Consider the following 47,874-nt stretch of genomic DNA (forward strand, 5'->3'; position numbering starts at 1 on the left):
CGCAGGCAAAGCCCATCGCCTCCAGCCGGGGCTGCATCGCCTCGACAAGGTAGCGCTGCGCCTCTGCGCGGGCCTCGGGGGCGGGGTTCTGGCTTTCGCTGCGGAAGGCCACGAGGTGCGACAGGTCGGACTGGAACGTGCCGGCGTCGAAATACTCGGTGGCGTTGGTGATGGCGGTGTCGCGGGTCATTGAGGGTCTTCCAGAACTGCGTCACCCCAGGGTGACATGATTTCGGTACATCCCGTGTTCACGGCATCATCGCGCATGACGCCGGCGGGACAGGCAAAGGCATAGGGCAGGACGGTACGCCGGGTGGTCTGCACCGGCATCACCTGTTCGATGGCCGACAGAACCGAGGCGGGCAGCGTGTCGTCGGCGATTGCGGTGCCGCCGCCCGAGACGTCGATGCGGGGGGCGTGAAATGCGCCCTCGATATCCATGCCGCGGTCGGCGATGAACGAGGCCATCTGAGAAACTGCCGAGACGATCTTGCGCCCGCCCGAGGCGCCGAGCGCGAAGTGGCGCGGGCCCTGGTGGCCGAGGATGGGACAAACATTCATCAGGCAGGCCTTGTTCGGGGCCAGCGAGTTGGGTTTGCCCGGCTCTGGGTCGAACCACATGATGCCGTTGTTCATCAAAAGGCCGGTTGTGGGCGAGACCACGCGGCTGCCGAAGATCGACAGCAGGGTCTGGGTGTTTGCGACCATGTTCCCGGCGCGGTCAACGATGGAGAAATGGGTGGTGCAACCGGGCGCCTCCGCCACTTCGCCGGTATCGCCCATCTTGCCCAGCCGCTCGGCATAGGCGCGGTCCAGGGCGCTTGCATAGGCGGGGAAGGCCCGTTCAGGGCTGGAAAGGTCTTGTTCCGAGAGCTGCTCCATCACGCGGGCGAAGGTGGGCCCGGCGGTAAGGCCGGGCATGACGTGGAAAAGCGCGTCGCGGTACGGCACGCGTTGCGGGGGCCCCATCCAGGCGCGGTAGCCCGAGAGGTCGTCAGCCGACAGGCTGCCGCCCTTGGCCCGCACGTCGCTGGCTAGGGCCCGGGCGATATCGCCGTCGTAGAAGCTGCGCGGACCGCCGCGGGCCAGGGTTTCCAGCATGTCGGCCATGGCGGTCTGATCGAGCCGATTGTCCGGGATCGCGGTCCAGCCCGAGCCCTTTGGCCACGTTCCGTCATCGAGAAAGAGCGCGGCGGCATCGGCGTCGGCGGCGAGGTTGCGGGCCACCGACGCAATCAGGAGCGCGGCGTACCAGTCCACCAGCATGCCTTCTCGGGCATAGGCGATCGCGGGGGCCAGAAGGTCGGCCCAGGGCATGCGGCCCCACCGGTCATGGGCCTGCCCGATCCCGTCCACCACGCCGGGCACGGCGATGGCGGTGGCGCCTTCGACGTTGCGGTCATTCACGACCCGCTCCCACGGGAACAGATCGCCGGCCTTGCCTTCGCCGGACAGGGGATAGTCGGCCACGTCGAGGTTCTTGGGTGAGCGCATGCCGAAATTGATCGCCACCGCCTCGCCCGTGTCGGCGCGCCAGTGGACCGCCGCGCCGCCGCCGGCAGGGCCGCTCATCCACGGTTCCAGCACGCCGATAGCGAACGAAGTGGCCACGGCGGCATCGACCGCGTCACCGCCCGCGCGCAGAGCTTCGGCGCCCGCCTCGGCGGCAAGGCGGTGCTGCGCGGCGACCACGCCGCCGGGGGTTTCGATGACGTGCTTGGCGACCGTCTGCGTTCGGGACAATGCGCTCATGCGGCGCCCTTTTCATACATCGGGCTTTCGGGGTCGTGCAGGTGACATTCGACCAGCCCCGACTCGGTTTGCAGGGGCCGGGGCGCCTGCGCCGCGCAATGCGGCGTGGCGTGCGGGCAGCGCGGGTGGAAGGCGCAGCCCGAGGGCGGATCGATGGGGTTGGGATAGGCGGTGCCGAGCGAGGTTTCGGGCACGCCCTGCGTCGGGTCGGGCGTCAGGACCGAGCTGAGCAACGCCTGCGTGTAAGGGTGGCGCGGACGCTCGAAGAGGTCGGCCACCGGAGCCTCTTCGACGATGCGGCCGAGATACATCACCGCGACGCGCGTGGCGAGGTGTTCGACAACCGCGAGGTCGTGCGAGATGAAGAGATAAGTCAGCCCGAAGTCACGGCGCAGATCGGCCAGCAGGTTTAGGATCTGGCTTTGCACCGACACGTCCAGCGCCGAGGTGGGTTCGTCGCAGATGACGATCTCGGGCTTCATTACCAGCGCCCGGGCGATGGCCACGCGCTGGCGCTGGCCGCCGGACATCTGGCTGGGATAGGTGTTGATGACACGGGCGGGCAGGCCCACGATGTCGAGGATTTCCTCGACCGCCTTGCGCTGGCTGGCGGCGTCGCCGATGCCGTGCACGCGCAGAGGCAGCGAGATCAGGTCGTAGATCGACTTGCGCGGGTTGAGCGAGGAATACGGGTCCTGGAAAATCGGCTGAAGTCGCCCGGCGAGGGCGCGGCGGTCCAGATCCTGCATGTTCTCGCCTTCGACCAGCACCTTGCCATCGGTCGGTTTTTCGAGCCCGAGGAGCAGCTTGGCGAGGGTCGACTTGCCGCAGCCGGATTCACCGACAAGGCCCAGCACCTCGCCCTTGCGGATCGAGAGGGTGACGTCATTGACCGCTGACAGCGGCCTGCGCTTGCCGAAAAGCCCCTGCTTGACGCTGTAGGTTTTCTTGACGTGATCAAGGGTGAGGATCTCGCTCATGCGGCGTCTCCTTCCTTGGAGAGGGCGCCATCGGCGTGGACGCAGCGAAAGTCGTGACTGTCGGTGCCGCGCAGAGGGATGGCTTCGCGGCAGGCCGGGATCGCGTGAGGACAGCGCGTGCGGAAGGCGCAGCCGGTGACGTCGCCCACCAGCGAGGGCACGATGCCCGCGATGGTGCCGAGCGCCGCACCGCGTTCGGTCTTGCCCGGTTGCGGGATGCAGCGCAAAAGGCCGCGGGTATAGGGATGGCTGGGGGTGGCGAAGACGGCCTCGGCCGGGCCGGTCTCGACCAGTTCGCCAGCATACATCACCGCCACCTTGTCGGCCACGCGGGCCACGACGCCGAGGTCGTGGGTGATTAGGATCATCGCCATGTTCATCTCGCGCGTGAGATCCACCAGAAGGCGCAGGATCTGGGCCTGGATGGTCACGTCGAGCGCGGTCGTGGGCTCGTCCGCGATCAGCAGGTCGGGCTCGCACATCAGGGCCATGGCGATCATCACGCGCTGGCGCAAGCCGCCCGACAGCTGGTGCGGATATTGCGACAAGCGGCTTTCGGCGGCGGTGATGCCGACCTTTTCCAGAAGTTCCACGGCGCGGGCGCGGGCCTTGGCCTTGCTGACATTGCGGTGCAGCAGCAGGGTTTCCATAAGCTGATCGCCGATGGTGTAGGCCGGGTTGAGCGAGGTCATCGGTTCCTGGAAAATCATCGCGATGCGGTTGCCGCGCAGGTCGCGCATCACGCGGTTGTTCGCGTTCAGAAGGTCGATGTCGTCATAGCGGATCTCGTCCGCCGAGCGTTTGATCGACTTGGCCAGAAGGCCCATCAAAGCCAGCGAGGTCAGCGACTTGCCAGAGCCACTTTCGCCGACGATGGACAACGTTTCGCCGCACTTCATCTCGAAGTCGATGCCGCGCACCGCGTGCAGCGTGCCGCTCCCGGTGGGGATGTCGAGCGTGAGGTTCTTTACGGAAAGGAGTGTGTCGGACATGTCGTCAGCTCCGTCCTTCGGGGGCGGTGACGTCGCGCAGGCCGTCGCCCATGAGGTTGATCGCCAGCACGAGCGCAAAGAGCACGGCGCCGGGGATCAGCACCAGCCACGGCTCGAACAGCATCATGTTCTTGCCCTCGGACACCATCAGGCCCCACGAGGGGATCGGCGGCTGGACGCCCAGGCCGAGGAAGCTGAGCGCGGCTTCCAGCAGGATGGCGTGGGCCATTTCCAGCGTCACGATGACGATGAGATTGTTGAAGACGTTGGGCATGATCTCGGTCAGGACGATGCGCGGGGTGGAGGCGCCGATGACCTGTGCGGCGGCGACGTAATCGCGCCGGCTGATCTGTAGCGTGGAGGCGCGCATGACCACCGCGAAACGGTCCCACAGCAAAAGGCCCAGCACGCAGATTACCACGGTGAGCGAGCCGCCCAGGATGGCCACCACGGCCAGCGCCACCAGCACGACCGGCATGGCGAGGCGCACGTTGATCAGGAAGGTCACCACGGCGTCGACCTTGCCGCCGAAATAGCCGGCGGCGACGCCCATCGCCGTGCCGATGAAGCCCGAGATCAGCGCCGCAACCGCGCCGATCAGGAGCGACACGCGGGCGCCGTAAATGAGCCGCGACAGGTAATCCCGGCCAAGGTGATCGGTGCCCAGCGGATGTTCCCATGTCCCGCCCATGAAGACCGGGGGCACCATGCGCTTCATCAGGCTTTGGGCGTAGGGGTCGTGCGGGGCCAGCAATGGCGCGAAGATTGCCACCAGCAACAGCAGGCCCACGACGACCATGCCGAGGATCAGCCCCTTGTGCGACAGCGCGCGGGCCTTGAGCATCTGGCGGGGCGAAGGCCCCTCGATCTCGCGGGAGAGTGGATCGGTCGTATCGGTCACGTCAGGCGCTCCGCATTCTGGGGTCCAGCCAGGCGTTCAGAACGTCGGCGAGGAAGGTGAAGACGATGTAGAACATCGAAAAGACGAGGATCAGCGCCTGCACGGTGGGCAGATCGTTGCGGGCGATGCTTTCCCACGCGAGATAGCCCGCGCCATGCAGGGCGAAGACGCTTTCGACCACGATCGAGCCGCCCAGCATAAAGCCCATCTGCACGGCGGCAAGGCTGACCACCGGGATGATGGCGTTGCGCAGCGCGTGCTTGAAGAGCACCCGGGACTCGCCCGCGCCCTTCGCCCGCGCGGTGCGGATATAGTCGGAGTTGAGAACATCCAGCATTCCGGCGCGCGTCAGGCGCATGATGGCCGGCATGGCGTAGTAGCCCAGCACGATTGTGGGCATGATGAAATGTCGCCAGCTATCCGCGCCGGAGGGCGGCAACATGCCCAGTTGGATCGCGAAGATCACGATCAGGATCAGGCCGAACCAGAACGACGGCATCGCCTGGCCCGCCACCGACAGAAACAGCGCCACGCGGTCGATGATCGAATTGGGTCGGATTGCCGCGACCACGCCCAGCGGCACGGCGGTGATCAGGGCAAAGAGGATGCCGCAGACGCCCAGGGTCATGGTCACTTGCAGCCGTTCGGCAATCAGGCTGGCGACCGGCAGCTTGAAATAATAGCTTTCGCCGAAATCCCCCTGCAAAGCGGAAAACAGCCAGTCGCCGTATTGCACCAGCATCGCGCGGTCGAAGCCGTAAAGGCGGCGCAGCGCCTCGACATCTTCGCCGCTGGCGGTTTCCCCGGCCAGCGCCGCGGCCGGATCGCCGGACAAAAACAGCAGCGAGAAGCTGATGAAGCTGACCGTGAAGGCGACCAGCACCGCCAGTCCGAGGCGTTTCAGTATGAATGTGAGCATGGCGGACCTTTTGCGTGACGCGCCGGATGCGCGTTGCGGGGAAGGGAGATCTTGGCTTGAAGGTCGGTCGGGCGAGGGGCCGGGACCGGCCTCTCGCCTTGGTCTGTCTTAGTTCCAGCTCATATCGACGAAGCGCAGCACCTCGTCGGGCGTGGGCGTATAGCTGACTTCATCCTTGAACACGTAGTTCGTGTTGTAGGTGAACATAGGCGCCCAGTAGGCTTCTTCGGTGATGCGCTGCAGGGCCTTGGTGTAGTACTCCACCCGCTCGTCCGGGTCGGTCGAGCTGTCGGCGATGTCCAGCCATTCAAGCACCTGGTCGTCCCGCGTGCTGTCCAGCGAGCCGTGCTTGAAAAACTGGCTGACCATCGCGGAGGCGTCGTTGATCGAATAGCTGCCCCATGTCTGGAACGAGATCGGCACCTCGCCGTTCATGTTGAGTTCACGCAGGGCCGAATATTGCAGCATGTTGAAGTTGGTCTGGATGCCGACGGCGTTCAGGTACGAGGTGATCGCCTCGGCATACTGACGGTCGCGATATGCGTAGAAATCGACGGTGAAGCCATCGGGATAGCCTGCCTCGGCCAGCAGTTCTTCGGCCTTCTCGGGATCGTATTCGTACTCGGTCACGTCCTGGTTACAGCCGAACTGGCTGGGGAAACAGGGCGTATAGACCACCTGCGAGGCGCCTTGCAGAAGCGCATCGACGAGTTCCTGCCGGTTGATGGCGTAATTGACGGCCTCGCGCACCAGCTTGTTGGTGAACGGGTTCTCGCCCGAGCGGCCCGCCGAATCCATCTGCAGGTATCCCACGCGCATGGTGGATTCGTTGGCAACGGTCAGCTCATCCCGCGTGGCCAGCTTGTTGGCCTGGTCGGCGGGCACCTGCCAGATCAGGTCGAGCGAACCGGAGAAGAGTTCCGCCATCTGCGTGTTTACATCCGGAATGGTGCGGATATCGATCTTCTCGATCTCGGGCTGGCCCTTGGGGCTGTCGTGGTAGTCCTCGTTGGCTTCCAGCACGAAACGCTGGCCCGGCGTGACATCGACCGCCTTGTAGGGGCCGGTGCCGACGGGCTTCAGCCCCATGCCGGAGGGACCGGCCTCGGCGTAATACTCATCGGGGTACATCGAAACCGGGCCGGACAGGAATTCGATCGCCGCCGGGAACTTGTCCTTGAGGTTGATGCGTACGGTGTACTCGTCGATTTTCTCGGCCGATTCCATCCAATTGACGTTGCGCTGCGTCTTCACGCCGCTTTCTTCCTTGGCGACGAAGTTGACCGTGTAGACCACGTCATCGGCGTTGAATGCCTCGCCGTTGTGAAAGGTGACGCCCTCGCGCAGCTTGAATTCCAGCGTCGTGTCGTCGATCCACTCCCAGCTGGTCGCGAGGTTGCCGACATATTCGTTGGTTTCAGGATCGCGATAGATCAGCCCGTCCCAGATGGCGCGTTGCAGCACGACACCTTCGCGCGACGAATTGAAGTAGCTGTCGACGTTCTCCAGCTCCTTGGTGAAGGCGACGTTGAGCGTGCCCGAGGCCTTGTCCGCGAGAGCGGGCATGGCGGCGCCGGCCGCCAGGACCGAGGCAAGGAGAGTTGCGGTTGTTGTGGTCTTTCCGAGCATGGGGACTCCCTGTTGCATGATGGCAGTTATCACTATTTGATATTGCCGATTGTTATTTGATCAGTATAGCAATGGGTAACGGGCTGACGTCAAGGGCCGGGTGAATCTCTCCGGCGTGGTACAGCCCAAGCGGGAGGAAAAGCATGGAAAAGAAAAAGGATAGCCTCTACGCGAGTACGCTTGCCCGGGGCCTTCAGATACTTCGGGCATTCGACGAATCACATGTCGCATTGTCGCTCACCGACTTGGTGGAGCGCACCGGGCTGGAGAAAAGCGCAGTGCAGCGGATGGCACACACGCTGCATGTCGAGGGGATGCTGGACCGCGATCCGAAATCGCGTCTGTACCGCCCAAGCCAGGCGTGGCTCGAGCTGGCCTATGCTTATTACTGGTCCGACCCTCTGATTGCCCGCGCCCTGCCCAAGCTGATCGAATTCAGCCGGGCCTGGGGCGAGACGGTGAACCTCGCGCAGATCTCGGGCGACCATATCATCTACTCGTTGCGGCTGCCCAACCAGCGAACGCATTTCGCGGCGAGTGTCGTGGGGCGGCGTGTGCCCGCGCTGAACACGGCCTCCGGGCGGGTGATGCTATCGACCCGAAGCAATGAGGACATCGATCAAGCCTGCGCCCGCTGGCCTCTGGTTCAGGCGACGCGGAAGACGCTCATGAACCGAAGTGAAATCGCAAGAAGCATAAAGTCGACCCGCGAAGACGGATACTGCATCACGCGGGATCAGATGTTGCTCAATGAAATCAGTCTCGCCGCACCTGTGAGAGGCACAGATGGCCAAGCCCATGCAGCGGTGCAGATCTCCATCTCCGGCATTGCGTACAATGAAAAGCAGGTACTTGAGAAATTTCTGCCGAACTTGCTTGACACGGCGGCCGCAATTCTCGGCTGAACGGCTTACGGGTGGTGGCAGGTGCCAAGCTGTGTTTCCGAGGATTTGATACCCTTGGCGCCGAAGCGCTGGCAGCAGCCGCAATGATCAACCCAGCCAAGCAAATTTTTCCCGCGATCGCCGTCGCCCCAACCGGAAAATCTGACAACGCAACCACCGGTTCCTGCGCTCTTGCGGCCGTTCGCGAAGTGCGTAGCGAACGACCGCTCTCCGCCCTACGACGCCGTTACCATAATGAACGTTATGCAAAAATTACCAGGCGTCTGATCAGCATGTCGCACGGCACTATTGGCATACTCGATAAATCTCGAGACAAATTTCATCGCCCGTTCGCTAATGAATTGTTTTTTGGTATGTTTAGATGGAACAAGTATCAACGATACGAAGAATTTTTCTTCGTTCTACCGAGGTTCCGATTGCCCAAAAAATCGTACGGTTAGCCCAATAATACTTCCGGCAAACGGCAAGATAATGAAAATCCGGACCACATGAAACGCTGTTACAACTGCTAGCCCGTCTTGCAGGATTTTCGCAGTCAGCGCCATTTCAGTGACACTACCTGGTGCCGTGGATAACAACATCACCTGCCAAGTCTCTCCTGTAATCCACGCGAGCGCCACGCCCATTCCGACGCATAGGACAATCAACAGCAATGATGCTAGAATTGCACCCGGAATGAAACCGCGTGCGCCTCGCAGAAGATCCCGGTCGAAAACCGCCCCCAGCCAAACACCCAAGAAGATCTGGGCCAATACCAGAATGGGATAGGGATACGCTGTAATCGGAAAACCGAAGGCTGCGGCCATAGCTGCCCCACCCAGCGACCCTACGAAGAAAGGATTGGCAAGGCGTACTGCTCTGGCAAGAAACGCTCCAGCCAGACCTGCCACTGCCAGGAGAGTCGCGCCCGAGGCGGTCCAGCTCATTTGGCTCAAGGCTGCGACTGGGTCCTTTATAGTCCCGTCTATTGCAACAATCGCTGGTGGAATTAGGACCACCAAAAGCATGATCCGGAGGGTCTGCGCAAAAACGACGGGACCGGGGCGCACACCGTACCTCTCCGCCAGATTGGCACTTTCCACCGGGCCCATCGGTATAGACGCAAGCACGGCCGTGACCACGTCGGTTTTACTAACCCGCATCAGGAACATCGCGACTACGAACCCCAAGCCAATGGTCGCAATCGCGGTGCCGAACATTGGAACCAACAAGGAACCCATCGCGGCCACCGCATCCGGCGTGAAAGACAAGCCAACCGATGTCGCCACCAGGATCTGCCCGATCTGACGCGTTTGGCCCGGAACCGGCAATGGCCGCTCAGCCAGCCGGACACAGGAGGCAAAGACCATCGCCCCGATCATCCAAGGCAGCGGAAAGCGAATCCAATGCGCGAAGATTCCGAATAGAAGCGCGCCAGAGTACACCATGAACAGTTGAACGCATCGGTTCAAGTACGGGCGCGATCTTATCTTATTGAGCATTTGGAAATCGTGACAACATTTCAGGTGATTGGGGGTGTCATCTGTCTTCAGTCATCAGGACGCACCAGTTCCCAAGCTTCGTTTACGGTCGTGTAGTCGCGATATCCCATCCGCGCTATCGGACGGGCTTTCAAAGTGTCGAAACGGCCATTGCGGATGAACTCATCGCGGATATGGGTACGGACCACCTCGCCAATGACCATGTAACGATCGATCAGTTTCCCGGTTCGATCTTCCAACTGCAGGGTCTGGATCGTAACGCATTCAAAGGCTGCGGGGCTTTCCGCCACGAAAGGCGTCGCAATCTCAACCGGATAGCCCTTTTCGAGACCCGCTGCATCGAACTCGCTCGTCCCGTACGGCAAACTCTCTGAGGAAATGTTCATCGCCTGCGCCAGATCTTCTGTCGCCAAGGAAAATGTAAACTCGCCACGGTCCCTTGCATTGACAAAGCTGTGCTTGGCGCCATCGCTCGCAAAGTAAACCTGCTCGGGATAGGCGCCCAGACCGTTGAAAAAGGAATAGGGCGCCAGATTAGCGCGACCGCTGCCATCCAGCGTGCCGATCCACCCGATGGGTCGAGGTGTGATAATCGCCTTGAACGGGTTGAAATCAAGGCAATCTGGCCGCGTGGAGCCATAGTTCATAGTTAAATCTCCATCGGTCGCTCTGTACAAAGAAACGGTCCTTCTGCGGTTATTTCGAAATCACTTCCGCAGGTGTCACACGGCAGGCGACTCCGTCGCGGCCTGGATCAGCCATGCCGTCTATCCGCCCGTCCGCAACGCTGATCGCGTGGACCCAGCCAATCGTATGACCATAAGGATTTCGGATGACATCCCGGCCATCGCCCTCCAGTACCTTAGTCACAGATCGTGGGATCCTGTTGGAAACATCGATTGCATTTCCGGTCGATGAAAAACGCGGAGCGGAGACGGCCTCGGAAACCGACATGCCGAAATCTACGCTGTTCAAGATTGTCTGAAGAACACCCATTACGATTTGTGTCCCGCCGGGCGCGCCCAAGATCATTGCCGGGTCCTCGCCATCGAACATTATAGTGGGACACATCGCGCTGAAACGCGATTTGCCGGGAGCAATGGATCCGGTTCGGCCCGGGCGCGGGTCAAACACGCCCATGCATCCATTATACATAAAGCCCAACCCTGGCGTGATTACGCCGGAGGGCATCCCGAGCGAATGTGTCATGGACACGCAGTTACCCTCGTCGTCTGTCACCGAGATATGAGTCGTGTCGCGTGGCACCACATCCGTTGCCTGCAGGCGTTGCACCGTCGCTCGTTCGCCACGATTTATCTCGGCGGCGAGGTCTGCGGCGTAGTCCTTGTCCGTTAGGCGGTCGAGCGGCACGTGCACAAATCGCGGGTCGCCCACAAAGCGGTCCTTGTCAATCGTTGCGCGTTTCATCGCTTCAGACACCAGAGCGAGATAGGCCGGGCTGTTGTGTCCCATATCCGCTAGGTCGAAATTCTCAAGAATGTTCAACATCTCCAGCAGCATCACACCGCCACCCGGTGGCGGGTTCGTCACAATTCTTCGCCCGCGATAGCTGCCTTCAAGTGGAGCGCGCCAATCGGGTGCGCAACCGGCCAGATCAGCCGCGACCAGCAAGCCATCGTTGGCCCGCATATCCGTAAGGATCTGTTCCGCGATCTTGCCCCTATAGAACGTGTCTGCACCTTCGCTCGCGATCGTGCGCAGCGTCTTGGCAAGATCCGGATTGCGGATCTCTGCGCCGGTCGCCTTGGGCTGCCCATCCTCCCGGCAATAAAGCGCGCGACCCGCCGCACTGAAGGCCAGTCTCTCGGCGGTAGCGGCACGCCCCATGCCGGATCCTTCGGCAAAGAAGGTCTGCATGGCAGGGCGTACAAAATATCCTTCTTCTGCCCATTCGATGGCCGGCGCCAGCACGGTTTCCCACGGCAGTTTTCCATACTTGGCATGACACTCTGCATGGGCCCGCAATGCTGGAGGTGCGCAGATGGACTGATAGCCAATGTCATTAATTTGGCCCTTCAAAACGAAACCGAAACCGTCACGGGTTTCGCCCTCGACCAGATCAGCCCACATGTCTGCATGTGCGAAAAGCGGCGCGCGGGCGTGGAAATCGAGGTATTCCGTCTTTCCGGTTTCGGACCGGTAAACGGCCATGCTACCAAAGCCCGCAATGCCGCACATCAAAGGATCGACCACGCCTTGCGCAAAGGCGCAGGCTACGGCGGCATCGATGGCATTTCCCCCCATCCGAAGAATATCCGCGCCCGTCTCGGCGGCCTCAGGCTGCGGGCAGACAATCATCGCATCCCGTGTCATGTGGTAATGTCTCCATTGTCGAATCCGCTAAGGGCAGCCGCAACAGGCAGGCGCGTCAGATGTCTTGGACGCCCCCAATCCTGCGCGAATGCCACACAGTTTGCGATGTCGCTTTTCAGTATGTAACCCTTCTCGCAAAGTGCCTCCGCAGCATCACGGATTGCCTCCTCGTAGGCAGCGGAATCCCCAAAGCGCGACAGGATGGACGCGCGGGGGTCGCCGGTCTGGGCCCGTTCTTCGTCGGTATCCGGCAACGGAATGTAGCTGCCGGTGATCCCGACCATCGCGCCATGACCCATGTCTCGGCGGCGCAAACTCCACCCGGTATAGGTGCCTAATGGCGCTGCGGCCATAGGCGCGCGCAGCCCGCCAAGGTCATTTCCATCTTCATCCACGGCAGGTACCAAAACGGCGTATCCCTGCTCCGAAACAATGCGCGCAGGGGCACTGATGGCGCCCGTTTCGGCAAAATCGGGACCAAAGTCGAGTTGCTCCAACCTGCTTGGTCCCTGCGGCAGAGCCACGCCCGGTATAGCGGGAAAGACCGCACGCCAATCTTCTGCCGATACCAGGTTCCCATCTGCCCGCTTCGGGTACACGCTCGGCGGCGGCGCGACACCATCGGTTGCCCAAGTATCAAGCCGGTCGAGCACAGCGCGGAAAAAGTAATGTGTTGCCACCACGTTGCACATGGTCTGACCGAGCCCGGCACTGGGCGAAGTCATCAACGGATCCGCGAAGTGCTGAGAACTGGCCCAAAGGTAGATCCGCACGCCGTCGGGTTGCTGCAGATCTTCGCCACGCGTGTCGGTATGCACCAAAGACGCACGCCGATGCCAGTATTCACAGGAAGTATCGGTATGGATCACAAGCGGGTCGGTCTCGGGCCGCTTCAGAATGGCGTCCTCGGCGCCCGTCAGGTGATCCTTGCTGTGGGCATACGAGAAAGGGAAGCTGTCTACGGGCGAATAGTGGTTCTCGTGCTCCTGACCGGGCAGCAGCGTGATATTTGCAAAACGATGGTTCATCCACATCTTGCCGCCGCCCGCCACGTGCGGCATAACGCCATCGAAAACCCGGTTTCCCTGGCCGTCATCGTTGAAACCCAGATAGACGAAATCCCGTATGCATCGCCCTGTCTGCGAGCGCCCCCATGCATAAGCTTTTTCATATGGAAGGAGCGCAAGCGCCGGCTGCCCGTCCACCTTGGCATCGCCCTTTTTCAGAAAGCTTATGAACTGCTGCACTGCGACGTGTCCAAGACCCAGCACCAGCGGGTCGCGGGCCTCGTATACCAGTTCGTAAATCCAGCCGGGTTCAAAACCATCGTGCAGATAGATGTTGCTGTCCGATGGGATCAGAGCGGTGTCCGTTTTTTTGCTGTCGACACTTCCACCGCGCTCCAGCCGCGCGAATGCCCACGCGTCCGGCGAAATCTCCTCCCTCTGCGCATTGGCGTAGGCGCGCCGGCTCAAGGTCGCGCGCGTCGTATCCAGCGAAACGGCCGGATAGCTTCGCGTGGACGCCAGCGTACTGAGCGGCATCTCATGCCGTCCGTGCTCCGACGCGATGAATTCTGTGCAGATCGTCCCAGTGATCGGCGCGCCCTCATCCGTGGCCACCGGAACGTCCAGTAACAGGCGACCGTCACCGGGCAGCAAATCGCCCTGCCATCCCATCCAGACGACCGTATAACCCCGGTTCATCAGGTACCCATCGCCGGCATGGATTTCTTCCAACGGGTCATTACTGCCCGTGGCGATATTGAAAAACTGCAACGCCCGCTTGTCGCCTCTGTTGCCATAATCATAAAAAATTCGGCCGTTGCCCCTGTCAGGATCCACCGGGCGCAGAATGCAAAAGTCCGCTGCAAACCTGACCCGTCCGGTCTCGTCCCGAGGGGCCAGTTCGATATCTGTCACATCCCGAACGCCGGGCGCCGCAGGATCGACACGGAAGACCACCCTCCCCTTCAGACGCTCGTAAGCACCTGTTTCACCAAAACTCTTACCAGCGGCAAAGGCGCGGCGATCGGTGACCCGATAGTCGATCAAACTGGCGGACATTCTTCTTCTTTCGAGTTGTTTGGAAAGTGGCAGCGAAAGTTGTGTTCGGCATCCGCGTCAGTTCGACAGGGGACTTGTTCCGCGCAAAGGGCGCGCGCCTTCTGGCACCGGGGATGGAAGGTGCAGCCGCTTGGCGGATTGACCGGGCTCGGGAACTCGGCCTCCAATCCCATTTCGGGCAGGCGCACACCGGCTCTCGGCGGTAGCACAGCCTTTAGCAAGGCGTCGGAATAAGGATGCCGCGCCGCCTCGAAGATATCGCGGCTCTGTCCACGCTCGACGATCTGGCCAAGATACATGACCGCAACGTCATCTGCGAGGTGGTGGACGACGGCAAGGTTGTGGCTGATCAGGATCATCGTCAGATTCAACTGTCGCTTGAGATTGTGAAGCAGATTCAAGATCTGCGATTGCACCGAGACGTCCAGAGCCGAGGTAGGCTCGTCGCAAATCAGGATCTCAGGCTCGCCGATCAACGCGCGCGCTATGGCCACGCGCTGTCGCTGTCCACCCGATAGCTGGCTGGGATAGGCCTCCACGAGGTGCCGCGGCAAACCGACCTCACCGGCCAACTCTCGAACCTTCGCCTGAAGCGAGCGTCCGCCCTCGCCGCGCACGCGCATCGGCGCGGCTATGATCGCTTCCACGGTCATCCGAGGATTGAGCGATGAATACGGATCCTGGAATACAGGCTGGATCAGGCGGGCGCGTTCGATCCGGTCGTAATTTTGGATCGGTTTACCACCGACCAGAACCTCACCGCTCGATGGCTCCTCTACACCCAGCAAGATCTTGGCGAGCGTACTTTTCCCGCAGCCGGATTCCCCCACCAAACCAAGGGTCTTACCGCGTTCAACACCCAGATCGACGCCCCGCAGGGCACGCAATGTCTGTTTGCGCGTGAACCCGCTGCCCACGCTGTAGTCGCGGGTAACACCTCGCATCGTCAGAACTTCGGGCATCACAGGCTCCCGGTGTTGGTTGCGCTTTGGGGAGACGTTTCATCTGGCAGGATCCAGACATCCGGGTCGCGCGCACTGCCATCCGTGGGCAGAATGCACCGCATGAGCCGCCCATCGCCAGCGTCTCGCATAGCGATCGGTCCCTCGCGGCATGCGCTGGTCGCATAGGGACAGCGATCCACAAAACCGCAGGCTGTGCGCTCGCCCACCTGCCGCGGTACGATCCCGGGAATATACCCGAGCGCCTCGCCCTGTTTTGTCTCACCGGGCACGGGGATCGAACGCACGAGCCCTTCGGTATAAGGATGCAGGGGCTGGGCCAGCACCTGGTCGCAGGTGCCGACCTCCACAACTTCGCCGCCATACATCACGACGATCCGGTCAGCCATGCCAGCCACGACGCCAAGGTCGTGGGTGATCAGCAAAAGGCCAATGTTCGTCTCGCGCTGAATATCCCGCAATAGCCGCAGGATCTGCGCCTGGATTGTTACGTCCAAGGCGGTCGTCGGTTCGTCCGCGATGATAAGCTCGGGCTCGCACAACAGCGCCATCGCAATCATGACCCGCTGGCGCAACCCGCCCGACAACTGGTGCGGATATTGCTTCAACCGCTCTTCCGGCGCGGGAATGCCCACCTTGCCCAGAAGGTCCAGCGACCGCGCCATGGCGCCGGATCGCGAAATTCTGCGGTGCTGCTGCAGGATCTCGCACATCTGGTCTCCGATGCGATAACAGGGATCCAATGCCGTCATCGGGTCCTGAAAGATCATGGCAATCCGGTCACCGCGCAGCTGCCGCCAGCGCTTTGAACTGGCTTCGGCGAGCGCCTCCGAGTTCAGGCGCAAAGCGTCGGATTGCACCTTTGCCTGACGCGGCAGAAGACCCATGATCGCCAAGGCCGTCAGGCTCTTGCCGCAGCCCGATTCTCCGACCACGGCAACCGTCTCGCCACGCCCGACATCGATGCTTACGTCTCGGACCGGTCTCAAGGTCGATCCCGGGACCGGGATCTGCACATTGAGCCCTCGGACACTCAGAATTCGCGTACCATCGGTCATGTCAGGCCTTTCCTTCTGGCGTTGTAACGTCGCGCAGCGCATCACCGACAAGGTTGATCGCGAAGATCAGAAAAACCAGGGCGGCGCCCGGGATCGCGATCATCCAGGGGCGGAACAGCAGCTGCGCCTTCGCCTCTGCCACCATCAGCCCCCACGATACGTCAGGCGGTTGCACACCCAACCCTAGGAAGGACAGCGCGGCTTCCAATAGAATGGCGTGTGCGATTTCGATGGAGGTCACCACCACCAACGGGCCCGTGATATTCGGCAGTATTTCCCGGAAAAGGATCCGCGGCGTTGAACTGCCGATTGCACGCGCGGATGTAATATACTCACGCTGCGCCAGTTGCTGCGTCGCGCTACGAACGACGATCGCGAAACGATCCCACAGCAACAGGCCGATCACGAGGATCAGCAGCCAGAGCGAACTGCCGATCAGGGCCACCACGACGAGCGCCACAAGAACCACCGGCAGTGTAAGCCGCACCGTGATGAAAAAGTTGATGAACATGTCGGGCCATCCGCCCCAATACCCGGCGGTGATGCCCATCGCTGTTCCGATCGTACCCGAGATGATTACCGTCAGAAGACCGAGCCCGAGTGAGATCCGCGCGCCGTACAAAAGCCGCGCAAAGTAGTCCCGGCCAAGATTGTCGGTCCCCAGAGGATGCTCCCAACTGCCGGTCTCTGCCCAAACGGGAGGCACGAAGCCTTCTGACAGGCTTTGAACCGAAGGATCGTAGGGCGTCAGCAGCGGCGCAAAGATCGCCATCAGGACGATCACGAAAATGATTGTGCCGCCGACCCAGAAGCCGCCGTGGCGCATGGCGCGGCGCAACGCGACCCGGCCAGGGGACATCGACACAGGGGACGCGTCTTGCGTGGAGGTGGTCAAATCAGTCATGAGATCCGGATCCGCGGGTCAAGGGCCGCATTGAGAAGGTCGGCAAGAAGGGTGAGCACGGCATAAGCCGCCGCGATGACCAAGAGGATCGCCTGGATCACCTCGATATCGGCGCGCTGAATGGACTCCCACGCGAGGTGTCCGATCCCTTTGAGAGAAAAAATCGTTTCGATCACGATCGATCCGCCCAGCATGAAACCTAGCTGCACGGCAGCCAATGAAACGACGGGAATGATCGCGTGGCGCAGACCATGCCGTACGACCACGCGCCAGGGTGAAAGGCCATATGCCCGCGCGGTACGCACGTGATCCGACTGCATCACGTCCAGCATGCCCGAACGCGTAAGGCGCATGATCGCCGGGGTGGCATAGTAGCCCAGCGCTACTGAGGGCATGATGAAATGCCACCAAGTCTCGCTGCCCGAGATTGGTAGCACGCGCAGGTAGACACCAAAGAGGTACATTAAGCCCAAAGCGAACAGGAACGACGGCAGCGCCTGCCCTGCCACCGCCAACCAGAGCGAAAACCGGTCAATAACTGTGTTGGGTCGCAAAGCAGCGAGAACCCCCAGCGGGATCGACAAGGCCAGTGCGAATGCCAAAGCGCAGACGCCCAGCGTGGCCGTTACCGGCACGTGCCGGGCCAGAACGTCGGTCACATCAGCACGCAGATAGGTTGAACGGCCAAGGTCACCTGTCAGGACGCGGCCCGCCCAATCCAAGTACTGGACATAAAGCGGCCGATCAAAACCATAGGTCGCCCGAACAGCCTCGATATCTGCTTGACTGGCCCCCTCGCCGGCCATCGCCGCCGCCGGATCACCGGAAAGGTGTACAAGAAGAAAAGCGATCACCGAAGTCACGGCGATGACGAGGATCGTCATCAAGAGCCGCTTGGATAAATAAACGAGCATAGGGTCTCCTGGCGAAACACGTGGAGGACAGTAAGCCCCCCACATGCATTCTTGCTGGATCGGGTTGGGTTACTTCCACTTGGCCAAGTAGAAGTGCGCCATCTCATCCGGCGTTACCGGATAGTCCAGATCCTTGTTGAAGGCGTAGGTCCGGCCGTACATGAACAGCGGGATGTAGTAGGCCTGATCCGCGATCTTGTTCAGAGCTTTGGAATACAGTTCCTCGCGCTCTTGCTGATCGGTGGTACGGTCTGCCTCATCAAGCCAGGCCTTGACCTCTTCATCACGCGCGTAGTCGTCCGGGCTGCCCGTGAAGTAGTAGCTGGTCGAAGCGGAAACATCGAGAATCCCGTTCGAGCCAAAGGTCAGATGTCCGATCTGCACTTCGTCATCGACAATCTTCGGACGCAGCGCACGCCATTGCAGGAACTGAAGATCGGTCTCGATACCTACTGCGCGCAGATCGTTAAGGACCGCCTCGCTATATGCGCGGTCACGATACGCATGGAACGGGACACTGAAGCCATCGGGATAGCCGGCCTCCGCCAACATAGCTTTGGCTTTTTCCGGATCGTAGGGGTATTGCTTCACGTCCGTTTCGCAACCGAACTGGACCGGCGCACACATGGATTTCTGAACCTCGGCACCGTCGCCTACCAGATTTTCGGCTATCGCTTCGCGGTTGATGGCATGGGCGATTGCCTGGCGAACCTTCAGTTCAGTCATCGGCGTATCGCCCGTCCGGCCCGCTGCATCCAGGGACAGGAAGGACATCCGCATCGTCGGCGCGGATACAACGGTCAAGTTGCCCATGGATGACAGCATTTCCGCGTTCTCGGGCGGAACGCCCCAGATCCAGTCGACACCGCCGGTCACGACCTCGGCAATCTGGGTTTCAGGGTCCTTGATCGTCTTGTAGACAAGGGTCCCGATTGACGGTTTGCCCTTGGGGCTGTCCTCGAAATAGTCGGGGTTGGCTTCCAAGGTCAGGGACTCGCCCGCCACGTACTCCGCCAGCTTGTAGGGGCCGGTGCAGACTGGTTGCACAGCCCCCCAGTCGCGCCGGTCCTCGCCATCGGCTCCCGGCACGACAGGCGCATCCTCATAGTGGCCGGACGGGTAGATCGGCGAGGTACCCGTCAGGTATTGCAACGCCGCCGGTGTCGGTCGCTTGGCGTTGATGCGAACTGTGTAGGTGTCCACCGCCTCGACATTGTTGATCCAATCCACCAGGACGCGGATCTTCATATCGCTGTCGGGATCGGCCACGTGATTCAGGGTATAGGCCACGTCTTCCGCATCAAAGTCGGTGCCATCGTGGAATTTGACATCTTCACGCAACTCCAGCTCAAGCGTGGTATCGTCGGTCCATTCCCAACTGGTTGCCAGCAAGGCCTGGAATTCATTGGTGATCGGGTCGCGGTGCAACAAGCCGTCACACATCGCGTAGGCATTGATCAGCGCCTCGCGCTGGTTGCCGTAGTAGATGTCCGCCGTGTCCATTTCCGTGGACGTGGACCAGACGAACGTGTCGTTTTCCTTGCCAGCCTGTGCCGATGCGGCAGTGATCGCTAAGATCCCACTCGCTAATATGGTTCTCGAAAGTAGCATAACTTGGTATTCCTCCTTGTTGGTGATGTTGTTGTTTGCCTATTCGGTCCCGCGCCACGGAAGTTCGAACCAGGTGGCGTCATCAGCGCCACGTAGGATCGTAATCTCGGGCGGGCGCCCATAAGGCAACTGCACATAGTGGTCGGCATCCGCTGCCGCGACGGAGACGCGAATTCGGCTGCCGCGGGCAAAGCGCCAAGCGGTCGGCAACAATGCGAACCTGAGCTCTGCGGGTTCGCCAGGCACCAGGGGCGAGCTGTTTTTGCGACTGTAATCGCGATACGGCCATGTCCAGTTCTGATCCGCTGGCGCAGGAATTGTCTTGCGGTGCAGGGCGCGTAACACACCTTCTGTGACGTATCGCAGGCTGCCATCCGCTTCCAGCTCGGACAGGTAGACGTGCAGTACCGCGTCGGCCTCGCTGGACTTTATCGACAGATTCACGACCGGATGTCCGGCAATTTCGGACGCGGATCTCAGCGGTGGCGACGTCCATGAAAGCAGACCGCTCTCCTTCTCGGACCAGTCAGTGTAGTAATCCGTGATCGGCTGCGCCGACAAACGCTCGTGGCGCGTCCCGGAACCGGTTCCCCGCGTGAAATCGGCGCGAAAGCTGTCCTCGCCTTGGGCACCCGGCTCGAAGGACAAAGCGCTCTCCCGGTCGGGATAAAGACGGCGGGTCTCGGACAGCGGGGGCCATTGCCGAGCCGTGCGCCATTCTTCGGCGTGCAGCGCGAAGTAGTGGATGGGCGCTTCTTCCTGAAGCTGCGTTTCAAGCCCCATCAGGTAGTGGTCGAAGAAACGCAAGACCGCGCCCATCATGGGAAACTCACTGCTCACTTCTTCGCGCCAAGGCGATACGTTGCTGCGTGCGCCATGATCCCAAGGCCCCAGCAGCACATGCTGGTTAGGATTCGGCAGGGACAGGAACCGCGCGATGGAGCCGTTGGCGAAGCCCGCGCCATCGAACCAGCCTGAGACGGACAGGACTGCGACATCAGATGAAATCTTGTCGGCATAGTGATACGGGCTAAACGAATGACTGCCGAAATCGGGATCATATGGCAGGCGATCATCGGTGAATCTGAACTCGGTGATGAAATCAGGCATGTGGAAATTGCCCAGATGCTCCTTCACTGCCGCGCGTTTCAGCGCTCCGTCAGGGTCTTCGTCCACGGGCTGCGGACCAGCAAAATCTGGGTTATTGAAGTACGAGAACGCCTCCAGCACATCGGGACGATCGTGGTCCAGCCCGACCATGATAGCATCATATGTCGTAGCGAGTTGATTCAGCAGCACACCACCCGGATAAAAATGATCCGCGTACGTGTTCCAGACTGCGAAGAGCGGCGCGATGGCCTTGACCGCGGGATGCCCGGTACTTGCAAGGAAACACGCGGCCGCCCCGAGGTACGAGATGCCGGTGGAACCGATTGTCCCGTCCGACCAATCCTGATCGACAATCCAGTCCGCGATCGTGTAAAAGTCCTCCCGCTCCTTCGGCGAGCGAAAGCTGTCCCGGGTTCCGAAACTCGCCCCGGTGCCACGGACATCCACGACCACCAACGCGTATCCGCGCGGCACAAAGAAGTCACGGTAAAGAGCAATATTCGGGCTGCGCTCTGTCGCCGCGCTGTATCCATCCCGAAGTGAAAACCGACGGTAATAGGGTGTCAGGATCAAGATCGCAGGAAAGTCGCTGGAACTCGGCGCGTCCGCTTGTGGCAGGTAGGTATCGACGGCCAGCCGGCACCCGTCCTTCATCTCGACATATTGCGACTGGGGCTGTTCAGGCAGCGTGTACGTTGCCGGACGCTGTTCCAGGTATTGCGACGGCGTTGTAACCCAAGCCGCACTATTGCCGTCGAAGTCTGACATCAGCCACCCTATTCCCGCGCCAGCTTCCCGCCGACATTTTCTGCTTTGCACGAACCTGCCGCAGGCCTATCATATAAGTCAAATGCGGTTTTTGTACTTATACATGCTAAAAACGCATGAATTTTGAGGTCGACGTAATGAACCACAAAAGTCTTCTGGCCTTCCGCGCCTTCATGGAGGGCGGGTCGGTAAACGACGCGGCCGAGCGGCTGCATCGGACCCAACCACAGGTCAGCAGGCTTCTGTCCATGTTGGAGGACGAGGTCGGCTTTACTCTTTTTGTGCGCAAGGGTCGGCGCCTCAATCCAACTCGCGAAGCCCGCGAACTCTACTCACAGGTCGAACGTGCTTTGTCTTCACTTGACGAAGTCGAGAACGAGGCACGGCGCATCAAGGCCCATCAACGCAGCCATGTGCGTATCCTGACTGCGCCGCACGTGACCAATGCCCTCGTCGCCGAAGCCATTGCGACCATCACAGAAGAAGACCCCCAGTTCACCGCCACTATTGACAGCCGGACGCGCATCGACATCGACATCTGGCTTGGCCGCGAGCAATTCGACGTCGGGATTTCGGTGCTGCCACTGGATGACAGCTCCATAGACATTGAACCGATGGCATCAGTAGATGCCGTCGCTGTGATGCACGAAGATCATCCTTTGGCCACGCAAGACGAGGTATCGCTTGAAGACTTGATTGACGAACCCTTGGTCATCAACAGCCCTCGTACAGTGATGCGCCAGCGAATTGACGCACTGTTTCGAAGGAAGGGAGCAACTCCCAACATCCGGCTTGAAACACCCAATGGGGTCGTGGCCTGCGAACTTGCGGCACGAGGATTGGGGGTTTCCGTTTCCGATGGGTTTGTCGCGCGGTCCAGTATCAGACCGAACATGGTCATCCGCCCTTTCGTACCAAAGCTGACGCTGGAATACGTGATTTTCTTCCCCCGTTGGCGAACCAGAACTCCCGCGATCAACCGGTTGGCTGAACTGATCCTTCTCTCTGCGAAACACGTCAATGACGGCGCGCAGCCCTAAGCCTTCCCGGCAAGACAAACCACGCCGTCGAGGCATCCAAAACTCAAGCAATAGAAAGACCCAACATGACCTCTCAAGCCGTAGATCCGGCCCTTCGACCTGTTGTCGATATCGCCCTCGCAAATGAAACCAGCTGGCCACGGAGCATGTACCACGCGGACTGCACGTATGCGGGAAGTGCGGAATGGAACGAGTCCGGTCCCTGGGCCGAAGTCGTCGGTCCAGTGACAGAGCGCGGCGGTCCTGCCGGCGTTATCCTGCATCGCGGCGAACGTGTCGCGGAATGGGGTGACACAGATCGGCCTGACATGACGTTTTCGATCGCTAAGAGCTACCTGTCTGTCCTCGCCGGCATCGCCGTGAAGGACGGGCTCATCACGGACTTGGACGAACCCGTCAGCGTCACCGTTGAGGGGCCACATTTTTCCAGCGATCACAACCGAGGGATAACCTGGCGCCACATGCTGCAGATGAACAGCGAATGGCGCGGAGAGCTCTTCGGCAAGGACGACCAGATCGACCATTTCCGCCAAATTGGGGTAGGCGCGGACAATAGTCGGAAAGGGCAACTGCGCCAGGTTGGCCGCCCCGGAACTTACTACGAATACAACGACGTGCGGGTGAATGCCCTCGCCTATGCCTTGCTGTGTCGGTTCCGCCGTCCCCTGCCGGATATCCTGCGCGAACGGATAATGGACCCGATCGGCGCGTCGAACGGCTGGCGCTGGGACGGGTACTCCACATCCTGGGTAGAGATTGACGGACAGAAAGTGCAATCTGTCACCGGCGGCGGCCATTGGGGCGGCGGTCTGGTCATCAGTGCCGATGATCACGCACGCTTTGGACTGTTCATCAGTCAGAACGGTCGCTGGGACGACCGTCAGATCCTGCCCGAAGACTGGATGGCGCAGTCCGTTTCCCCGACACCTACACTCGACAAGTACGGTTTCCTGTGGTGGCTGAACCGCGGGGGTGACGCCAACCCCAATTTGCCATCCAGCGCCTTCAGTGCTCTGGGAGCGGGCGGGCATTGCATCTGGATCGATCCGGAGGATGACGTTGTCGCCGTGATGCGCTGGCTTGCACCAACCAAGACACAGAGCTTCCTCGAGGCTCTGGTGGCTGTAATTCAAAAATAGGACTTTAACGTCTGGTGGGCCCCCTTGACTGCGCTCAGAGGGCAGACTGAATTTAATGGGAAGGAAGCCATTTTTTGGCTTCCTGCTGATTGGTTCCTGCCGACTGGATCTCGCCGGACTACACGACCGGTTCGCGCGACAAGTCCGAAAGTTAACCGGATACCAAGCATTAGATCAGCGACCACCTCCTTCAGTGCGTCTCCTCTGTCTCAAAGCCCTTGAGTTTGGAATTGGTCACCTCACGTGCTTTGTCGCCCATCAGGGGTTTCTTCCCGGCCTCAAGAAATTCCTACGGCTGGTTCGACAAAAAACACCGTTTGCAAGGTGCCTGGCATCACCCCCCCCCTCAATCCGCCCATTCCATTTGAACGGGCTGCCCCAAAAAAGTTTGCGAAATTCGCAGGCCTTGCCAAGCGATGCCCTGCCAGAAGTCCGATTCCAGCGTTCTTGGTCCGTTTACTTCACAAATGCCTTCGCCATCATGCAAAGCAACTCAAATATGACAGATGCTCCGAGGAAGGCGGTATTACCCGAAGGATCGAACGGAGGTGATACTTCAACCACATCTGCACCCACGATCCGTACTCCGTTTAATTGGCGAACCACTTCGAGCGCTTGAAAGCTGTTCGGCCCGCCAACTTCGGGAGTACCGGTGCCAGGAGCGAACGCCGGGTCAACAAAGTCAATATCGTAAGAGATATAGGTGTCACCCACACCCGCGATCTCGCGAGCCTCACGCATGACATCAGTCACACCACGATCATGAAATTCTTCGATAGGAATAACTCGGATCCCGGCTCTCTTGGCAAAATCGCGGTCTTCATTGTCATAGGTGGTGCCGCGAATTCCGATCATGCAAACGCGGGCCGGGTCCAACAGACCCTCCTCTACGGCACGGCGAAAAGGGGTGCCATGCGTGTATTTCGTGCCGCCAAAGTAACCGTTGAAAAGATCCGTGTGGCTGTCGAAATGGATCATGCCCACCGGCGACTGTTTCGCGACTGCCCGCAGGATTGGAAGCGAAGACAAGTGATCGCCGCCCGCCGTCAGCGGCACAATGCCGGCGGCGACAACCTTGCGGTAAAAGCCTGTGATCCGCTCCATGGTGTCCAGGATGTCGGTGGGGTTGGGCGGCACGTCGCCCAGATCGGCGCAGCGGGCCATTTCGAAGGGGCGAACACCCGTTATCCCGTTTTGCGCGCGGATCATCGTGGATAGGTCGCGCAGCTGGCGCGGCCCGTGCCGAGGGCCGGGACGGTTAGTGGTGCCGCTGTCCCAGGGCACGCCGATCAGGCCAATCTGCACCTCCCTGAGCTTGGCGTCATCGACGCCCACATGCGGCAGGCGCATGAAGGTGGGAATACCTGCGAAGCGAGGCAGGTCGAAACCCGAAACGGGTTGGTAGTCCAGATCGCTCATGGCGGTCCCCTTCAGTCTTTCTTAGCGGAGTGGCGTTCAGGGCGTATCCTTACCGCCCTGCTGGCGCATTAGGCGCATGATCTCTTTTTCAAGCTCGGAGTATCCGTCGAGATCAAGCACCTCTTCCTTGCTCTCATATCGCCGGCCCTTTTTGAATTCCGGCGTGATGATCTTGTGCACGCGGCCCGGGTGGCTCGACATGAATACGATCTTGTCACCGAGAAAGATGGCCTCTTCGATGTCATGGGTCACCATGACGGTGGTGGTGTTGGCCGCCTCGGCGATGCCGACGAGCAATTCCTGCATATGCCAGCGGGTTTCGGCGTCCAGTGCGCCGAAGGGTTCGTCCATCAGCAACAGCGCCGGATCGTTGGCGAGGGTGCGCGCGATGGCGACGCGCTGTTTCATGCCACCCGAAAGTTGCGACGGGTAAGCATCCTCGAACCCGCCAAGATGCACAAGATCAATGAATTTCTGTGCTCGTGCCTTGCGCTCCTCGACCGGAACGCTGTTGATGCGCATTCCGTATTCCACGTTGCCGCGCACGCTCAGCCAATCGAAGGAGGTATAGGCTTGAAACACCATCCCGCGTTCGCGGTCCGGACCGAATATTTCCGTGCCGTCCAGCTTCAAAACGCCTGTGGAGGGCCGCTCCAGTCCGGCGATCATCCGCAGAACCGTCGACTTGCCGCAGCCCGAAGGGCCGAGGATGATGCAAATCTCGTTCTGCTCCACCGTGAAGGATGCCTCTTCGATCGCCAGGATCTCGCGCCCGCCGCCTAGGGGAAAGCGCTTGGAAATGCCCTCGATACGCAACTTGGCAGCAGGGCCGCTTTCGGCGGTGCCGGGCGATTTCAATTTCAGATCGGCCACGTCAATGCCCCCTGTGATAGAGATATGGGAAAAGCCAGCGATGCAGCTTGCGGAACAAGATGTCGAAGCTGAGCCCCAACACGCCGATCACCACGATGCCCGCCATGATCTCATCGGTGTGCAGGAACCGGCGGGCGCGCATCATCATCGCGCCGATACCGGTGGTGGAGGCCACGATCTCGGCGATGACCAGGTAGGTCCATGTCACGGCTAGCATCTGGCGCATGGCGATCAGGATATTGGGCATGACCGCCGGGAAGATGATCGTGCGCACGATGGTCAAGCGATTGCCGCCCAGTGTCAGACCGGTTTCGACAAGTTCGGCCCGCACCTGCCGCGTGTGATCCATGATCAGCGTGATCAGGAAGAAGACCACCCCGATCACTAGAAGCGCGATCTTGGGGGTTTCTCCGGTGCCGAACCACATCAACAGGATCGGAATGAAAGACGGCGCGGGCAGATAGCGCCAAGCCGAGACGAACGGGTTGAACACCGCTTCGATGGAAGGAAACGCACCCATCGCAACCCCCAGCGGAACAGCAACTGCGCAGGCGATGCCGAAGCTGAAAACCACGCGCCAGACGCTGATCAGGATGTCGGAAAGAAGATCGCGGTTGATTAACATATCCACCAGCGTCGTCAGCACCGTGTGGGGGGCGGGCACCAGAAGATCGTTCACCAATCCGGCCAAAGACACCCCCTCCCAGATCGCGAAGAACAGGGTCCAAATGAAGATGGCCGAGATCAGGGACTGGCTCTGAGAAACCGGTTCGCGCAATGCCAGCCAGCGCTTGCGCGGAGCGGCCTGTGAGGTGCGGGGCATGAGATAAGCCTGTGCTGTCTGGTGTGGGTCCTGTCGGAGGCCGGCGCGTGACCGCCCCCCGATTGAGATGTTGAGAGCGTTACTCTTTTGCCTCGATGGACTGGCGATAACCCGCCTCGACCAGATCGCCCATGAGCGAACAGTCGACGCCCTTGGATGCGTCCTGCACCTCTGACATCAGCCCGATCCGCACCCAGTACTCGTTGATCGTGGTAATCACATCCTCGATCGAGCCATTCCCGATGTTAAAGGGCGGCTCTCCGTCCAGAACGCCGCAAAGTTGCGCGGATTCGTCGAAGTCGTACATGTAAATCCCGCCTTCGAGATACTTGCCGTTTGTACCGATCACCGATTCTACATCGGCCAGCGGCCAACGCAGGAAATCCGACATAATCTGGTTGCCTTCTTCGGTGTTTTCGTTCCACCAACCAACGGCGTCGTAGCGCGCTTTCAGCATGTCGAGCGCAACCTGGCGGCGGTTTTTGATGAAATCACCGTTCATGTAGATCACATCGGTGAAGATGCCCGTTTCCAGCATCCAGTCCTCGCCGGTGTCGACTGCCGAGGTGGAGCCGGGCAAATTTTCCATGACTCTGGTAATCCACGGCTCGTAGAGATAGGCCGCCGCCAGATCGCCCGACAGCATGGGGCCTACCGCCTCGTCTGCCAGAAGATTGACCCATTCGACCGAGTCGAATGGCACATCAGCATTGTCGAGCCACACACCCATCTGCAACTGGCCGATATAAGCTTGCGGCGCACCGATGCTCTTACCTTGAATATTCTCGACCGTCACACCTGGGGCCAGGATGATGTGATCGACACCGTAGGACGGGTTCGCGAAGCCCACGTTCACTACACCTGTGCCGCGTTCGATTGCCAGCGGTGTATAATCGCCGGTGCATTCGTAGATGTCTATCTGGCCCGCCGCTAGCGCCGCATGTCCGCCCAGCGGGTCGTCGAAGATGACCGAATTGATTTCGTACTCTTCGGCCAGCCCCTTTTGCTTGGCCAGTTCCAGCATAGCATAGCCCGGCCAAGACACGCACAGGCCGACATTCACCTGTTCCGCTGCCGCTCCCCCGGCTGTGGCGGCCGCCATGGCCATCCATGCGACCCAAGTCGCCTTCATTCGTCCAAGCATTTCAATCTCCCAGTCTATCGTTTAATTTTTAGTTGACTAAGAATTTATAGTAACTAAAAATAATTTCTGTCCAGAGTTTTTTTAACGCCTGCCGCGCCGGTTTCCTAAAACAGAACCAACAGCGTCAGAATCGAGGGAGGCGCAGCGCGCGTGGGACTGAGGAAGCAGCAGAAATTGGATCGTTCGATGCGCATTCTTGAAAGCGCGCGAACACGTTTTCAGAACGAAGGCTACGACGCGGTCACCATTGAAAGCATCGCCACCGATGCCGGCGTGTCCGCCGTGACCGTCTACAATTATTACGGAACCAAGGCGAACCTGCTTCTGGAACTCGTCCGCGAAAGCGACGTGCGCCTGATCGACCAACTGCGTGGCCTCACCGGCGATTTGCCGAACAGTATGGTCGACGCTGTGGCGCGGTTCGGCTCGATCATGCGCCATCACGCGATGAATTATCTGGCCAAGCCGACCTGGCGCGAGGTCGTGGCGGCCAGCATCCTGCAGGGCGGAAAGCAGTTCGGCGTCACCTATCGGAGTCTCGACAATGCGCTGACCGACATCATGACCGAACTGGTGGAAGCCTATCAGGCGCGCGGCACGCTCAACCGTGACCTCGACGCGCGCGCCTTTGCCGAGATGTTGTTCGAGATGCAGAATATCCGGTTTTTCCTCTTCATCTCGGATGACAACCAGGATGAAGAAGGCGCCGACCGGCAGTTTCGCCGCGATCTGTCGGTCATATTTGCCGAAAAAACACCCCGCAAGGCGAAGGAAAATACTGCATGACGCAACACGGATACGAAACTGGTCGCCTAGACCTGCCTTTCGTCGGCATTTCCACCTTTGGCAAGAACCCCTATGTGCAGGATTGGGATGCCATCGACGCCGATGTGGCCATTCTGGGCGCGCCCTTTGATTTCGGCACGCAATGGCGCGCGGGTGCGCGATTTGGACCGCGCGGTATCCGCGAGGCCTCGACCCTGTTCTCCTTCGGTCATGGCGGCGCCTATGACCACGAGGATGATGTGACCTATCTGCCCGCGGACAAGGTGCGCGTCGTCGATATCGGAGACGCGGATATCGTGCATACCGACACCGAGACAAGCCATGCCAATATCGAACTCGGCGTGCGCAAGATCCTAGCCGCCGGCGCGCTGCCCGTCACGTTGGGGGGCGATCATTCGGTCAACATCCCCTGCATCAACGCCTTTGACGATCAGGAGCCGATTCACGTGGTGCAGATCGATGCGCATCTGGATTTCGTGGACGAACGGCACGGCGTCCGCTTCGGCCATGGCAACCCGATGCGCCGCGCGGCGGAAAAGGATTATGTGACCGGGCTGACTCAGCTTGGTATCCGCAACGTCTCGTCCACCGCGAAGGACGGCTATGACGCGTCGCGGGAGATGGGATCCGATATACTGTCGGTCCGCCAAGTCCGCGCGAAGGGCGTGTCCGCGGTGCTAGAGCGCATTCCGCAGGGCGCGCGTTATTACGTGACGCTGGACATAGACGGGTTCGATCCGTCCATCGCGCCGGGCACTGGCACGCCCAGCCATGGCGGCTTTTTCTACTACGAGGTTCTCGAACTTCTGGACGGGCTGACCAAAAGGGGTGACATCGTAGGCATAGACCTGGTCGAGGTGGCGCCGGATTACGACCACACCGGCACCACCTCGATCCTCGCCGCGCAGGTGCTGATGAACACGATCGGCCGGATAATGCACAACCGAAAGGCTGGATAATGGGAAAGGTTTCTTATGATTTCTCGGGCAAATCCGTCCTGATTACCGGGGCCAGCCGGGGCATCGGGCTGGGCGTGGCGCGTGGCTTTGCCCGGGCGGGCGCCGACCTGAGAATCCTTGCCGATGACGCGGGGGTGTTCGAGGCGGCGGACAGACTTTCTTCAGAGACTGGGAATGCCGTCACCCCTATCCGCTGCGACATCACCGACACGGCCCAGATCGACGCGGCCCTAGACGGGATCGCGTCGCTCGATGTGCTGATCAACAATGCCGGGCTGGAGCGCACCACCCCACTGGAAGATCCCAACCAAGTGGTCGAAGACACCTTCCGCCGCATCATCGACATCAACGTGATGGGCACCTACCTGGTGACCCGCCGCGCGCTACGCCGGATGGACAAGGGTGGGCGCATTATCCTGACTGCCTCGATCTGGGCCCGCACGGCGGTGGCGGAATTTTCGGCCTATTGCGCTTCGAAACACGCCAATCTGGGCTTCATGCGCTCTATTGCGCATGAACTGGGCCCGCGCGGCATCAACGTGAATGCCGTCTGCCCCGGCTGGGTCAAGACCGAGGCCGCCGTGCTGACGCTGGAGCGCATGGTCCAAAGCAGCGGCCGGTCGGAGCAGGAAGTGATGCAGGAAATCATCGACGGCCAGGTGCTGGACGGGTTGCTGGAGCCGGATGACATGGCGGCGATCTATCTTTTCCTCGCCTCGGACGGCGCGTGCGACATCACCGGGCAGGCCTATCATCTCGACCGGGGCGAGGTGATGGCATGAACGGTCTGGACCGGCAAACCGTGATCATCACCGGCGCCGGGCGCGGCATCGGCGCAGCTTGCGCCCTGGCGTTCGGCGCGGCCGGAGCCGAGGTGATCTGCGCCGATCTGAATGATCCCGCGGACACCGTGCGCGCCATCCAGGATGCGGGAGGTCAGGCCAAGACCGTCCAGTGCGACGTCTCGGACGAAGGCTCCGTACTGTCCCTGTTCGAAGAGGCCGCGAAAGCCGGGCCGCTGAACGCGGCGGTCAACTGCGCGGGCATCATCGACGAGCGCCCGCTGCTGAAGACCTCCGCCGCCGATTTCGACCGCATGATTGCCGTGAACCTGCGCGGGTCGTTCCTCGTGGGGCGCGAGGCCTTGCGCGCGATGCAGGGGCGGAAAGGCCGGCTGATCATGGTGGCATCGGACCTTGCCTATTACGGTCGCGAGACCTTCTCGCCCTATGTCGCATCCAAGCACGGCGTGCTCGGCCTTGTCCGCTCCTGGGCTAAGGAGTTCGCGCCCGAGATTCTCGTAAACGCGCTCTGCCCCGGTCCCATCGACACCGCGATGCTCGCGGCTGAGCACATGTCGCCGGAATGGCGCGAGAAAGAGCTGTCGATTCCGCTGGCCCGGTTCGGTCAACCCGAGGAAATCGCCCAGATGGCCCTGTTCCTGGCGGGGCCCAACGCAAATTACATCACCGGCCAGGGGATCGGTGTGAACGGTGGGAGTATTATGCCATGATCGCTAATCCAGTACCCTGGCCCAACGGCGCCAAGTGCGCGGCCTGCGTCACCTTCGACATGGATGCCGACAGCCTTGTACATATCAGCCATCCCAAGGATAGCCATCGAAAGGCGGCCACAACCTCGATGCTGCAATACGGCCCCGAAGTGGCCATTCCGCGGATCGTCGAGACATACAAGCGGCTGGGCATTCGCCAGTCCTTCTTCATCCCTGCGTGGTGCGTTGAGCGGTATCCGCAGGCCGTCGAGACCATCTTGGAGGGCGGCAACGAAATCGGCCATCACGGCTATATTCACGAGCATCCCAATGAATTGACGCCCGATGAGGAAGCCCATTGGCTGGACGTGGGGATAGACATTCTCAAACGCGCTACCGGTCAGGCGCCGCGCGGCTGGCGGGCGCCGCTCTACAACATGTCGGACGTGTCTTGCACCCTGTTGGCCGAGCGCGGATTTTCTTATGATTCCTCGCTGATGGGCGACGATCAGCCCTATATGCTGGACACGCCCAAGGGCAGCGTGGTGGAACTGCCGACGCATTGGGGACTGGATGACTGGCCGCAGTTCGTGCAGTCCGAAGACCTAGGATATATGGGCAATATCATGGCCCCAACCATAGGGTTCGAACCCTACATTCAGGAATTCAACGCGATCCGAAAATATGGCGGGCTATGGGTGGCAGTTGTGCATCCCTTTGCCACTGGACGATTGGCCCGGTGGGAGGTGGTAGCGGACTTTCTCGAAAAGGAGGTCGATGCAGGAGACGTCTGGTTCGCCCCGATGGAAGAGATCGCCGCCCATTTGCGTAAAGTCATCGAGTCCGGTGAATATGTGCCGCGCCACGTCTCCGTGCCGGCGTATTCGGAACCCGTCTACGAAGCCGCTGTTCGGAAGTATTCACTCTAAGGGCAAATTTGGAGAAACACTGCTTGAGAAAATTCACCCCACTACTCGCACACTATTGCAAATCCAACCAGTTCAGCACTTAAAAAACTTGGCCAGCGACTAGGTGCGTCTCTGCCAAATGTTCTGTTTGCAGCGAACGACAGATTGACAGTCGAACACGTAACTGACGAATTTTTCGCGTTCACGTGAGCAGAAGTCTTTATCTTCCCTAAGAAAGCTTGCGCGGAGCTGGACACAAGAGCCTGCCTCGCAAGTGCATAGGTGCAAGCAGTCGTTCGCTGCACTTTGGACAGATGACCGCTCAGCGGACGAAGCGGACCTCGGCTGTAGGTGTACCAATGTCCGCTTTGCCGAACTCTCCAGGAACAAGGCGTTTTTGAGGGGCTATTGGGCCTCGAGTATTTTGAGGTCGAGATCCATCGTTGCAGTCATCCCCGAGACTTCAAACCGGCGCGTAACCACGCCTCCGAGAGAGGCTTTCACGACGCTGTCACACATCTGTGTGCCGAAACCTTCTTTCTGCGTGGCATGTGGGTCGAGACAGCATTGCTCCCGCCAGTCAATTCGAAACCTTTCGCCGTTTCGGCGTGCCGCGACCAGAAGACCGCCACCACCCTGGGAAAGAGCGCCATATTTCGCTGCATTGGTGCAGAGCTCATAGAAGACGAGCGCAATCGGCGTAACCGCATCTGGAGCGATATGCATATCTTCGACATCGAGCTCGTAGAGATGATCGCCGGCGAACGGTTCGACGACTGAGATGATGAGATTACGCAATGAGGTGCTGCCAGCGGATTTTCCACTCGGATCAGTGACGGCCAGCCTGTGAGCATCTGAGAGCGCGCTCAAGCGCTCCCGCATCAAGCTTGCAAGTTCACTGGCTGTCTCCGCCTGTCGAGCATTGACTGAAATGAGGCTTCCGGCAACCGCAAAGCAGTTGCCGACCCGATGGCGCATCTCCGTAAGGAGAAGGTTCTGCCGTTCGGCCGCGTCAACCAGATGAGTAATATCGCGGGCGATCTTCGAGGCACCAATGATCTCACCGTTCGAGTTTTTTACCGGCGAAATGGTCAAAGAGATGGGTACGAGTTTCCCGTCCTTGCGCCGACGGAGCGTTTCGAAGTGTTTGATGCGCTCACCGCGGCGAAGCCGCGAGATGATGTCAACTTCCTCGTGCTGCCGGTCCTCGGGTATGAGCATTAGGATCGGTTGCCCGACGGCCTCTGATGCGGCGTAGCCAAACAGGCGCTCGGCGCCAGGATTCCACGTTTGTATGATACCATCGAGATTTTTGGTGATGATCGCATCGTCGGAACTCTCGACAATTGCAGCAAGATAGTCGTTCAGATTGCTCGAGAGGTCGGCCTGTGAAGGTCCATCGGTATCAGAAGCGTGCACGTTCACTTGGAATGTCCTCCAAAAAATTCGACGTACACTACGCCACATCGAGCCGCGGCGCTATGGAATTCGTAGGCTGGATCACCCGACATCAGCCAGTCGCCGCAGAGAAACCGAACGGTCGCTTCGGGCCGATACCGTTGAAAGACTCTTTGCTGCGTCTGCAAATTTCGGAAATGTGGGAAACTATTTGCCAACGAGCTGATTGCCTCTCTTGATGATGCTGGAATTTGAGTAATTCGGAAAATTGTTCTGCCAAATTTGGCCCCGACGCGCTGTATGAGAGTTTTTCAACACAATCGGCCGGTAGCGAACTCATACCAGACATAAGGCGAGCGTCAGCTGTGCGGGACAAAGCTGCCTTTGGGCCGAAGTCCGCTCCGAAATGAGTTGTTGTTTTCTTCACCTTTGTCCTCTAGGTGGGTCGGAACGCCGCGTGTGGATGATCAAGTCAGCGGCAAACTATTCTCGTACGTGATCCCCAGATCGTTGTCTTGAGTAGCTCCATGAGAGCAAAGAAACGACGGTGGCTATTTCATACGAGCTTCCTAGAAGATTAGAGAGACCATGTGCCAACGGCGATCGATCGCTTGTCTGGCGCGAAACCACATACGTTTGACCGACAGCCCCCCCCCGGCCATGCCGAAAGCCGCGCAGCGACCATGACGCCTGCGCGGAATACATCTCGCAAGCGGGATTTTCACCCACACCATAAGATCGACCCAGCCCATGCCCGAGACGGCTTAAACCCTATGCTCTCCAACATCGGTGAGTTCACGAAATCTGCTGTTTGAAAGCAGCAAGCAGCCTGGCCAATCCCGGCGGGCGCAAATGTCATTGAAAGGATAATCTCATGACTAAAGGCACTGTAAAATGGTTCAACGATACCAAAGGCTACGGCTTCATTGAACTGGAAAATGGCAGCGGTGACACGTTCGTACATATCAGCGCGGTTCAGCGCGCCGGCCTCGATAGCCTGAAAGAAGGCGCGAAGGTCATGTTTGAAATCGTGGAAGACCGTATGCGCGGAAAGTCTTCTGCTGAAAACCTTCAGCTGCAGTAAGCAAGCTCCAAATGATACCGGTCAGCGAAGCAAATGTCGCTGACTGGAAAAGTGCAGAAGCAGTCTATTCGCTGCGTTGAGACCATTAAGCATGTCGAGCTCGAAGCCGACCTTCGCTGCAGTACACACTGATGGCTGCTGCGCGGCAAAAAAGCCAATGTAGACGCGGATGTGCTGTCGCAAAGGGAACAACAAGAACCCAAATCTCAACCTCTGCCAAAAATCACAAACAGCTACGACACGCGGTGCGAATTACCCGCGTGCAGAGAGGGGCCCGGAAGGACCCATCGATGATGATCGCAACGGCGCACGATGAAAAAATTCGGGAAGCAGCCGTTCGCTGCGCTTTGCACAGGTGGCCGCTCAGCGGACTTTTCGGGCTTTCGCTGCGCCGTTCACGAAGGTCCGTTGCCCCCTCTTCTTCAGGGTGGACTAAGCATCGAGTAACGCATCGATCACCGCGCATTCTGGGGCAGCATCGCCGGTGCATCGCGCAACAGTGTCCGACAGGACGCGCTCGATGCGCTGCAGATCGGCAATCTTGGCCTGAACGTCAGTCAGATGATCTTCGGCGATGATCTGCACCTCGGCGCATGTCCGGGATCGGTCATCGACCAGCCCAAGCAGCCCGCGAACCTCTTCGAGAGAAAAGCCTAGATCGCGGGACCGCATGACGAATTTCAGCCGCTTGACGTGGGCATCGTCGTAGCTTCGGTAGCCCTTCGTACTGCGCGGCGGGTCCGGCATGATCCCGATTTTCTCGTAATAGCGAATGGTTTCCAGGTTGCAGCCCGTTGCGCGGGCCAAATCGCCCCGCCGAATTGATCTCACGCTTGTGTTACTCATTGTGCCGAAAAATCCCTTGAGCCTGTATCAACTACAGACCCTAGAACGGTGGAAACATCTGTTCAAGGAAGATTCGATGGAACAACATTTGGCGGAACTTCCGCAATCTCAGTCGCAGAAAATTGGCGACGAAACCACCAAGGGATGGGGCGTGACCGGCCTCGGCGTCCTCGGTGCGCTGGCGATGACTTCTTGCTGCATCCTTCCATTGGTGCTGGTCAGCTTTGGCGTGACAGGCGTGTTCATCGCGCAGCTCGGGGCGCTCTATGCCTACAAATGGTACACCTTCGCGCTGAGCGCCGCGTTTTTGGGATACGGCTTCTACAAGGCTTACAAGCCTGTAGATGCCGAGGCCTGTGCCGATGGCACCTGCGCCCGCCCCATCGACCGCCGCATCATGCGCGCAACCCTCTGGGCCGCTTCCGCGATTGTCGCTGTCGCCATGATCTTTCCCTACATCACCCCCTTCATCCTGAAATTCTGAACGAGGACCATGACCATGAAGCATCTCCTGTTATCCGCCCTGGCCATCGTCGCACTCTCGACCCCGGCCCTCGCTGAAGAGCGCCAGGTCGAGATCGCCGTCAGCGAACTGACATGCCCGTCCTGTTCGTTCATTGTTGCCAGCTCGATGCGCGGTGTTCCGTCGGTCGAGATCGCCGCATTCGAGGACGGCCCCGAATACGGGCAGGGTGTTTACAGCGTGACCTACGATGACGCCGAAACTTCCATCGAAAGCATCATCGGCGCGGTGACGGCCAATGGCTATCCGGCGCAGGTGCTGCCCGACACAGCCTCCTGAGCCGCCTGCAATGCGTGACAATCTCCTGCAATGCGTGACAATCTGATGGGTGGCCTGCTGGCCTTCGGAATAGCAGCTCCGGTCGTGGTCGTCTGCTGCGGCGGCGGAACTGCCGTGCTTGCAGCGTTGTTCGGCGGCGTTGGGGCTTGGCTCTCTGGAATGAGTGGCATTGCCGTGCTGGTTTTGGCGGGTCTGACCTACCTGATCGTCCGCGCACTGCGTCGTTCGCAAATGAAACGCGCCTCCGGCCCCGACCCATCACAGAGAAAGACGGCTCCTTGACTGACACACCTGAAAATTCCGACCGTCTGCTGAAATGGGGGCTTGGCGGTGCGCTCTTCGCCGCGCTCTGCTGCTTTACACCGCTTCTGGTCGTCATCGTCGCTGGCGTCGGATTGTCGGCCCTCACGGGCTGGCTCGATTACGCCCTGTTCCCGCTGCTGTTTTTCAGCCTCGCCGTGGTGGCACAGGCCCTTTGGCTGCGCGCTGGCAAACCGGGACCGGCCCCGAAACTTTGGGCCACCGGCCTCGCGGTGGCCCTGTCGATCCTGATCATTCTTCTCGAATTCAGGTTCGCAATACGGATCACAATCGGCGTTTTCGCCGCCACAGCACTCTACGCGGTTCTCCTGAACCGTGCGCAAAAGAAAGGATCGCGCTTATGATGATGGGATGTTGCACCGCCACCGGCATGGTCTTCGGCCTCCTCGGCATGTTGACACCGCTGATCGCCATCGGCGCGGTCATATATCTGCTCGCCGCCAGACCAAAAGACCCCGAACATGGCGAGGCGCGCTGAGATGAAAGACCTGAACAAAACCGACGATGAACAGGGCGGCTATGACCTGATCGTTCTTGGGGCCGGATCGGCGGGGTTCTCCGCCGCAATTACCGGCGCGGATGCCGGAAAGCGTGTCGCCCTCGTAGGACATGGCACCATCGGCGGAACTTGCGTCAACGTGGGATGCGTGCCCTCCAAGGCGATGATCCGTGCGGCAGAGGCCGTGCACTGTGCGGGGGCTGCCAAGCGGTTCCCCGGCCTGTCGGGTCGGGCACAAGTGGATGATTGGCAGACGCTCGTTCAGTCCAAGGACGATCTGGTCACGACCCTGCGCCAGAAGAAATACGCGGACCTTCTGCCGGAATATGAGGATGTCGATTACATCGACGCCGGTCCCGCGCGGCTGATCGAAGGTGGCGTGACAGTCGGTGAGCGAACCCTGAAAGCACCGAGGACCATCATCGCCACGGGCGGGCGTCCCGTTCTGCCGACCATCGACGGCATCGAGGAAATCGGCGCGCTCAACAGCACCAGTCTTCTGGAACTCGAAGTACTGCCGAAAAGCCTGATCTTCATCGGCGCGGGCTACATCGGCGCGGAGCTGGCCCAGATGATGAGCCGCATGGGCGTGAAGGTCACGCTTGTCGCCCGTTCGCATCTGTTGCCCGGCGCGGAACCAGAGGTCTCGGAGGCATTGGCGGCGGCGTTCGAGGCCGAAGGCATCACTCTTCTGACCGGGTTAAGCTACGACACTGTGCGCCGCGACGACGCGGGCGTGACACTGCGCGTGATCCAGAACGGAAAGCCTGTCGAAGTGACGGCGGATCACCTCGTTTCGACCGCTGGCAGGCGGGCCAATACCAAAGATATGGGCCTGGACGCAATCGGCGTGGAAACCGACGCGCGTGGGTCCATCGTCGTCGGCGACGACATGCAGACATCGGTGCGCGGCATCTATGCCGCAGGCGATGTGACCGACCGCGACCAGTTCGTCTATATGGCGGCCTATGGTGCAAAGCTCGCGGCCAAAAATGCGGTTCTCGGCGAAGACCATCGCTACGACAACGCCGCGATGCCCTGGGTGGTGTTTTCCGACCCGCAGGTCGCGGGCGTCGGTCTCGGTGAAGCCCAGGCGCGGGACGCGGGCCTCGACGTCAAGACGTCCATCGTACCGCTCGATCAGGTGCCGCGCGCACTGGCCGCACGCGACACGCGCGGATTGATCAAGCTGGTGGCGGACAGAAAGTCCGACCGGCTGCTTGGCGGCCAGATCATCGCGCCCGAGGGGTCCGATACGATCCAGACCCTCGTTATGGCGCTGAAGTTTGGCATGACCACAAAGGCGCTCGGGGAGACGATCTTCCCCTATCTGACGACCGTGGAAGGGCTGAAGCTGGCGGCGCAAACCTTCGATATGGACGTGGCAAAGTTGAGCTGCTGCGCCGGATGAAGATCAGGACAAGGACCGGAGAATGAATGAAGACTACGACCTGATCGTCATCGGGGCGGGCATGGCGGGCGTGGCCGCGGCCAACAAATGTGGCGCGGCAGGATGGCGTGTCGCCATTGTCGATGCGCTGCCCTACGGCGGCACCTGCGCATTGCGCGGCTGCGATCCAAAGAAAATCCTGCGGCGCGGTGCGGAAATCATGGACGCGGCACGGCTCATGCAGGGCAAGGGGATCGATCCCGGTGATCTGTCGATCAACTGGGCCGATCTGATGGCACACAAGCGTGGCTTCACCGATCCCGTGCCGGACAAGATGGAAAAGGGCCTGTCGGGCAACGGCGTCGAAACCCTGCATGGAGCCGCGCGGTTCACGGGAAGCAACACGCTGGAGGTCGATGGAACGGCATATCAGTCGGAACGGTTCCTCGTGGCCGCCGGTGCCATGCCCAGGCCGCTGAGCTTCACAGGGGCCGATCTCGTGATCGACAGCACGGATTTCCTCAACCTGGAGGCCCTTCCCAATCGGGTTCTTTTTATCGGTGGCGGCTTCGTGTCCTTCGAGTTTGCGCATATCGCCGCACGGGCCGGAGCCAACCCGATCATCGTGGATCGTGGCGCCCGGCCCTTACGCGGCTTCGATCCCGATCTGGTCGAAATGCTGATCGACCGCAGCGGCGGTATCGGCGTGGACCTGATGCGCGAAACCGAAATCGTGTCGGTCTCGGAAGCCAGTAGAGCATTCACTGTCGAGGTGAAGTCGGGCGATGAAACCCGAACAATCGAAACCGATCTGGTCGTGCATGGCGCGGGCCGTGTGGCAGCCCTGGCCGATCTGAATCTTGAGGCGGCTGGTGTTGATTACAGCGACAAGGGCATCGTTGTAGCCCCGCATCTGCAAAGCACGACGAACAGCGCGGTCTTTGCCGCCGGAGATTGCGCCGACACCGATGGCATGCCGCTGACGCCAGTCGCAGTGATCGAAGGGAAGGTCGCGGCCTCCAACATGCTCAAAGACACTCAGACCGCACCGGATTATGCCGGTATTCCTACAGCCGTCTTCACAGTCCCGGAAGTGGCGCGTGTCGGTATGTTGGAAAGTGAGGCAAGGGACGCCGGGTATGATGTCGATGTTCGGTTCACCGACACTGGCGATTGGTATTCGAACTACCGGATCGGCGAGACCTCTGCTGCCGCGAAGGTCCTCGTGGACAAGTCGAACGGCAAGATCCTCGGCGCGCACCTGTTCGGCCCGGAATACGGCGAACTGATCAATTTCTTCGGGCTGGCAATCAAGCTGGGCCTGGCGGCCAAGCAACTTAAGTCGATGACGGCGGCCTATCCAAGTGTTGGATCGGATTTGGGCTCGCTTCTCTGAATTTGAAAGATTTTTCGCAATAGACCCGATCCTCCTCGGAACGTATGTCTGGCCCGATGAAGACGGTTCTTATCTACTTCGCCGCTGCGCTGGCCGAAATTGCCGGATGCTTTGCTTTCTGGGCCTGGTTCCGGCTGGACAAGAGCGTGTTTTGGTTGGCACCGGGCATGCTGTCCCTTGCCGCTTTCGCCTGGCTACTGGCGCTCAGCCCCGCCGATCAGGCGGGCCGCGCCTATGCAGTCTACGGTGGCGTTTACATCGTATCGTCCCTGCTGTGGCTATGGGGCGTAGAAGGGCATCGCCCGGATCAATGGGATGTAGTTGGAGCGGTCATTTGCCTTGTCGGTGCGGGTATTATTCTCTGGGCACCGCGCAGTATTTGAGAGGCAGCCGCAGACGGGGTGAAGCGCTGAATCGTTCGATTAGATCGCCTTTTGGTTCACGCGTTCCGACAACTCGGCGCTGCTTCCCCTCCGCATCGCGGCTGCGATCAAGCAGGTTTTCTACCGCCCTCGAAAGCAGCGATACATCCTTTACGCAGCATCGGTCAAAGTGGGCTCGAAGCAGACTTGCGGCGGCGCGGCATGCTTTGTTCGACTTGATCGCCTTTAAGCGTGGCGAGTGTGGTATGATCGGTGTCGGCATGCTGCCGAGGACGTGGTGGGCGTGGTGGATGGGAGCAACCACTATGCCAACTACAAACCTGCCTGCAATTCGTGCATGTCGCCCAGCTTGGAACAAGGGGCGGATCGTCGGCCAGAAGCGACCGCTTGCACCGAAACACGTCTGGGCGATCCGGGTTCGTCTTGAGATCGCGCAGAAAATCCGAGAGCTGGCGCTATTCAATCTCGCCATCGACAGCAAGTTGCGGGGCTGCGATCTAGTAAAGCTCAAGGTCGCTGACGTCTATGCTGCCGGACAGGTCAAGCACCGCGCTTCAATCGTCCAGAGCAAGACGCGTAAACCGGTCAGCTTCGAGATCACCGAGGGAACGCGAAAGGCTGTCGCGGATTGGCTCGAGGATCCCTTGATGATCGGATCGGAACATTTGTGGCCTGGCCGCTTCCACGAGCGCCTGCATATTTCGACGAGGCAATACGCTCGCCTGGTGCGTGAATGGGTGACCTCAATCGGCCTAGAGCCGAGCGCCTATGGCACCCACTCTATGCGGCGCACCAAGGTCGCGCAGATATACCGCAAGACCGGCAACCTACGCGCGGTTCAGCTTTTGTTGGGCCATACGAAAATGGATAGCACGGTGCGCTATCTCGGTGTTGAACTCGAAGATGCGCTGACCATCGCCGAGGCGGTAGAAATCTGAAGGCTAAGGGCCGTCTTAACAGACGGCCCTGACCAGCCATTCGTCTGGACCACCACCCCTGCGGCGCAGCTTCCCCAAACCGGACTTTCATAGGACCGCGCAGCATCATCCACGAGGCCGAGGTCCGCAAGGCGGACGCTGCACATGCAGCTGCGACCGATCGAGTGTATTTCACGCGCAGATTGCAGAAGACCGCACCGGCGCCTTGGAAAGAACAAGCAACGCAGAATACTTCTAATTGCTGGCGCCTTGGCCGTTTCGTCCACTGTCACTTTTCCCGCAAGCGATCGACTTCAACAGCTCGCGAAGCCAGATGTTACGAGGGTCGCGCCTGTTGTGGGGGTGCCACGCAATCTGGGTCGGGAAGTTGCCCAAATTCAGGGGAACCGCCACGTTCCGTAGGCCGTAAGGCTTGGCGACCATGTCGGCGATACGGGCCGGCACCGTGGCGATGCCGCCGATGTCGGCAACGGTCGTCGCCGCCGTCAGGAAGTGCGAGACGACCATGGCGGTGTTGCGACGCAGGCCCGCATCGGCGGTAAGCTTTTGCAGCCCGGTGCGCCATTTGCCGGGCGGCGCCACCACGACATGAGGCAGCCGCTCATAAAGGTCGCGGTCCAGAACCGCCCCGACGCCATGAACACCGGGCGCGACGATGCAGCGGAAGCCGTCAGTGAAAAGCTCCGAAACCACAAGGTCTTGCGGGGGCGGAGAAAACCGCCCGATGGCGAGGTCGAAGGTCTGCCCCGCAAGCGAACGCGGATCCAGATCCGGCCCGATCGGAGTAAGCTCCAGCTGTGCTTTCGGGGCATGACGCACAAAGGCCGCGGCCAGGGCCGGGGCCAGAACGACCTCGGCATAAGGGCCGAGCAACAATCGGAACCGCCGCGTGCTCTGCGCCGGATCGAAAGGTTCGGCGGCGCGGAAGGCTTGCTCCAGCCGGTCCAGCCCCGCCGCGATGTCGGGCGCGATCTGCAACGCCTTCTCGGTCGGCTCGACCCCGTAGCGGGCGCGCAGGAACAGCTCATCCCCCAAGGCGACGCGCAGCCGGGCGAGCGCTGCGCTGACGGTGCTTTGCGATTGGCCAAGGCGCTGTGCCGCGGCGGTGACATTGCGTTCCTCCATCACGGCATGGAAGACGCGCAGAAGGGCGATATCGGCGGTCATCCCTCCGGTTTATCGATTTCTGACATGGAGCGCATCAATTTCTCGATTCCTGTATAAAGGCCCATATGGGGTCTGAGACGCCCCCGAATACGATCGACGGGGCAATGCGATACACCAAGGAGGCCCGAAAATGGCACGTATTCTGATCCTCTCCACCGCCGCTGACGTCCTGGGCGACACCGGCAACCCCACCGGCGTCTGGTACGAAGAGCTGGCCAGCCCCTACTACGCGTTCCTCGACGCGGGCCACGACGTCACGCTGGTTACGCTGGGCGGCCAGCCCGTGCCGATCGACCCGAACTCTGACGTGACGGGGGATGACGCCCCGGCCTCAGTCACGCGGTTCCGCGCCGACGCGGCGGCCACGGCGCTGCTGAAAGCCCCCGGTCGGCTCGAGGATGAGGACGTCACCGCTTACGACGCGCTCTACATCCCCGGCGGTCACGGGGCGATGTTCGACCTTGCCGAGAGCGCACTGGCCGCCAAGGCCATCGGCGCCGCATGGGACAGCGGCAAGGTGGTCGCATCGGTCTGCCACGGCCCCGCCGCCTTCAAGAACGTCGTGGATGCGAACGGCGTTTCCATCGTGAAGGGGCGCAAGGTGACCGCCTTCACAAACAGCGAGGAAGACGCCGTCGGCCTGACCGAGGCGGTGCCGTTCCTGCTGGAGACGATGCTGCGTGAGCTTGGCGCCACCTTCGAAGGCGTGGCGGACTGGCAGCCCTACGCCATTTCCGATGGCCGCCTTGTCACTGGCCAGAACCCGGCCTCGTCGGAGGGGGCGGCACAGAAGGTTCTGGCGCTTCTCTAAGTCTCTCATCGCGCCGCCCCGCAATGGGCGGCGCAAGTCGCTTCACGGCCCTGACCAGCCGTTCAGTCCCTTGCCGATCGCCGCGGTGCAGCTTCACTAGACCGGCCATTCGTCCATCGCGCAGCATCATCGGAGGATGAAGGTCGGCAGGGCGGACTTTTCAGACCTTCGCTGGGTTATGAACGAGGGTCCGCTTCACCTACGGACAACCGCGTTCTGGGTATCATTCGCCAGTCATAAGAATCTTTGACATCCGCTCACGCGCACGTCGCGGCACTGCATCCGGCAGCGGCGTCGCATCGTCGACGTCCCCTACGTCGATAATCATCACCATGCCCATGGCGTAATGCGGTGAGCACTTGATGCCGTAGCGTCCCTTAATCTCGAAGCTGACGGAGATCTCTTCGTCGATTTTTCCAATAAAACGTTGGGCACCTTCGGGTAGCATCTCGGGAATGGACGCTGCGTTGTGCCCGCGCTGTGTGGCCAGGAAACGGACCGTGTCGCCGGGAGCGATCTGCAGGTGAGCGGGCTCGTAGAGCATCGCGCCGGTGTCTCCGCGCGTAAGCATTTTCACTTCGTGGGTTTCGGCGTATGCGATGGACGGCAGTAGGGTGATCAACGCGGTTAGAAGTCGCATGGGCGATCCTTTACAGAGCATGAGAAAAATGGAGGCGTGGCGAGCCGTCCGGACCGGCATGACGCATGGCCGCCACGCCGAAAACTTCGGCAAGTAGCGGCTCGCTCAAAACCTCGGTCGGGGAGCCGGTCGCGAAAAGGCGACCACCGTTGAGCACCCCGATCCGGTCGCAGGCCGTGGCCTGGTTCAGATCGTGCAGCGCGACGACGCGGGTTATCGGCAGGCTCCCGACCAGTTCCATGAGCGAAAGCTGATGGCGGATGTCGAGGTGGTTGGTGGGCTCGTCGAGTAGGAGGAGATCGGGTGTCTGCGCAAGCGCGCGGGCTATGTGGACGCGCTGCCGTTCGCCGCCCGAGAGGGTATGCCAGAGGCGATCGGCGAACGTGGTCATCTCCACCGCTCCAAGGGCGTCCGACACTGCAGCATCGTCGACCCCGCTCCAGCCCCGCAACGGCGAGAGGTAGGGCGTCCGCCCCAGTTCAACTGCTTCGCGTACGGTCAGGCGATCCGTGGTGTCGGCCTGCTGCTCAACGAATGCGATGCGCTGCGCGCGCGTCCGGGCCGGAATCCTTACAAAGTCCGCACCTTCAGCCAGGACGCGCCCGACGGAAGCCCGGCGCAGCCCGGCGAGACAGCGCATCAGCGTCGACTTGCCCGATCCATTAGGGCCGATCAGGCCGAACAGCTCTCCAGGTTCGATCCGGAGCGTGATGTTCTGAAGGAGCGGCGTGCGATGCACGCGCGCCGACAGGGCCTGCACTTCGATCCTCATCGCTGCGCACCTCGAACGAGGATCAGCGCAAAGGCCGGGGCGCCGACGAGCGCGGTCACCACTCCGATGGGCAGGACCTGACCCGGGACTATGACGCGGCTGATCACATCGGCCGCGACAAGGAACACTGCCCCGGCAAGGGCAGATGCGGGCACCAGACGGTCGTGGCGCGTGCCTACGAGAAACCGCATGGCATGGGGGACGACCAGCCCCACAAAGCCGATTGCCCCCACCTTCGAGACGAGAACGCCGACCATGATCGCGGTTGCGGTGATCAGGCTACCGCGCAGGGCCGGCACGTTGATCCCGAGCGATGCCGCCCCGTCCGCCCCGAAGGTGAAGGCGTCAAGCCCGCGCCGGTGCCAGAGGCAGAGGCCCACCCCAGCAAGGGAGACCAGCGTGCAGGCCGTGACATCTTCCCAACGAATGCCAGAAAGGTTGCCCATCAGCCAGAACATGATGCCCCGTGCCTGCTCGGCATTGGCCGAGCGGGCGATGGTGAAGGCCGTGAACGCATTGAACATCTGCGATCCGGCAATGCCCGCAAGGATGATTGCGGCCGCAGCCTGTGTGGCGCGGCCGCCACCGGCGCCTCCGCTCACGGCATGGGCCAGGAACACGACACACCCGAATGCGAGAAGCGCACCAGTCAGTGCCCCGAACGACATGGAAATCACGCCACCGCCGACGCCCGCAACCGTTACCAGAATCGCGCCGGTCGAGGCTCCCGCCGAAAGGCCCATAAGGTAGGGATCAGCCAGCGGGTTTCGCAGGAGCGCCTGAAGCACGACGCCTGTCAGCGCCAGCCCCGCACCGCAACAGGCGGCGACGATGGCTCGAGGGAGGCGATAGCTCCAGATGATCCCCGCCTCGATCTCGTCCACGGGATAGCTTGCGCCCCAAACGTGGTTCGCCAGCGTTTGAAGGACGGTGGCGAACGGCAGCCGTGTCTCGCCGATAGCCGTCCCGGCGAGAATGGTGAGACCGAGGATCAGGGGCGCCGCCCACAGGCTGCGCCCCGGCGCGCCCCGTGGCGGCGCGACCACCATCGTCATTCGAACGACATCTCCGAGAGCGCCTCGGACAGCGTTTCCAGCCCGTAGATCGAGCGCATTGTCGCGCTCATTGCATGGGCGTCGATCTGTACGATCCGCCCCTCCTGAACAGCCGTCATTTGGCTTGCCACTGGATCGTTGCGCAGGAACTCCAGCTTTTTCTCCACATCATCGGCCGGAAAGCGGCGGCGATCCATATAGGCGATGACCATGATGTCCGGATCAGCGCGGGCGATGGTCTCCCATCCGACCGTCGGCCACTCCTCATCCGAGTCGATAACGTTCTCGATGCCGAGAGCGCCCATCATGTAGCCCGGCGCGCCGAGCTGCCCGGCGACATAGGGATCGATCTCCAGATCGGCCGAAGAAAACCAGAATACCGCCGACAGATCGTCCGGCAAATCGACCCCCTCGGCCCGGGCGACCGCGTTGGCCTCAACAGCCTCAAGCTCTGCAACCAGAGTTTCGCCCGCGCCTTGCACGTCGAAGATCTCCGACAACTCCCGGATGCCCTTGTAGACGGACGCCGTCTCGAAGGCTCCCGTCCGCGTGCCGTCCCCGCCGGTGGAATTGTCCTTGGTGTCACAATCGGCCGGCATGATGTAGGTGGGGATGCCGATGTCATGGAACATCTCGCGCGTCCCCACGATCCCGCTTTCGCCGACGTGCCATTCGTATTGCACGGCAACCAGGCCGGGCTTCTTCGCGGCCACGCTCTCGAAGCTCGGGTCGTTATCGGCAATCCGCTCGATCCCTTCGTTCACCTCGGTGAATTCCGGCAGGACCGGATTGAACCAGACCGAGGTGCCCGAGACCTTAGTCGCAAGACCCAAAGAATAGAGGATCTCAGTCGCTGACTGGCCAATAGTCACTGCGCTGTCCGGAGCGGCGTCAAAGGATACTTCGACACCACAATTCGTGAGATTGAGAGGGTAGTTTGTTTCCTGCGCTTGCAGGGGAAGTGCGGCGCTGGCCACCAAGGTGGCTGCAATCAAGTTCTGTCTCATCCGATCCGTCCCGTCAGATAGGACCGTCAGGGGCAAGACGTGAAACAGAATAGGCCAAGACGACCACGTCGAGTTTCCCGCCCCGGCACACCCCGTCCGGTCGTAGTTTCATGTCCGTCGGCAGGTCTCCTGACTGGCGGGTTCCCGCACCTCTCGCCTTCCCGGGATAATCCCAGTGGCATTCGAGAGGCACTCGCCGCCTACAGTTGCGGGGGCAGTTCCGTTTACCGGCCAAGGCCGGAACGGATTCCCTTTTCATTCCCGAAGGAAACCGACACCGAGATCAGTCGCAGAATCTCCGCCCCGCCGCAAGCGCATTATGAGTGGGCGTGCTGCCAGTCGTATGTGATCGCCATAGCTGCCGTTCGGCCTTTCCGCAGCATATGGAAATACGGGCTCCTTCCAGACGTCCGCCGCAAGGTGCGTGAAGGTCGGCTTTGCGGGAGAAGCAGACTCTGGACCATCAAGTACCGAAGGTCTTGGTCACATTTGACGTCTATTAGCGAGGAAACAGACCGAAGAGAAGCAAGCCGCTCAATTGTATCGCTGCGAACACCAGAAGCACCTTCCGGTTAAAGCTGTAGCTTTCGTGAGTTGGGTCACGCAGTTCCAAGTGATTAAACGGCTGCACGAAAAAATGCCTGTAGAAGGTGAAGACCATGAAGCTAAAAAATGCTATCAGCCAGACGCCTTCTGCAACCACCATAGCGTATTGACCTAGCATTCTTCATATCTCCTATCTTCGGGGTGATACCCTACATGTGCACCATCGTCGTGCAAAGGCTCCGAGCAGCCTTTCGCTGCGAAGCTCGTGGATGCCCGCTCTGGGCCGCGCACTTATTCATGATCCCTGTTCCTTGAGAAGTCTAAATGTTTCCAAGAGACTGCACACAGCCTCGGCAAACGACAGTTCGCCAACCAGCATCTGTCCGTGCACCCGTTCCATTTCGCGCGCTGAAAGCTCCATCAAGCCTTCGTAGCCGTATCCCTTTCGTTCGAAGACTTTCGCGACACGTTTCTCAAAATCTCCTAGCCCCATTTCCACTGAGGACTTGTCTAGAACTTTGGTAGGTGCCATCGAACTCAGTGCATTCGTTTTCTCAGCTTTTTCCTTTTTCTTTTTAGTTTCTTTTATTGTTTCGGGTGCAGTCCGCTTCACGTTTGAGCGGCAGCGTATTGCAGGAGTTGCGGCAACCGGGTGCATGCCAACTCGTTGTCCTGCGCGCGTCTTCAGCTGTGCCAGCCGTGCATTCTGCCCCAGCTCGTCCACGGAAAATATCAGGAACTGATTGCGCGATCGCTGCGCTGCCCGATAGCGTTTCAAAGCGCCTCTTTCTTCCAATTCCGCGAACGCGCCTCGTATACTCCTTTCTGAGTAGCCAGTTTCTTCCATTGATCGGCCCCATCTAAGTGGTCCAATTTGATTGTTAGTGCATGATCGGCCTTTGGTCCATCTGGACTATGGCTTCTGGCGCAGGCGGGCGATAGCCCAGAGC

50 protein-coding genes and 1 riboswitch (1 of these 51 running past the window's edge) are annotated in these 47,874 nt (G+C 60.4%); of the genes, 20 read left to right on the forward strand and 30 right to left on the reverse strand.

The annotated features are described in order from the left end of the window. The 7 genes from PVV74_RS06740 to PVV74_RS06770 all read right to left on the reverse strand — a co-directional run. On the reverse strand, positions 1-190 hold the beginning of the coding sequence (locus PVV74_RS06740) for a M20 family metallopeptidase (protein WP_274592667.1). It extends 1,199 nt beyond the left edge of the window; the window shows 190 of its 1,389 coding nt (coding positions 1-190); it begins with the start codon at positions 188-190; its stop codon lies beyond the left edge, outside the window. After that, positions 187-1,752, reverse strand: coding sequence for a gamma-glutamyltransferase (locus PVV74_RS06745; protein ID WP_274592668.1), 1,566 nt, complete (start codon positions 1,750-1,752; stop codon positions 187-189). Before PVV74_RS06745 ends, PVV74_RS06740 begins: the two co-directional genes overlap by 4 nt. After that, positions 1,749-2,732, reverse strand: a complete 984-nt coding sequence (locus PVV74_RS06750) for an ABC transporter ATP-binding protein (protein WP_274592669.1) — start codon at positions 2,730-2,732, stop codon at positions 1,749-1,751. Before PVV74_RS06750 ends, PVV74_RS06745 begins: the two co-directional genes overlap by 4 nt. Further along, positions 2,729-3,724 (reverse strand): ABC transporter ATP-binding protein, encoded by a 996-nt coding sequence (locus PVV74_RS06755; RefSeq protein ID WP_274592670.1) that lies wholly within the window; start codon positions 3,722-3,724, stop codon positions 2,729-2,731. Before PVV74_RS06755 ends, PVV74_RS06750 begins: the two co-directional genes overlap by 4 nt. 4 nt (positions 3,725-3,728) lie before the next feature. Further along, a complete protein-coding gene (locus PVV74_RS06760; RefSeq protein ID WP_274592671.1) occupies positions 3,729-4,625 on the reverse strand; it encodes an ABC transporter permease in 897 nt (298 codons plus the stop codon). Between the two features lies 1 nt (position 4,626). Continuing rightward, complete coding sequence (locus tag PVV74_RS06765) at positions 4,627-5,544, reverse strand: ABC transporter permease (RefSeq protein ID WP_274592672.1); 918 nt, start codon at positions 5,542-5,544, stop codon at positions 4,627-4,629. A 108-nt stretch (positions 5,545-5,652) separates the two neighbouring features. After that, entirely contained in the window at positions 5,653-7,173 is a 1,521-nt protein-coding gene (locus tag PVV74_RS06770) for an ABC transporter substrate-binding protein (protein WP_274592673.1), read from the reverse strand. Positions 7,174-7,316: 143 nt separating this feature from the next. On the opposite strand from PVV74_RS06770, the gene PVV74_RS06775 reads away from it, so the two are divergent. Together PVV74_RS06775 and PVV74_RS06780 are read left to right on the forward strand one after the other, a co-directional pair. After that, entirely contained in the window at positions 7,317-8,078 is a 762-nt protein-coding gene (locus PVV74_RS06775; protein ID WP_274592674.1) for an IclR family transcriptional regulator, read from the forward strand. A 14-nt stretch (positions 8,079-8,092) separates the two neighbouring features. Further along, on the forward strand, positions 8,093-8,518 hold the full coding sequence (locus PVV74_RS06780; protein WP_274592675.1) for a hypothetical protein: 426 nt from the start codon (positions 8,093-8,095) through the stop codon (positions 8,516-8,518). Here the strand turns inward: PVV74_RS06780 and PVV74_RS06785 are convergent. The 10 genes from PVV74_RS06785 to PVV74_RS06830 all read right to left on the reverse strand — a co-directional run bounded on the left by PVV74_RS06785 (position 8,480) and on the right by PVV74_RS06830 (position 21,286). Continuing rightward, a complete protein-coding gene (locus PVV74_RS06785) occupies positions 8,480-9,559 on the reverse strand; it encodes an AbrB family transcriptional regulator (RefSeq protein WP_274592676.1) in 1,080 nt (359 codons plus the stop codon). The two genes, PVV74_RS06780 and PVV74_RS06785, sit on opposite strands and share 39 nt — an antisense overlap. A 47-nt stretch (positions 9,560-9,606) precedes the next feature. Continuing rightward, entirely contained in the window at positions 9,607-10,206 is a 600-nt protein-coding gene (locus tag PVV74_RS06790; protein WP_274592677.1) for a flavin reductase family protein, read from the reverse strand. A gap of 49 nt (positions 10,207-10,255) precedes the next feature. Beyond that, complete coding sequence (ggt, locus tag PVV74_RS06795) at positions 10,256-11,893, reverse strand: gamma-glutamyltransferase (RefSeq protein ID WP_274592678.1); 1,638 nt, start codon at positions 11,891-11,893, stop codon at positions 10,256-10,258. Next, entirely contained in the window at positions 11,890-13,959 is a 2,070-nt protein-coding gene (locus PVV74_RS06800) for an alpha/beta hydrolase domain-containing protein (RefSeq protein WP_274592679.1), read from the reverse strand. The genes ggt and PVV74_RS06800 overlap by 4 nt, the downstream gene beginning before the upstream one ends. Next, entirely contained in the window at positions 13,944-14,921 is a 978-nt protein-coding gene (locus PVV74_RS06805; protein ID WP_274592680.1) for an oligopeptide/dipeptide ABC transporter ATP-binding protein, read from the reverse strand. Before PVV74_RS06805 ends, PVV74_RS06800 begins: the two co-directional genes overlap by 16 nt. Next, a complete protein-coding gene (locus tag PVV74_RS06810; RefSeq protein ID WP_274592681.1) occupies positions 14,921-15,979 on the reverse strand; it encodes an ABC transporter ATP-binding protein in 1,059 nt (352 codons plus the stop codon). Before PVV74_RS06810 ends, PVV74_RS06805 begins: the two co-directional genes overlap by 1 nt. A 1-nt stretch (position 15,980) precedes the next feature. Next, positions 15,981-16,838: an ABC transporter permease gene (locus PVV74_RS06815; RefSeq protein ID WP_274592717.1), complete on the reverse strand. Its 858-nt coding sequence runs from the start codon at positions 16,836-16,838 to the stop codon at positions 15,981-15,983. Between the two features lie 41 nt (positions 16,839-16,879). Continuing rightward, on the reverse strand, positions 16,880-17,842 hold the full coding sequence (locus tag PVV74_RS06820) for an ABC transporter permease (RefSeq protein WP_338020419.1): 963 nt from the start codon (positions 17,840-17,842) through the stop codon (positions 16,880-16,882). A gap of 24 nt (positions 17,843-17,866) precedes the next feature. After that, positions 17,867-19,300: an ABC transporter substrate-binding protein gene (locus PVV74_RS06825; RefSeq protein ID WP_274592683.1), complete on the reverse strand. Its 1,434-nt coding sequence runs from the start codon at positions 19,298-19,300 to the stop codon at positions 17,867-17,869. Positions 19,301-19,447: 147 nt separating this feature from the next. After that, positions 19,448-21,286: a CocE/NonD family hydrolase gene (locus PVV74_RS06830; RefSeq protein ID WP_274592684.1), complete on the reverse strand. Its 1,839-nt coding sequence runs from the start codon at positions 21,284-21,286 to the stop codon at positions 19,448-19,450. Between the two features lie 137 nt (positions 21,287-21,423). Here PVV74_RS06830 and PVV74_RS06835 point away from each other — a divergent pair, with 137 nt between their 5' ends. Together PVV74_RS06835 and PVV74_RS06840 are read left to right on the forward strand one after the other, a co-directional pair. Further along, the gene (locus tag PVV74_RS06835) at positions 21,424-22,326 is read left to right on the forward strand and encodes a LysR family transcriptional regulator (protein ID WP_274592685.1); all 903 of its coding nucleotides are present in this window, start codon (positions 21,424-21,426) and stop codon (positions 22,324-22,326) included. Positions 22,327-22,391: 65 nt separating this feature from the next. Beyond that, entirely contained in the window at positions 22,392-23,465 is a 1,074-nt protein-coding gene (locus PVV74_RS06840; protein ID WP_274592686.1) for a serine hydrolase domain-containing protein, read from the forward strand. Between the two features lie 456 nt (positions 23,466-23,921). Here the strand turns inward: PVV74_RS06840 and speB (PVV74_RS06845) are convergent, their stop codons facing one another. The 4 genes from speB (PVV74_RS06845) to PVV74_RS06860 all read right to left on the reverse strand — a co-directional run bounded on the left by speB (PVV74_RS06845) (position 23,922) and on the right by PVV74_RS06860 (position 27,724). Continuing rightward, complete coding sequence (gene speB, locus PVV74_RS06845) at positions 23,922-24,884, reverse strand: agmatinase (RefSeq protein ID WP_274592687.1); 963 nt, start codon at positions 24,882-24,884, stop codon at positions 23,922-23,924. A gap of 36 nt (positions 24,885-24,920) precedes the next feature. Next, on the reverse strand, positions 24,921-25,757 hold the full coding sequence (locus PVV74_RS06850; RefSeq protein WP_274592688.1) for an ABC transporter ATP-binding protein: 837 nt from the start codon (positions 25,755-25,757) through the stop codon (positions 24,921-24,923). 1 nt (position 25,758) lies between these two features. Next, positions 25,759-26,580 (reverse strand): ABC transporter permease, encoded by an 822-nt coding sequence (locus PVV74_RS06855; protein WP_152477387.1) that lies wholly within the window; start codon positions 26,578-26,580, stop codon positions 25,759-25,761. 79 nt (positions 26,581-26,659) lie between these two features. Beyond that, complete coding sequence (locus PVV74_RS06860; RefSeq protein ID WP_274592689.1) at positions 26,660-27,724, reverse strand: ABC transporter substrate-binding protein; 1,065 nt, start codon at positions 27,722-27,724, stop codon at positions 26,660-26,662. Between the two features lie 186 nt (positions 27,725-27,910). Between PVV74_RS06860 and PVV74_RS06865 the strand changes: the two genes are divergently transcribed. The 5 genes from PVV74_RS06865 to PVV74_RS06885 are packed head-to-tail and all read left to right on the forward strand — an operon-like array spanning position 27,911 to position 31,890. Continuing rightward, positions 27,911-28,510: a TetR/AcrR family transcriptional regulator gene (locus PVV74_RS06865; protein ID WP_274592690.1), complete on the forward strand. Its 600-nt coding sequence runs from the start codon at positions 27,911-27,913 to the stop codon at positions 28,508-28,510. Next, positions 28,507-29,469, forward strand: a complete 963-nt coding sequence (gene speB, locus PVV74_RS06870) for an agmatinase (protein ID WP_274592691.1) — start codon at positions 28,507-28,509, stop codon at positions 29,467-29,469. Before PVV74_RS06865 ends, speB (PVV74_RS06870) begins: the two co-directional genes overlap by 4 nt. Beyond that, positions 29,469-30,251 carry an SDR family NAD(P)-dependent oxidoreductase gene (locus PVV74_RS06875; RefSeq protein WP_274592692.1) on the forward strand — a complete coding sequence of 261 codons (783 nt, stop codon included), beginning with the start codon at positions 29,469-29,471 and terminating at the stop codon, positions 30,249-30,251. Before speB (PVV74_RS06870) ends, PVV74_RS06875 begins: the two co-directional genes overlap by 1 nt. Next, on the forward strand, positions 30,248-30,982 hold the full coding sequence (locus tag PVV74_RS06880) for an SDR family NAD(P)-dependent oxidoreductase (RefSeq protein ID WP_274592693.1): 735 nt from the start codon (positions 30,248-30,250) through the stop codon (positions 30,980-30,982). Before PVV74_RS06875 ends, PVV74_RS06880 begins: the two co-directional genes overlap by 4 nt. After that, positions 30,979-31,890 carry a polysaccharide deacetylase family protein gene (locus PVV74_RS06885; protein WP_274592694.1) on the forward strand — a complete coding sequence of 304 codons (912 nt, stop codon included), beginning with the start codon at positions 30,979-30,981 and terminating at the stop codon, positions 31,888-31,890. Before PVV74_RS06880 ends, PVV74_RS06885 begins: the two co-directional genes overlap by 4 nt. Before the next feature lie 384 nt (positions 31,891-32,274). On the opposite strand, the gene PVV74_RS06890 is transcribed toward PVV74_RS06885, so the two are convergent. Then, positions 32,275-33,294: a PAS domain S-box protein gene (locus PVV74_RS06890; RefSeq protein WP_274592695.1), complete on the reverse strand. Its 1,020-nt coding sequence runs from the start codon at positions 33,292-33,294 to the stop codon at positions 32,275-32,277. A gap of 847 nt (positions 33,295-34,141) precedes the next feature. On the opposite strand from PVV74_RS06890, the gene PVV74_RS06895 reads away from it, so the two are divergent. After that, positions 34,142-34,351: a cold-shock protein gene (locus tag PVV74_RS06895; protein ID WP_274592696.1), complete on the forward strand. Its 210-nt coding sequence runs from the start codon at positions 34,142-34,144 to the stop codon at positions 34,349-34,351. Between the two features lie 432 nt (positions 34,352-34,783). Here the strand turns inward: PVV74_RS06895 and PVV74_RS06900 are convergent, their stop codons facing one another. Next, on the reverse strand, positions 34,784-35,197 hold the full coding sequence (locus tag PVV74_RS06900) for a MerR family transcriptional regulator (protein WP_153218054.1): 414 nt from the start codon (positions 35,195-35,197) through the stop codon (positions 34,784-34,786). A gap of 76 nt (positions 35,198-35,273) precedes the next feature. On the opposite strand from PVV74_RS06900, the gene PVV74_RS06905 reads away from it, so the two are divergent. The 9 genes from PVV74_RS06905 to PVV74_RS06945 all read left to right on the forward strand — a co-directional run bounded on the left by PVV74_RS06905 (position 35,274) and on the right by PVV74_RS06945 (position 40,926). After that, the gene (locus PVV74_RS06905) at positions 35,274-35,681 is read left to right on the forward strand and encodes a mercuric transporter MerT family protein (RefSeq protein WP_007803565.1); all 408 of its coding nucleotides are present in this window, start codon (positions 35,274-35,276) and stop codon (positions 35,679-35,681) included. A 15-nt stretch (positions 35,682-35,696) separates the two neighbouring features. After that, positions 35,697-35,999, forward strand: a complete 303-nt coding sequence (locus tag PVV74_RS06910; RefSeq protein WP_040545980.1) for a hypothetical protein — start codon at positions 35,697-35,699, stop codon at positions 35,997-35,999. A 30-nt stretch (positions 36,000-36,029) separates the two neighbouring features. Further along, positions 36,030-36,281 (forward strand): hypothetical protein, encoded by a 252-nt coding sequence (locus PVV74_RS06915; RefSeq protein ID WP_072629817.1) that lies wholly within the window; start codon positions 36,030-36,032, stop codon positions 36,279-36,281. Further along, positions 36,278-36,664, forward strand: a complete 387-nt coding sequence (gene merF / locus PVV74_RS06920; protein ID WP_274592697.1) for a mercury resistance system transport protein MerF — start codon at positions 36,278-36,280, stop codon at positions 36,662-36,664. Before PVV74_RS06915 ends, merF begins: the two co-directional genes overlap by 4 nt. Continuing rightward, complete coding sequence (locus PVV74_RS06925) at positions 36,661-36,798, forward strand: hypothetical protein (protein WP_007803572.1); 138 nt, start codon at positions 36,661-36,663, stop codon at positions 36,796-36,798. The genes merF and PVV74_RS06925 overlap by 4 nt, the downstream gene beginning before the upstream one ends. A 1-nt stretch (position 36,799) precedes the next feature. Then, complete coding sequence (gene merA / locus PVV74_RS06930) at positions 36,800-38,230, forward strand: mercury(II) reductase (protein WP_274592698.1); 1,431 nt, start codon at positions 36,800-36,802, stop codon at positions 38,228-38,230. 22 nt (positions 38,231-38,252) lie between these two features. Continuing rightward, the gene (locus tag PVV74_RS06935) at positions 38,253-39,605 is read left to right on the forward strand and encodes a dihydrolipoyl dehydrogenase family protein (RefSeq protein WP_007803574.1); all 1,353 of its coding nucleotides are present in this window, start codon (positions 38,253-38,255) and stop codon (positions 39,603-39,605) included. A gap of 56 nt (positions 39,606-39,661) precedes the next feature. After that, positions 39,662-39,988 (forward strand): YnfA family protein, encoded by a 327-nt coding sequence (locus tag PVV74_RS06940; RefSeq protein WP_040546036.1) that lies wholly within the window; start codon positions 39,662-39,664, stop codon positions 39,986-39,988. 305 nt (positions 39,989-40,293) lie between these two features. Beyond that, the gene (locus PVV74_RS06945; protein ID WP_274592718.1) at positions 40,294-40,926 is read left to right on the forward strand and encodes a tyrosine-type recombinase/integrase; all 633 of its coding nucleotides are present in this window, start codon (positions 40,294-40,296) and stop codon (positions 40,924-40,926) included. Between the two features lie 234 nt (positions 40,927-41,160). Here the strand turns inward: PVV74_RS06945 and PVV74_RS06950 are convergent, their stop codons facing one another. Next, entirely contained in the window at positions 41,161-42,093 is a 933-nt protein-coding gene (locus PVV74_RS06950) for a LysR family transcriptional regulator (protein WP_274592699.1), read from the reverse strand. 130 nt (positions 42,094-42,223) lie between these two features. Here PVV74_RS06950 and PVV74_RS06955 point away from each other — a divergent pair, with 130 nt between their 5' ends. After that, positions 42,224-42,904 carry a type 1 glutamine amidotransferase domain-containing protein gene (locus tag PVV74_RS06955; RefSeq protein WP_274592700.1) on the forward strand — a complete coding sequence of 227 codons (681 nt, stop codon included), beginning with the start codon at positions 42,224-42,226 and terminating at the stop codon, positions 42,902-42,904. Positions 42,905-43,127: 223 nt separating this feature from the next. Here PVV74_RS06955 and PVV74_RS06960 read toward each other — a convergent pair whose 3' ends face one another. The 6 genes from PVV74_RS06960 to PVV74_RS06985 all read right to left on the reverse strand — a co-directional run bounded on the left by PVV74_RS06960 (position 43,128) and on the right by PVV74_RS06985 (position 47,771). After that, positions 43,128-43,544: a pseudoazurin gene (locus PVV74_RS06960; protein ID WP_274592701.1), complete on the reverse strand. Its 417-nt coding sequence runs from the start codon at positions 43,542-43,544 to the stop codon at positions 43,128-43,130. A gap of 10 nt (positions 43,545-43,554) precedes the next feature. Next, positions 43,555-44,316 carry an ABC transporter ATP-binding protein gene (locus tag PVV74_RS06965; RefSeq protein WP_274592702.1) on the reverse strand — a complete coding sequence of 254 codons (762 nt, stop codon included), beginning with the start codon at positions 44,314-44,316 and terminating at the stop codon, positions 43,555-43,557. Further along, positions 44,313-45,365, reverse strand: coding sequence for a FecCD family ABC transporter permease (locus PVV74_RS06970; RefSeq protein WP_274592719.1), 1,053 nt, complete (start codon positions 45,363-45,365; stop codon positions 44,313-44,315). The genes PVV74_RS06965 and PVV74_RS06970 overlap by 4 nt, the downstream gene beginning before the upstream one ends. Positions 45,366-45,367: 2 nt before the next feature. After that, positions 45,368-46,378, reverse strand: coding sequence for an ABC transporter substrate-binding protein (locus PVV74_RS06975; RefSeq protein WP_274592703.1), 1,011 nt, complete (start codon positions 46,376-46,378; stop codon positions 45,368-45,370). 102 nt (positions 46,379-46,480) lie between these two features. Continuing rightward, positions 46,481-46,669, reverse strand: a riboswitch (cobalamin riboswitch). Positions 46,670-46,877: 208 nt separating this feature from the next. After that, positions 46,878-47,102: a hypothetical protein gene (locus tag PVV74_RS06980; protein ID WP_274592704.1), complete on the reverse strand. Its 225-nt coding sequence runs from the start codon at positions 47,100-47,102 to the stop codon at positions 46,878-46,880. Between the two features lie 117 nt (positions 47,103-47,219). Further along, the gene (locus PVV74_RS06985) at positions 47,220-47,771 is read right to left on the reverse strand and encodes a hypothetical protein (RefSeq protein WP_274592705.1); all 552 of its coding nucleotides are present in this window, start codon (positions 47,769-47,771) and stop codon (positions 47,220-47,222) included. Between the last annotated feature and the right edge of the window lie 103 nt (positions 47,772-47,874).

This window comes from Roseovarius sp. SK2, assembly GCF_028807495.1.
GTDB lineage: Bacteria > Pseudomonadota > Alphaproteobacteria > Rhodobacterales > Rhodobacteraceae > Roseovarius > Roseovarius confluentis.

Coding starts and splice junctions, on each gene's coding strand:
- PVV74_RS06855 (WP_152477387.1), bottom strand. CDS start 26,580: ATGCCCCGCACCTCACAGGCCGCTCCGCGCAAGCGCTGGCTGGCATTG.
- PVV74_RS06800 (WP_274592679.1), bottom strand. CDS start 13,959: ATGTCCGCCAGTTTGATCGACTATCGGGTCACCGATCGCCGCGCCTTT.
- PVV74_RS06965 (WP_274592702.1), bottom strand. CDS start 44,316: ATGAGGATCGAAGTGCAGGCCCTGTCGGCGCGCGTGCATCGCACGCCG.
- PVV74_RS06885 (WP_274592694.1), top strand. CDS start 30,979: ATGATCGCTAATCCAGTACCCTGGCCCAACGGCGCCAAGTGCGCGGCC.
- PVV74_RS06835 (WP_274592685.1), top strand. CDS start 21,424: ATGAACCACAAAAGTCTTCTGGCCTTCCGCGCCTTCATGGAGGGCGGG.
- PVV74_RS06755 (WP_274592670.1), bottom strand. CDS start 3,724: ATGTCCGACACACTCCTTTCCGTAAAGAACCTCACGCTCGACATCCCC.
- PVV74_RS06875 (WP_274592692.1), top strand. CDS start 29,469: ATGGGAAAGGTTTCTTATGATTTCTCGGGCAAATCCGTCCTGATTACC.
- PVV74_RS06750 (WP_274592669.1), bottom strand. CDS start 2,732: ATGAGCGAGATCCTCACCCTTGATCACGTCAAGAAAACCTACAGCGTC.
- merA (WP_274592698.1), top strand. CDS start 36,800: ATGAAAGACCTGAACAAAACCGACGATGAACAGGGCGGCTATGACCTG.
- PVV74_RS06830 (WP_274592684.1), bottom strand. CDS start 21,286: ATGTCAGACTTCGACGGCAATAGTGCGGCTTGGGTTACAACGCCGTCG.
- PVV74_RS06975 (WP_274592703.1), bottom strand. CDS start 46,378: ATGAGACAGAACTTGATTGCAGCCACCTTGGTGGCCAGCGCCGCACTT.
- PVV74_RS06820 (WP_338020419.1), bottom strand. CDS start 17,842: ATGTGGGGGGCTTACTGTCCTCCACGTGTTTCGCCAGGAGACCCTATG.
- PVV74_RS06895 (WP_274592696.1), top strand. CDS start 34,142: ATGACTAAAGGCACTGTAAAATGGTTCAACGATACCAAAGGCTACGGC.
- PVV74_RS06915 (WP_072629817.1), top strand. CDS start 36,030: ATGCGTGACAATCTGATGGGTGGCCTGCTGGCCTTCGGAATAGCAGCT.
- PVV74_RS06960 (WP_274592701.1), bottom strand. CDS start 43,544: ATGCGACTTCTAACCGCGTTGATCACCCTACTGCCGTCCATCGCATAC.
- PVV74_RS06770 (WP_274592673.1), bottom strand. CDS start 7,173: ATGCTCGGAAAGACCACAACAACCGCAACTCTCCTTGCCTCGGTCCTG.
- PVV74_RS06940 (WP_040546036.1), top strand. CDS start 39,662: ATGAAGACGGTTCTTATCTACTTCGCCGCTGCGCTGGCCGAAATTGCC.
- PVV74_RS06905 (WP_007803565.1), top strand. CDS start 35,274: ATGGAACAACATTTGGCGGAACTTCCGCAATCTCAGTCGCAGAAAATT.
- PVV74_RS06825 (WP_274592683.1), bottom strand. CDS start 19,300: ATGGACACGGCGGACATCTACTACGGCAACCAGCGCGAGGCGCTGATC.
- PVV74_RS06900 (WP_153218054.1), bottom strand. CDS start 35,197: ATGAGTAACACAAGCGTGAGATCAATTCGGCGGGGCGATTTGGCCCGC.
- PVV74_RS06910 (WP_040545980.1), top strand. CDS start 35,697: ATGAAGCATCTCCTGTTATCCGCCCTGGCCATCGTCGCACTCTCGACC.
- PVV74_RS06880 (WP_274592693.1), top strand. CDS start 30,248: ATGAACGGTCTGGACCGGCAAACCGTGATCATCACCGGCGCCGGGCGC.
- speB (WP_274592691.1), top strand. CDS start 28,507: ATGACGCAACACGGATACGAAACTGGTCGCCTAGACCTGCCTTTCGTC.
- speB (WP_274592687.1), bottom strand. CDS start 24,884: ATGAGCGATCTGGACTACCAACCCGTTTCGGGTTTCGACCTGCCTCGC.
- PVV74_RS06860 (WP_274592689.1), bottom strand. CDS start 27,724: ATGCTTGGACGAATGAAGGCGACTTGGGTCGCATGGATGGCCATGGCG.
- PVV74_RS06945 (WP_274592718.1), top strand. CDS start 40,294: ATGCCAACTACAAACCTGCCTGCAATTCGTGCATGTCGCCCAGCTTGG.
- PVV74_RS06805 (WP_274592680.1), bottom strand. CDS start 14,921: ATGCCCGAAGTTCTGACGATGCGAGGTGTTACCCGCGACTACAGCGTG.
- PVV74_RS06840 (WP_274592686.1), top strand. CDS start 22,392: ATGACCTCTCAAGCCGTAGATCCGGCCCTTCGACCTGTTGTCGATATC.
- PVV74_RS06815 (WP_274592717.1), bottom strand. CDS start 16,838: ATGTCCCCTGGCCGGGTCGCGTTGCGCCGCGCCATGCGCCACGGCGGC.
- PVV74_RS06950 (WP_274592699.1), bottom strand. CDS start 42,093: ATGACCGCCGATATCGCCCTTCTGCGCGTCTTCCATGCCGTGATGGAG.
- ggt (WP_274592678.1), bottom strand. CDS start 11,893: ATGACACGGGATGCGATGATTGTCTGCCCGCAGCCTGAGGCCGCCGAG.
- PVV74_RS06865 (WP_274592690.1), top strand. CDS start 27,911: ATGCGCATTCTTGAAAGCGCGCGAACACGTTTTCAGAACGAAGGCTAC.
- PVV74_RS06955 (WP_274592700.1), top strand. CDS start 42,224: ATGGCACGTATTCTGATCCTCTCCACCGCCGCTGACGTCCTGGGCGAC.
- PVV74_RS06935 (WP_007803574.1), top strand. CDS start 38,253: ATGAATGAAGACTACGACCTGATCGTCATCGGGGCGGGCATGGCGGGC.
- PVV74_RS06775 (WP_274592674.1), top strand. CDS start 7,317: ATGGAAAAGAAAAAGGATAGCCTCTACGCGAGTACGCTTGCCCGGGGC.
- PVV74_RS06790 (WP_274592677.1), bottom strand. CDS start 10,206: ATGAACTATGGCTCCACGCGGCCAGATTGCCTTGATTTCAACCCGTTC.
- PVV74_RS06980 (WP_274592704.1), bottom strand. CDS start 47,102: ATGCTAGGTCAATACGCTATGGTGGTTGCAGAAGGCGTCTGGCTGATA.
- PVV74_RS06925 (WP_007803572.1), top strand. CDS start 36,661: ATGATGATGGGATGTTGCACCGCCACCGGCATGGTCTTCGGCCTCCTC.
- PVV74_RS06745 (WP_274592668.1), bottom strand. CDS start 1,752: ATGAGCGCATTGTCCCGAACGCAGACGGTCGCCAAGCACGTCATCGAA.
- PVV74_RS06765 (WP_274592672.1), bottom strand. CDS start 5,544: ATGCTCACATTCATACTGAAACGCCTCGGACTGGCGGTGCTGGTCGCC.
- PVV74_RS06785 (WP_274592676.1), bottom strand. CDS start 9,559: ATGCTCAATAAGATAAGATCGCGCCCGTACTTGAACCGATGCGTTCAA.
- PVV74_RS06970 (WP_274592719.1), bottom strand. CDS start 45,365: ATGGTGGTCGCGCCGCCACGGGGCGCGCCGGGGCGCAGCCTGTGGGCG.
- PVV74_RS06985 (WP_274592705.1), bottom strand. CDS start 47,771: ATGGAAGAAACTGGCTACTCAGAAAGGAGTATACGAGGCGCGTTCGCG.
- PVV74_RS06810 (WP_274592681.1), bottom strand. CDS start 15,979: ATGACCGATGGTACGCGAATTCTGAGTGTCCGAGGGCTCAATGTGCAG.